Origin of the sequence: Candidatus Poriferisocius sp., assembly GCF_965204145.1 — a bacterium.
Classification (GTDB): domain Bacteria; phylum Actinomycetota; class Acidimicrobiia; order Acidimicrobiales; family Bin134; genus Poriferisocius.
Genome location: NZ_OZ241977.1, coordinates 2054199 through 2109846 on the forward strand (window position 1 = coordinate 2054199; position 55648 = coordinate 2109846).

Annotated in this window: 58 protein-coding genes (2 of these 58 only partly in view); 33 read left to right on the forward strand and 25 right to left on the reverse strand. The window is 64.3% G+C overall.

Going from position 1 to position 55648, the window contains the following annotated elements:
- The 5 genes in view from ACOGI7_RS09520 to ACOGI7_RS09540 are tightly spaced (at most 2 nt apart) and all read right to left on the reverse strand, a layout consistent with a single transcriptional unit that may run on beyond the window.
- Nucleotides 1-308 carry the beginning of an MFS transporter gene (locus tag ACOGI7_RS09520; protein WP_419848521.1) on the reverse strand. 1015 nt of this gene lie to the left of the window's left edge, so 308 of the gene's 1323 nt are visible here — the first part of the coding sequence; the start codon lies at nt 306-308; its stop codon lies beyond the left edge, outside the window.
- 2 nt (nt 309-310) lie between these two features.
- Nucleotides 311-727, reverse strand: a complete 417-nt coding sequence (locus ACOGI7_RS09525; RefSeq protein WP_419848522.1) for a Zn-ribbon domain-containing OB-fold protein — start codon at nt 725-727, stop codon at nt 311-313.
- The gene (locus tag ACOGI7_RS09530; RefSeq protein WP_419848523.1) at nt 724-1902 is read right to left on the reverse strand and encodes an acetyl-CoA acetyltransferase; all 1179 of its coding nucleotides are present in this window, start codon (nt 1900-1902) and stop codon (nt 724-726) included. The genes ACOGI7_RS09525 and ACOGI7_RS09530 overlap by 4 nt, the downstream gene beginning before the upstream one ends.
- Nucleotides 1903-3144, reverse strand: coding sequence for a CoA transferase (locus ACOGI7_RS09535; protein ID WP_419848524.1), 1242 nt, complete (start codon nt 3142-3144; stop codon nt 1903-1905).
- A complete protein-coding gene (locus tag ACOGI7_RS09540; protein WP_419848525.1) occupies nt 3144-4373 on the reverse strand; it encodes a CaiB/BaiF CoA transferase family protein in 1230 nt (409 codons plus the stop codon). The genes ACOGI7_RS09535 and ACOGI7_RS09540 overlap by 1 nt, the downstream gene beginning before the upstream one ends.
- A gap of 72 nt (nt 4374-4445) precedes the next feature.
- Between ACOGI7_RS09540 and ACOGI7_RS09545 the strand changes: the two genes are divergently transcribed.
- Complete coding sequence (locus ACOGI7_RS09545) at nt 4446-5372, forward strand: NAD(P)-dependent oxidoreductase (protein WP_419848526.1); 927 nt, start codon at nt 4446-4448, stop codon at nt 5370-5372.
- On the opposite strand, the gene ACOGI7_RS09550 is transcribed toward ACOGI7_RS09545, so the two are convergent.
- Nucleotides 5369-6850: a class I adenylate-forming enzyme family protein gene (locus ACOGI7_RS09550; protein WP_419848527.1), complete on the reverse strand. Its 1482-nt coding sequence runs from the start codon at nt 6848-6850 to the stop codon at nt 5369-5371. The two genes, ACOGI7_RS09545 and ACOGI7_RS09550, sit on opposite strands and share 4 nt — an antisense overlap.
- 61 nt (nt 6851-6911) lie before the next feature.
- Here ACOGI7_RS09550 and ACOGI7_RS09555 point away from each other — a divergent pair, with 61 nt between their 5' ends.
- The 5 genes from ACOGI7_RS09555 to ACOGI7_RS09575 all read left to right on the forward strand — a co-directional run bounded on the left by ACOGI7_RS09555 (nt 6912) and on the right by ACOGI7_RS09575 (nt 11755).
- A complete protein-coding gene (locus tag ACOGI7_RS09555) occupies nt 6912-7589 on the forward strand; it encodes a class I SAM-dependent DNA methyltransferase (protein WP_419848528.1) in 678 nt (225 codons plus the stop codon).
- A 42-nt stretch (nt 7590-7631) separates the two neighbouring features.
- Nucleotides 7632-8858 carry a cytochrome P450 gene (locus ACOGI7_RS09560; RefSeq protein WP_419848529.1) on the forward strand — a complete coding sequence of 409 codons (1227 nt, stop codon included), beginning with the start codon at nt 7632-7634 and terminating at the stop codon, nt 8856-8858.
- Nucleotides 8851-9672: a class I SAM-dependent methyltransferase gene (locus tag ACOGI7_RS09565; protein WP_419848530.1), complete on the forward strand. Its 822-nt coding sequence runs from the start codon at nt 8851-8853 to the stop codon at nt 9670-9672. Before ACOGI7_RS09560 ends, ACOGI7_RS09565 begins: the two co-directional genes overlap by 8 nt.
- A 268-nt stretch (nt 9673-9940) precedes the next feature.
- Nucleotides 9941-10849 (forward strand): DNA adenine methylase, encoded by a 909-nt coding sequence (locus ACOGI7_RS09570; protein WP_419851493.1) that lies wholly within the window; start codon nt 9941-9943, stop codon nt 10847-10849.
- A gap of 15 nt (nt 10850-10864) precedes the next feature.
- Nucleotides 10865-11755 carry a NotI family restriction endonuclease gene (locus ACOGI7_RS09575; RefSeq protein WP_419848531.1) on the forward strand — a complete coding sequence of 297 codons (891 nt, stop codon included), beginning with the start codon at nt 10865-10867 and terminating at the stop codon, nt 11753-11755.
- A gap of 16 nt (nt 11756-11771) precedes the next feature.
- Here the strand turns inward: ACOGI7_RS09575 and ACOGI7_RS09580 are convergent, their stop codons facing one another.
- Together ACOGI7_RS09580 and ACOGI7_RS09585 are read right to left on the reverse strand one after the other, a co-directional pair.
- The gene (locus tag ACOGI7_RS09580; protein ID WP_419848532.1) at nt 11772-12176 is read right to left on the reverse strand and encodes a VOC family protein; all 405 of its coding nucleotides are present in this window, start codon (nt 12174-12176) and stop codon (nt 11772-11774) included.
- A 5-nt stretch (nt 12177-12181) separates the two neighbouring features.
- Nucleotides 12182-12928: a glucose 1-dehydrogenase gene (locus ACOGI7_RS09585; protein ID WP_419848533.1), complete on the reverse strand. Its 747-nt coding sequence runs from the start codon at nt 12926-12928 to the stop codon at nt 12182-12184.
- Between the two features lie 52 nt (nt 12929-12980).
- On the opposite strand from ACOGI7_RS09585, the gene ACOGI7_RS09590 reads away from it, so the two are divergent.
- Nucleotides 12981-13940, forward strand: coding sequence for a cyclase family protein (locus ACOGI7_RS09590; RefSeq protein ID WP_419848534.1), 960 nt, complete (start codon nt 12981-12983; stop codon nt 13938-13940).
- 7 nt (nt 13941-13947) lie between these two features.
- On the opposite strand, the gene ACOGI7_RS09595 is transcribed toward ACOGI7_RS09590, so the two are convergent.
- The 4 genes from ACOGI7_RS09595 to ACOGI7_RS09610 all read right to left on the reverse strand — a co-directional run bounded on the left by ACOGI7_RS09595 (nt 13948) and on the right by ACOGI7_RS09610 (nt 18812).
- Nucleotides 13948-15540 (reverse strand): MDR family MFS transporter, encoded by a 1593-nt coding sequence (locus ACOGI7_RS09595; protein ID WP_419848535.1) that lies wholly within the window; start codon nt 15538-15540, stop codon nt 13948-13950.
- 36 nt (nt 15541-15576) lie between these two features.
- Complete coding sequence (locus tag ACOGI7_RS09600) at nt 15577-17142, reverse strand: acyl-CoA synthetase (RefSeq protein WP_419848536.1); 1566 nt, start codon at nt 17140-17142, stop codon at nt 15577-15579.
- Between the two features lie 66 nt (nt 17143-17208).
- Nucleotides 17209-17982, reverse strand: a complete 774-nt coding sequence (locus tag ACOGI7_RS09605) for an enoyl-CoA hydratase/isomerase family protein (RefSeq protein ID WP_419848537.1) — start codon at nt 17980-17982, stop codon at nt 17209-17211.
- Between the two features lie 11 nt (nt 17983-17993).
- Entirely contained in the window at nt 17994-18812 is an 819-nt protein-coding gene (locus ACOGI7_RS09610; protein WP_419848538.1) for an enoyl-CoA hydratase/isomerase family protein, read from the reverse strand.
- Between the two features lie 139 nt (nt 18813-18951).
- Between ACOGI7_RS09610 and ACOGI7_RS09615 the strand changes: the two genes are divergently transcribed.
- The gene (locus ACOGI7_RS09615) at nt 18952-19218 is read left to right on the forward strand and encodes a hypothetical protein (protein WP_419848539.1); all 267 of its coding nucleotides are present in this window, start codon (nt 18952-18954) and stop codon (nt 19216-19218) included.
- A 27-nt stretch (nt 19219-19245) separates the two neighbouring features.
- Here ACOGI7_RS09615 and ACOGI7_RS09620 read toward each other — a convergent pair whose 3' ends face one another.
- Entirely contained in the window at nt 19246-20025 is a 780-nt protein-coding gene (locus ACOGI7_RS09620; protein WP_419848540.1) for an SDR family NAD(P)-dependent oxidoreductase, read from the reverse strand.
- Nucleotides 20025-20591 (reverse strand): methylated-DNA--[protein]-cysteine S-methyltransferase, encoded by a 567-nt coding sequence (locus ACOGI7_RS09625; RefSeq protein ID WP_419848541.1) that lies wholly within the window; start codon nt 20589-20591, stop codon nt 20025-20027. The genes ACOGI7_RS09620 and ACOGI7_RS09625 overlap by 1 nt, the downstream gene beginning before the upstream one ends.
- A gap of 66 nt (nt 20592-20657) precedes the next feature.
- On the opposite strand from ACOGI7_RS09625, the gene ACOGI7_RS09630 reads away from it, so the two are divergent.
- Nucleotides 20658-21719, forward strand: a complete 1062-nt coding sequence (locus ACOGI7_RS09630) for a phosphotransferase family protein (protein WP_419848542.1) — start codon at nt 20658-20660, stop codon at nt 21717-21719.
- 155 nt (nt 21720-21874) lie between these two features.
- Nucleotides 21875-23158 (forward strand): N-acetylmuramoyl-L-alanine amidase family protein, encoded by a 1284-nt coding sequence (locus ACOGI7_RS09635; RefSeq protein WP_419848543.1) that lies wholly within the window; start codon nt 21875-21877, stop codon nt 23156-23158.
- A gap of 52 nt (nt 23159-23210) precedes the next feature.
- On the opposite strand, the gene ACOGI7_RS09640 is transcribed toward ACOGI7_RS09635, so the two are convergent.
- Nucleotides 23211-24968, reverse strand: a complete 1758-nt coding sequence (locus ACOGI7_RS09640) for an SLC13 family permease (protein ID WP_419848544.1) — start codon at nt 24966-24968, stop codon at nt 23211-23213.
- A 104-nt stretch (nt 24969-25072) separates the two neighbouring features.
- Here ACOGI7_RS09640 and ACOGI7_RS09645 point away from each other — a divergent pair, with 104 nt between their 5' ends.
- The 8 genes from ACOGI7_RS09645 (at nt 25073) to ACOGI7_RS09680 (ending at nt 34713) form a co-directional block, all read left to right on the forward strand.
- Nucleotides 25073-26800: a bifunctional sulfate adenylyltransferase/adenylylsulfate kinase gene (locus tag ACOGI7_RS09645; protein WP_419848545.1), complete on the forward strand. Its 1728-nt coding sequence runs from the start codon at nt 25073-25075 to the stop codon at nt 26798-26800.
- 1 nt (nt 26801) lies between these two features.
- On the forward strand, nt 26802-27587 hold the full coding sequence (locus tag ACOGI7_RS09650) for a 3'(2'),5'-bisphosphate nucleotidase CysQ (protein WP_419848546.1): 786 nt from the start codon (nt 26802-26804) through the stop codon (nt 27585-27587).
- The gene (locus ACOGI7_RS09655) at nt 27584-28312 is read left to right on the forward strand and encodes a 3'(2'),5'-bisphosphate nucleotidase CysQ (RefSeq protein WP_419848547.1); all 729 of its coding nucleotides are present in this window, start codon (nt 27584-27586) and stop codon (nt 28310-28312) included. The genes ACOGI7_RS09650 and ACOGI7_RS09655 overlap by 4 nt, the downstream gene beginning before the upstream one ends.
- Nucleotides 28313-28346: 34 nt before the next feature.
- A complete protein-coding gene (gene nucS / locus ACOGI7_RS09660) occupies nt 28347-29006 on the forward strand; it encodes an endonuclease NucS (RefSeq protein ID WP_419848548.1) in 660 nt (219 codons plus the stop codon).
- A gap of 72 nt (nt 29007-29078) precedes the next feature.
- Nucleotides 29079-31094, forward strand: coding sequence for a VanW family protein (locus tag ACOGI7_RS09665; protein WP_419848549.1), 2016 nt, complete (start codon nt 29079-29081; stop codon nt 31092-31094).
- A 13-nt stretch (nt 31095-31107) separates the two neighbouring features.
- Complete coding sequence (locus ACOGI7_RS09670) at nt 31108-32316, forward strand: NAD(P)/FAD-dependent oxidoreductase (protein ID WP_419848550.1); 1209 nt, start codon at nt 31108-31110, stop codon at nt 32314-32316.
- A 308-nt stretch (nt 32317-32624) separates the two neighbouring features.
- Nucleotides 32625-33734, forward strand: a complete 1110-nt coding sequence (locus ACOGI7_RS09675; RefSeq protein ID WP_419848551.1) for a hypothetical protein — start codon at nt 32625-32627, stop codon at nt 33732-33734.
- The gene (locus tag ACOGI7_RS09680; RefSeq protein ID WP_419848552.1) at nt 33715-34713 is read left to right on the forward strand and encodes a hypothetical protein; all 999 of its coding nucleotides are present in this window, start codon (nt 33715-33717) and stop codon (nt 34711-34713) included. The genes ACOGI7_RS09675 and ACOGI7_RS09680 overlap by 20 nt, the downstream gene beginning before the upstream one ends.
- Before the next feature lie 115 nt (nt 34714-34828).
- Here the strand turns inward: ACOGI7_RS09680 and ACOGI7_RS09685 are convergent, their stop codons facing one another.
- Nucleotides 34829-35896, reverse strand: a complete 1068-nt coding sequence (locus ACOGI7_RS09685; protein ID WP_419848553.1) for a DNA cytosine methyltransferase — start codon at nt 35894-35896, stop codon at nt 34829-34831.
- A gap of 102 nt (nt 35897-35998) precedes the next feature.
- Between ACOGI7_RS09685 and ACOGI7_RS09690 the strand changes: the two genes are divergently transcribed.
- The 4 genes from ACOGI7_RS09690 to ACOGI7_RS09705 all read left to right on the forward strand — a co-directional run bounded on the left by ACOGI7_RS09690 (nt 35999) and on the right by ACOGI7_RS09705 (nt 40419).
- A complete protein-coding gene (locus tag ACOGI7_RS09690; RefSeq protein ID WP_419848554.1) occupies nt 35999-37642 on the forward strand; it encodes a hypothetical protein in 1644 nt (547 codons plus the stop codon).
- Nucleotides 37643-37906: 264 nt separating this feature from the next.
- Entirely contained in the window at nt 37907-38812 is a 906-nt protein-coding gene (locus tag ACOGI7_RS09695) for an SDR family oxidoreductase (protein ID WP_419848555.1), read from the forward strand.
- Nucleotides 38809-39336, forward strand: coding sequence for a phosphatase PAP2 family protein (locus ACOGI7_RS09700; RefSeq protein WP_419848556.1), 528 nt, complete (start codon nt 38809-38811; stop codon nt 39334-39336). The genes ACOGI7_RS09695 and ACOGI7_RS09700 overlap by 4 nt, the downstream gene beginning before the upstream one ends.
- A 3-nt stretch (nt 39337-39339) precedes the next feature.
- Nucleotides 39340-40419, forward strand: coding sequence for a mismatch-specific DNA-glycosylase (locus ACOGI7_RS09705; RefSeq protein WP_419848557.1), 1080 nt, complete (start codon nt 39340-39342; stop codon nt 40417-40419).
- Here ACOGI7_RS09705 and ACOGI7_RS09710 read toward each other — a convergent pair.
- Complete coding sequence (locus tag ACOGI7_RS09710; protein ID WP_419848558.1) at nt 40382-41362, reverse strand: LLM class F420-dependent oxidoreductase; 981 nt, start codon at nt 41360-41362, stop codon at nt 40382-40384. The two genes, ACOGI7_RS09705 and ACOGI7_RS09710, sit on opposite strands and share 38 nt — an antisense overlap.
- Before the next feature lie 62 nt (nt 41363-41424).
- On the opposite strand from ACOGI7_RS09710, the gene ACOGI7_RS09715 reads away from it, so the two are divergent.
- From ACOGI7_RS09715 to ACOGI7_RS09745, 7 genes are all read left to right on the forward strand, one after another.
- A complete protein-coding gene (locus tag ACOGI7_RS09715) occupies nt 41425-43188 on the forward strand; it encodes a PHA/PHB synthase family protein (protein ID WP_419848559.1) in 1764 nt (587 codons plus the stop codon).
- Between the two features lie 76 nt (nt 43189-43264).
- Complete coding sequence (locus ACOGI7_RS09720) at nt 43265-43576, forward strand: hypothetical protein (protein ID WP_419848560.1); 312 nt, start codon at nt 43265-43267, stop codon at nt 43574-43576.
- 128 nt (nt 43577-43704) lie between these two features.
- The gene (locus ACOGI7_RS09725) at nt 43705-44622 is read left to right on the forward strand and encodes a 3-hydroxybutyryl-CoA dehydrogenase (protein ID WP_419848561.1); all 918 of its coding nucleotides are present in this window, start codon (nt 43705-43707) and stop codon (nt 44620-44622) included.
- 9 nt (nt 44623-44631) lie between these two features.
- A complete protein-coding gene (locus ACOGI7_RS09730) occupies nt 44632-44994 on the forward strand; it encodes a helix-turn-helix domain-containing protein (RefSeq protein ID WP_419848562.1) in 363 nt (120 codons plus the stop codon).
- Nucleotides 44995-45080: 86 nt separating this feature from the next.
- Nucleotides 45081-45251 (forward strand): hypothetical protein, encoded by a 171-nt coding sequence (locus ACOGI7_RS09735; protein ID WP_419848563.1) that lies wholly within the window; start codon nt 45081-45083, stop codon nt 45249-45251.
- Complete coding sequence (locus ACOGI7_RS09740; RefSeq protein ID WP_419848564.1) at nt 45248-45790, forward strand: thermonuclease family protein; 543 nt, start codon at nt 45248-45250, stop codon at nt 45788-45790. The genes ACOGI7_RS09735 and ACOGI7_RS09740 overlap by 4 nt, the downstream gene beginning before the upstream one ends.
- 36 nt (nt 45791-45826) lie before the next feature.
- Complete coding sequence (locus tag ACOGI7_RS09745; RefSeq protein ID WP_419848565.1) at nt 45827-46660, forward strand: ChbG/HpnK family deacetylase; 834 nt, start codon at nt 45827-45829, stop codon at nt 46658-46660.
- 7 nt (nt 46661-46667) lie between these two features.
- Here ACOGI7_RS09745 and ACOGI7_RS09750 read toward each other — a convergent pair whose 3' ends face one another.
- Nucleotides 46668-47063: a hypothetical protein gene (locus ACOGI7_RS09750; RefSeq protein ID WP_419848566.1), complete on the reverse strand. Its 396-nt coding sequence runs from the start codon at nt 47061-47063 to the stop codon at nt 46668-46670.
- Between the two features lie 4 nt (nt 47064-47067).
- Complete coding sequence (gene mca, locus ACOGI7_RS09755; RefSeq protein ID WP_419848567.1) at nt 47068-47922, reverse strand: mycothiol conjugate amidase Mca; 855 nt, start codon at nt 47920-47922, stop codon at nt 47068-47070.
- A gap of 109 nt (nt 47923-48031) precedes the next feature.
- Here mca and ACOGI7_RS09760 point away from each other — a divergent pair, with 109 nt between their 5' ends.
- On the forward strand, nt 48032-48934 hold the full coding sequence (locus tag ACOGI7_RS09760) for an alpha/beta hydrolase (protein ID WP_419848568.1): 903 nt from the start codon (nt 48032-48034) through the stop codon (nt 48932-48934).
- Between the two features lie 49 nt (nt 48935-48983).
- Here the strand turns inward: ACOGI7_RS09760 and ACOGI7_RS09765 are convergent, their stop codons facing one another.
- Entirely contained in the window at nt 48984-49253 is a 270-nt protein-coding gene (locus tag ACOGI7_RS09765) for a WhiB family transcriptional regulator (RefSeq protein ID WP_419848569.1), read from the reverse strand.
- 253 nt (nt 49254-49506) lie between these two features.
- Here ACOGI7_RS09765 and ACOGI7_RS09770 point away from each other — a divergent pair, with 253 nt between their 5' ends.
- The gene (locus ACOGI7_RS09770; protein WP_419848570.1) at nt 49507-50526 is read left to right on the forward strand and encodes an MFS transporter; all 1020 of its coding nucleotides are present in this window, start codon (nt 49507-49509) and stop codon (nt 50524-50526) included.
- A gap of 33 nt (nt 50527-50559) precedes the next feature.
- Complete coding sequence (locus tag ACOGI7_RS09775; protein WP_419848571.1) at nt 50560-50985, forward strand: hypothetical protein; 426 nt, start codon at nt 50560-50562, stop codon at nt 50983-50985.
- Here the strand turns inward: ACOGI7_RS09775 and ACOGI7_RS09780 are convergent.
- The 5 genes from ACOGI7_RS09780 to ACOGI7_RS09800 form a co-directional block, all read right to left on the reverse strand.
- Nucleotides 50982-51986 (reverse strand): 3-hydroxyacyl-CoA dehydrogenase NAD-binding domain-containing protein, encoded by a 1005-nt coding sequence (locus ACOGI7_RS09780; RefSeq protein ID WP_419848572.1) that lies wholly within the window; start codon nt 51984-51986, stop codon nt 50982-50984. The two genes, ACOGI7_RS09775 and ACOGI7_RS09780, sit on opposite strands and share 4 nt — an antisense overlap.
- 13 nt (nt 51987-51999) lie before the next feature.
- On the reverse strand, nt 52000-52734 hold the full coding sequence (locus tag ACOGI7_RS09785) for an SDR family NAD(P)-dependent oxidoreductase (protein WP_419848573.1): 735 nt from the start codon (nt 52732-52734) through the stop codon (nt 52000-52002).
- 17 nt (nt 52735-52751) lie between these two features.
- The gene (locus tag ACOGI7_RS09790) at nt 52752-53225 is read right to left on the reverse strand and encodes a cupin domain-containing protein (protein ID WP_419848574.1); all 474 of its coding nucleotides are present in this window, start codon (nt 53223-53225) and stop codon (nt 52752-52754) included.
- A gap of 107 nt (nt 53226-53332) precedes the next feature.
- Complete coding sequence (locus ACOGI7_RS09795; RefSeq protein ID WP_419848575.1) at nt 53333-53617, reverse strand: hypothetical protein; 285 nt, start codon at nt 53615-53617, stop codon at nt 53333-53335.
- A 171-nt stretch (nt 53618-53788) separates the two neighbouring features.
- On the reverse strand, nt 53789-54256 hold the full coding sequence (locus ACOGI7_RS09800) for a hypothetical protein (protein WP_419848576.1): 468 nt from the start codon (nt 54254-54256) through the stop codon (nt 53789-53791).
- A 1306-nt stretch (nt 54257-55562) separates the two neighbouring features.
- Between ACOGI7_RS09800 and ACOGI7_RS09805 the strand changes: the two genes are divergently transcribed.
- Nucleotides 55563-55648: the 5' portion of a hypothetical protein gene (locus tag ACOGI7_RS09805; protein WP_419848577.1), read on the forward strand. It continues 949 nt past the right edge of the window; the window shows 86 of its 1035 coding nt (coding positions 1-86); the start codon lies at nt 55563-55565; its stop codon lies off the right edge, out of view.

Genomic DNA, 55648 nt, shown 5'->3' on the forward strand with positions numbered 1-55648 from the left:
TCGACGATCAAGCCCACTGGGAAGACAGCCATACCAATGAGAAAAACGCGTTTCCTTCCGACATGATCAGCCAACCATCCCATTGGCACGAGAAGCACTCCGGATGCGATCCAGAAGGTAAGCAACCCCCATCGTGCCTCCTCGAGACTGATGTCCTTTTCGAGGGCGACCACGAGGAACCTCGAGTGGAATACCGAGAGAAACACCGAGCCTGAGAGCAGCAAAATCACCTGAACCGGCGATGACGGCGGAGATAGGGAGGGCAGCGAAGAAGGGATTGAGCCCGCGGGAGCCTCAGTCGAGTCCATGGTCAAGCGGGTTCCCAGAAGATCATGGCGTGGGTTTCGTCGTAGGTGCGGGCGTAGGCGGTAACGGGCATTCCGATCTCGACGGTTTCGGGGTCGATGCCGGTGAGGCCGCCGAACATTCTCACTCCCTCGGGGAGGTCGATCATGGCCAGCACATAGGGCAGTTCCGCGAAGGCGGGGACGCCGTATTGGCGGACCACGGTGTAGGTGTAGACGGTGCCAGTGCCCGCGGCCTCCATCCACTCGGGCTCGGCGCCGCAGGCGGTGCATATTGCTCGGGGATAATGCTGGCGATGGCCGCATTCCGGGCACTGCTGGATGAGCAAGCGGCCCTCGGCGGCGGCTGCGAAGAACTCTCCGTACTCGCCCTCGCCGGCGGGGACTGGTCCCTGCCATTCAAGATCACGGACAACCCTCATGACGGCCGGTCCTTGCCCAAGATGACGGTGGCGATGGCCGACAGCCAGCCGCCCGAGCCGCAGGCCAGGGCCAACTCGGCGTCGGGCACCTGAGCCTCGCCGGCGTCGCCTCGGAGCTGGCGAACCGCTTCGATCAGCAGGAAAATGCCCCGCATGCCGGGATGGTTGGAAGACAGACCGCCGCCGTCGGTGTTGATGGGCATCGACCCGCCCCGGCGCAGGTGGCCCTCTTCCACGTAGGCGCCGCCCTCGCCCCGGCCGCAGAACCCCAGTCCCTCCAGCATCAGCATCACAGTGATGGTGAAGCTGTCGTAGAGCTGGGCGGTGTCGATGTCGGCCGGCGTCACCCCCGCTTGACCCATCGCCTCTGGTCCGCACACCGCCGCCCCCATCTCGGTGAAGTCGGGCATCTGGTGGATGTTCCAATGGGTCTGGGTGCCCGCCGCCCCCAACACATAGATCGGAGGCTGGCGCAGGTCGCGGGCGATCTCCTCGGTGGTCATCACCAGCGCCCCGCCCCCGTCGGTGATCACGCAGCAGTCCAGCTTGTGCAGCGGATCGGCGATCATGCGGCTGTTCAACACGTCTTCCACGGTGATGGGGTCGCGGTAACGGGCATCAGGGTTGAGGCCAGCGAACTCCCGAACCCCCACGGCGATCTCGGCCAATTGCTCCGAGGTGGTGCTGAACTCGTGCATGTGGCGGCGGGCGGCCAGGGCATAGGCCCCCACCAGGGGCAATCCGTAGGGTGTGGCCATCTGCATGGCCCCGGTCACCGGCTGGGCGTCGCGCTGAAACCCGCCGGTGCCCAGCACCCGGCCCATGCGGGTGAGCTGGTCGGAGCCGTAGGTGATCAGCACGGTGTCGCACAGCCCCTCGCGGATGGCGGCGGCAGCGTGCTGCACGTGGAACTCGAACGAGGAGCCCCCCACCATGGTCCCGTCGATGAAGCGGTGGTTCACCCCCAGGTACTCGGCCATGGACACGGCGTCGTCGCCCGCTGCTGGCCCGCCGCCGCTGGTGCTTACGTAACCGTCGATAGCCGACTTGGCGATGCCGCAGTCGGCGATGGCCCGGCGGGCGGCCAGTGCATGGTGCTGCACCGAGTTCAGATGCGGCACCACCGGATAGTCGCTCAGGCCAATGCCGCAGATGACGGGGTGACGAGAGGGCATCTAGGCCAGAGCCTCAATGATGGAGTTGTGCTCGCCGATGTGGGGGGCACGGTGGCGGATGCGGTAGGGGGACTTGGGGGCGATGTACGGCGCCCCCAGATAGGTGAAGCTTCGGCCCAAGTCTTCGTGCTCCACTTCGACGGGGAAGCCTCGCTCTTGGAAGTGGGGGTCGGCCAGCACTTCTTCGGGCGAGTAGATGATGCCCACCGCCAAACCCCGCTCTTGGGCGCCAATGAAGAACTCGTAGGCGGTGATGTTCTCGGAGATGAACCGGACTGCCTCTCGGGCGGCGCCGAACATGGCGGTCACCTCAGGATCCTGGCCCACCTGCGAAAGATGCAGATCCTCTTCGAGTTGAGCTCCCATCTCCAAAAAGAAGAACTCTTCAAAGTCGTCCTTCAAACCCAGGCTCTCCATCCACTCCACTACCACGGCAAAGTCCCGGGCCGAGCGAGGCGGAAAACCGGTGTTCACGTCGATTCCGTCCGCCGACAGTGCCCTGGTGAACGTGGTGGGCTCGATGGCGGCGTGCCGCCCAGTCTGGCGCTGCACCTCATCGCCAGCCACCAACCACTGAACCGAGCCGAACTCGGTAGTCACGTTGGCGGCCGCGTGCATGCTGACGTCCACGAACTGTCCTTGCCCAGTGCGGTCTCGGGCCAACAGCGCGGTCTGGGCAGAGAGCACCGCGAACACCGAGCCGGTCTGGTACCCCTGGTTGCCCCCGCCCCGCTGGGGCGGAATGGCGTGATCGTCGTAACCGCAGCTCCACACCGGCCCGCCCCCGGCCAGCACGGTGAGGTCGATGCTCTCCTCTTGAGACCGCGGTCCATTGCGGCCGAACGGGGTGAGCGATACCCAGATCAACTCGGGGTGGTCGGCCCGCAAGGAGTCGTGGTCGATACCCAGGTCGGCCAATCTGCCCGGACGCTCCGACTCCAGCACCACATCGGCGGTGGCAACCAGCGAGCGGAACCGGTCTCGATCGTCATCATCCCCAAGATCCAGAGCCACTCCCAGCTTGGAGGCGTTGTAGTGCCACCACCACAGGCTGCGCTCGGGATCGGGCTCATCGTTGAGAAACGGTTCAAATCCCCGGGTGTGGTGACCGTCGGGAGGCTCCACCACGACAACCTCGGCTCCCATTCCGGCCAGAAGCAGCCCGGCATAGGCCGAGGCCTCTCCGGCCAGCTCCACTACTCGGATTCCCGACAGTGCGCCAGGCAGGTCGTTCCCCGTCATCAGATCACCCCCTCCGCAGCCAGGTCGGCCAACTCGGCGTCCGAATGACCGAGCAGGCCTCCAAGTATCTGGCGGTTGTGCTGGCCCAATAGAGGACCGCCCCGCTCCAGCACCCAGTCGGTCTCGGAGAAATGGGCAGGAATGCCGTCCACCCGAACCCGGCCCATCTCACCGTGGGTGACGGTGGGCCACAATCCCCAAGCCTCGGTATTGGGGTCATTGTCGATTCGGTCCTCCGGCTTGGCCACTCCGGCAGCGGGCACGCCCACGGCTTGGAGTTCGGCGGCCGCCTTGAACCGATCCCGACCTGAACTCCAAGACCGCACGGCATCGTCCAGTTCGTCCTCGAAGGCCAGCCGTCCAGCCAGGTCGTCGAACCGCTGGTCGTTGATGCCCATGAGCCCGGCGATGGCCTGCCAGTCGCGGTCGTCACGGGCGGCCAGGGCTAGCCAGGCATCGTGCCCGTCGGCCTCATAGATGCCGTGGGGGGACATGGCCGGGAACTGGCTGCGGTTGGAGTAGGGCATGCCGTCGCGTCGCAGCGGCCGTCCGTTCACGGTGTAGTCCAATGCCACCGGGCCGAGCATGGTGGCCCCGGCGTCGGTACACGACATGTCGATCCACTGGCCCTCGCCGGTGCGGCTGCGGTGGATGAGCCCGGCCATGATGGCCATGGCCATGAAGTTCCCGCCGTGGTGGTCCATGTAGGAGTAGCCCCATCCGGCCGAGGGCATGTCGGGAAGGCCGGAGGTGAACGTTAGCCCGCAGCAGGCCTGCACGATCGGCCCCCATGTCTTGTACTTGCGATAGGGGCCGACGTGGCCGAACCCGCAGTTGGACACGTACAAGATGTCGGGCTTGATCTCCTTCAGACGGTCGTAGCCGAAACCCAGGCGCTCCAGCACCCCGGCGGCGAAGTTCTCGGTAACGGCGTCGCTCGCCGCGATGATCTCGGCCAGCAGCTCTTTGCCTCGCTCGGTGCGGAGGTTGAGCGTGACCCCCAGCTTCTCCACATTGTGGTTGTTGAAGCAGCCGCCGAACTCATGGCCCCGGCGGTCGTCCACGAACGGGGACGTTCCGCGGAGCACATCCCATTTGCCGAGGCGCACGGGATCTTCGATGCGGATGATCTCGGCCCCGAAGGCGGCCATCCACCGGGTGGCCCCTGCTCCAGCCAGCTGTCCGGTGAAGTCGCAGATGCGAATGTGGGACAGAGCCTCAGATTTCACGGCCCGACCTTACGCGGTCGCACCCAGGGGAATCCGAGCCGGAAATCGCCGACAGTCTCTAGGCTTCTCCCCGTGCGAGTGCTACACCACATGGAAGACGGGCGGCTCGACCCGATCATCGCCCGTTTCGACACCGTGGAGTTCGTGTGCGTCCCCCGCCAGGGCGACATCCCCGAGGGGGCGTCCGGCGACGTGTTGCTGACCATCCCCCGGGGCTACCCCAACCTCGCCGAGCTGCTGGACCGAGGCGTGGAGTGGGTACACGTGACCAGCACCGGGATTGACGGGTTCCCCCTCGAGCTGCTGGGCGACCGGGTGATGACCTGCTCCCGGGGCGCTTCAGCCATCGGTATCTCCGAGTGGTGCCTGGCCATGATGCTGGCCTTCGAGAAGGACCTGCCCAACGTGTGGCTGAACCGACCGCCCGAGCGGTGGTTCACCGCCGATTTGGGGGCGCTCTATGGCAAGACCCTGGGCCTTATCGGGCTGGGCGGTATCGGCACCGCGGTGGCCCGCCGGGCACTGGCCTTCGACATGTTGGTGTTGGCTTTGCGACGCACAGCGGTGCCTTCGCCTCTGGTTGGGGTGGAGATCGCCACCTCGTTGGACGAGCTGTTGGAGCGCTCCGATCACGTCGTGGTGGCCGCTCCGGCCACCGCCGCCACCCATCACCTCTTGGATGCCGATGCCCTGGCCAAAGCCAAGCCGGGCGCGCACATCATCAACATCGCCCGGGGCGACCTCATCAACCAGGACGCCCTGCGGGCTGCACTGGACCGCGGGCATATCGCCCGGGCCTCGCTGGACACGGTGGAGCCCGAACCCCTCCCCGAGGGCCACTGGCTATATGACCACCCCCAGGTCAGGCTCAGCGCCCATGTGTCCTGGTGCATGCCTGAATCCTGGGACTTCTTGATGGCTCCCTTCGCCGACAACCTCCAGCGCCGCCTGAACGGCCAACCCCTAGCGGGAATAGTCGACCCCGGCGAGGAGTACTAGCCGTCGGTTGACAACACTGCCGCCACCACGTCGCGGCGGCGGACTTGGCCGGTGGCGGGGGTGCGGGGGATGGCATCCATGGCTTCGATCCGGCGGGGGTGTTTGAACCGGGCTAAGCGATCGCTCAAATGGGCCTGCACTGCATCGGGAGTGGGCAGGGCAACTCCCGGTGCGAGCACGAACACGGCGCACACCACCTCGCCCCACCGGTCGTCGGGAATGCCCACCACCGCCACTTCGGCAGCACCGGGGAAATCAGCCAGATGGCCCTCGACCTCGGCGGGCGACACCGTCTCCCCACCGGTGCGAATCACGTCTTTGACCCGTCCGACAATGGAGTAGAAGCCGCCGCCGTCCATCTCGGCTAGATCGCCGGTGCGGAACCAGCCGTCTTCGGTGAACGCTTCGGCGGTGGCCTCGGGATTGTCGAAATAGCCGTCGAACATGAATGGCGAGCGGGTCTGCAACTCGCCGCGGTCAAGGCGCACTTCGGCACCGGTGTGGGCCTGACCGCAGCTTCCCGGCCGAGACTCCATGTCGGCGTCATCCAGCATCGTGACCGAGCCGGCTTCAGTGGATCCGTAGAACACCCTCCGATGTGCGTTGGGGAACGCCGCCTTCAGGTCGGCCAACAGTTCGGGCGGGGTGGCTGAGGTGCCCGATGTGGCGAATCGCAGCGAGGCCAAATCGGCATGACGACCGGCTTCCAGCACCCGGCGCCACACCGCTGGGATGCAGTTCATGTAGGCGGCCCGATGAGTGTGCACGGCATCGATGAGGACATCGGCGTCGGCCCGGTCGGTGAACACCACCAAGCCCCGGGCCTGCCAGGCCTGAAGAGCGATGGTCCACGCCCCCATGTGGAACATCGGGAACATGCACACCGTGGCACCTCTCGGTTCCAGCAGTGCCGGAGTGCGGGTGCGGAGCCAATTGCACCGGTGCGACAGCACCACGCCCTTGGACTTCCCGGTGCTGCCGCTGGTGAAGAACACCACATGAAGATCGCGCTCCCCCACTCCCGATGGCGCTGGTGCGGCATCCGATGCCGACTGGGCCTCAGTCACGAGATCGAGCCCCGGACCGGTGCCTCCTAACCGCACCAGTGGCACCCCGACCTCGTCAGCAACTGCCTGCCCAGCCTCGGCATGTCCAGGGTCGACCACCAGCAGCCGAGGTCGGGCCAGGCCCACCATTTCGGCCGCCTCCTCGGGCGACAGCCGGGCGTTGGCCGGGGCGAACACCGCCCCCGCCCGGGCCAGAGCTACAAACAGAGACACCGACGCCAGGTTGTTATCGCTCCAGGTGACCACCCGGTCGCCCCGACTCACCCCGAGTCCGGCCAGCACATGGCTCATCTGATTGGCCTGCCGGCCCAACTCCCCGTAGGTGAGCACTTGCCCGTCCAGCGCCGCTGCCGGGCGATGCGGCACGGTCGCAGCCGCATTGTCGAACACCGAGCCGATCACCAACTCCATCGCCGGGCACACTACCGGGAGATGGGGGCTCCAACCGTGGCGGTCACTACCGTGAGGGGTGATGACGGAGCAAACACGGCCACGATCTAGGGCCACGGAACTCGCGCTCGAAAAGGCCTATGCGGCCAAGGGTCCGGAGGCCAATCGCGAGCTGTACGCATCCTGGGCCAAGACATACGAGTCGGGCTTCGTCGTCGACAGCGGATACGTCTACCACCAAGAGGTGGTCAAGGTTTTCTGCGATGGTTTCTCTGACCCGAGCCAGCCTGTGCTGGATGTGGGCTGTGGAACCGGAGTCGTCGGGGGCGAGTTGGCCAAGCTGGGCGTGTCCGTCATCGACGGCATCGACATCTCGCCGGAAATGCTGGCCGAAGCCGCGGCCAAGACGTACAACGGCCGTCCCGTATACAGGCAACTAATAGAAGCCGACCTCACCGGTCAGACCGAACTGGCCGATAGCGCCTACGCCGGCATAGTGAGCTCAGGAGCGTTCACCCATGGGATCTTCGGTCCGGAGACGGTTTTGAAACTGCTCCGGGCGGCCAGCCCCGGTGCTCGTTTCGCACTCGGGATCAACTCCGCCCATTTCGAGGAGTTCGGCTTTGCCGACTGGCTGGAACAGCGCCAGTCGGACGGACACATCTCAGAGTTGCACTTCGAGTTGCGGCCAATCTATAGCGACTCTGACGAGGCAGATCCCAACCAGTGGTCCCGCATCGCCGTCTTCTCGGCCTCGTGAGCAAAGCCGCAAGATTTGGCGAGACGTGGCACCATTAGATCTATGAGCTTGACGTCCGATCCGCTCCCCGGCACCGAAGAGGAAAACGCGTTCGACCCGTTCGCCTATCCCGAGGCGGTGCCCATCGACACGCTGGCCGAGCTGCGTTCAGAGTGCCCGGTGGCCCGGACTCCCACCGGCTGGTACCTCACCAAGTTTGACCATGTGTTAGAGGCCACCAGGGACGTGGAAACCTTCGTGTCCAGCTTCCGCGATCCCGGCGTGGTGGTGCCCGAAGAGGAGAAGCTCATCAGCGAGATCCCCGAGCCCCGTCACGGCAAGGTGCGGCGGATCATCAATGCCACCGTGGCCCATCACAAGTCGATGCGAGCCGAGCCGTTCGTTCGGGATCTGTGCCACCAATATCTCGACCCGATCTTGGAGCGGGGCCACGGCGAGCTGGTGGCCGAGTTCATCACCCCGGTGCCCATCAACGTGATCTCCCACCTCATCGGGGTGCCCGCGGAAGACTGGGAGCAGTTCCACGCCTGGACCGACGAGGTTGTGCTGGGCGACTACCCCCGCACCAATCGCAACGATCGGGGCGAGGGCCTGGCCGGCGCCCATCCCGAGTTCTGCGCCTACATCGACGCCCTGATCGCCGAGCGGCGGGCCAGCGACGAGGCCCCCGACGACCTGGTCACCCGGCTCATCACTACCGAGATCGAGGGCCATCGCCTCACCGATGTGGAGATACGCACCCAGCTGGCATTCCTCATCATGTCGGGCAACGAGACCACTCGGCACCTGATCGGCAACCTGCTGTGGCGCATCATCGGCGACCCCGAGCTGTTCGCCACCCTCAAGGCCGACCGGAGCCTCTCCGAGCGGGCGGTGGAGGAATCGCTGCGGATCGACTCCCCCGCCCACATGCTCATTCGGGATTGCACCGTCGACACCGATGTGTTCGGCGCTCCGATGCGCAGTGGCGACAAGATCGTGTTCGGCGTGTCGTCGGCCAATCGGGACGAGGACTACTTCGACCACCCCGACGAGTTCCGGCTCGACCGGGACCGCCCCAAAGACCACATCGCGTTCGGCGGCGGGCCCCACATCTGCCCCGGCGCCAGCCTGGCCCGCCTGGAGGGAAGGGTGGCGCTGGAAGTGTTCTTGGACCGAGTGGCATCTGCGGAGCTGGCCCCCGGATGCGTTCGCAAGAAGACCCCGGTGTTCTGGGCCAACGGACCCGACCGCCTCGACGCGTTCTTGACTCCCGAACCCCTTGGCTGAACAACAGCCCGAGGGTGAGACTTACACCCACGGCTACCACCAGGTGATCGTGGGATGGCACTCCAGGCGCACTGCCGAGACATGCGCAGCCTTCTTGCTGCCTCGACTGAGGCCCGATTCCGAAGTGCTCGACATCGGTTGCGGCTCGGGCACCATCACTGCTGGGCTGGCCCGCCGCGCTGGGCGAGTGGTGGGGTTGGACATATCGGCTGAAGTGGTGGACGCGGCCCGTGCCCATGCCGACGACTGCGGCCTGTCCAACGCATCTTTTGAGGTCGGCTCGGTCTACGAGCTGCCGTGGGACGACGCCAGCTTCGACGTGGTGTACGCCCATCAGGTGCTCCAGCACCTTTCCGATCCGGTCCGGGCCTTGCGGGAGGCCCGGCGAGTACTGCGGCCCGGCGGGCTGGTGGCCGTGCGCGACTCCGACTACGCCACCATGATCCACGCTCCCGTGTTCCCGGCCATCGAGCGCTGGCGGGACCTCTACCATCAGGTTGCAACCGCCAACGGCGGTGAGGCCGACGCCGGTCGGTATCTGCTGTCGTGGGCAATTGAAGCCGGTTTCACCGATATCGAGGCCACTGCCACCACCACTGCCCACACCGACCACGAGGGTCGGACGGTGTGGGGCGAGATGTGGGCGGTGCGGGCAATCGAAAGCGATTTCGCCGAACACGCAGTCAACAACGGATTCGCCACCCGCGACGAACTACTGGAAATCTCCGACGCTTTCCGCCAATGGTCTGTTCAACCCGACGGCTTCTGGGCCTGGGTGAACGGCGAGGTGATCGGAGTCTGCCCCCTGGACTGACAGGCCGCCGCTATTCGACCAGCGGACTCTCGATCAGCTCAACACCACACAGGCAAGACTGGCCGAAACTGTCACTCCCATCCTTATTCTCGGGCAATGACCGAAGAGGCCAAGGATTGATCAAAGGCAGACTCCAGCGATGGCACCGAACGGTCGTGGCGGCACACATCACGCTGCTGAAGGGTCCACCGATGAAGATCGCCCTCGTGACATGCTGGTTAGCAGTGCAAGGGTGCAGGGCGATTCAGCCAAGACCGCGAACGCCATGATGGTGCAAAGGGAGCCAACCGAGACCGAATCGTCCGTGCCTGACTACGGCCCTGGCTTCCCTATCTCCCCCATCCCGGCAGTCAATGTCGCCTCGGTGCCTCAGCGCTCGCCACTGCGGTACCCAGGCGGCAAAACCTGGCTCATTCCCCACATACGGGCTTGGCTCTCGCCCATACAGCCCAGACCAAGGACGCTCATTGAGCCATTCTGCGGCGGAGGCATAGTTGCTCTCACGGCCGTGTGCGAGAGCTTGGTCGAACAATGCTTCATGGCCGAACTGGACCACGATGTGGCTGCGTTCTGGCACACGGCGCTGCGCCACAACGCCGAGTTGTGTCACCTCGTCTCCGAGTTCGAACCGACACGCGAATCTGTTTCGGCCCTGGCAGACCAAGCCCCCCGAGGGCTGCTCGAGCACGGGTTCCGCACCCTGGTCCTCAACCGAACCCGTCGCGGCGGCATCCTCGCCCCCGGGGCTGCCTTGACAAAAACCGGGGAAAACAACAAGGGTCTCGCATCTCGTTGGTATCCCGACACCATCATCCACCGATTGCGCAACATTGAAGCCCACGCGCCGCAGATCAACTTCTGTGAAGCCGACGGGCTAGATCTCCTGGAGATCATTGCCGAGGTTCCCGGTACAGTCGCCTTCATTGATCCCCCATACACTGCTGGCGGCAAGCGAGCCGGCAGGCGTCTCTACAGCCACAGCCAGATAGACCACAGACGACTCTTCAAGATCCTGGCTCAATCCCCAGTGGACTTTCTGATGACCTACGACCGCTCCCCGGAGATCGCCGAACTCATTGCAGAGTACGGTTTCCACGCCGTTGAAGTAGTCATGAAAAACACCCACCACGCTCAGATATCCGAACTCGTCATTACCCGACGAAATGTCTTCGCATAGCAACCAGTCAACGACATGCCCGACACAGTCAAGGCGCGATACGGCATAGCAGAGTGGTACGGACGCGAATTCACATCCCTTGATGCGCCACAAAGGAAGATTTACGCTGAGCACGCGCTAGGCGAGACCGAAGCCAAACCCCCAGCTTGCCCGTTCCAACCAGACCAGCCGCCCTGTTCGAAGAAAGGGGGCGTCTGCTCGATGCAGCGATACGAGGAAGGCCCTAACGGCCGTCTTGGAGATTCAGTCGGCGAGCCCGTCATCATGTGTCCACGCCGTTTTGAAGCCGACGGTCTCATCTACGAGTGGTTGGCGCAGGCCGCTGATTTCCCTATCCACGAAACCGAGGTGGCCAAAGAAGTCCCCTTCATGCGTAGCACTGAGACGAATAAACCCGCGGGCAAAATAGACATGATCGTCGCCCATCAGGATGGCGACCGTCTTCGATGGCACGGGCTGGAGATTCAGGCCGTCTATTTCTCGGGTCAAGGAATGGAAAGCGAGTTCAAGACTTTGCGAGACGACCTTGAAGAACCTCCTCCGTTCCCCTCGGCGAACCGCCGTCCTGACTGGCGCTCCTCCAGCGCTAAACGCCTGATGCCCCAACTCCAAATCAAGGCTCCAACAGTCCGGCGATGGGGAGCCAAGCTGGCTGTAGCGGTAGACCGACCATTCTTCGACGCCATCGGTGGACCTAGCACCCCACCCAGCCACGACGTCAACGAAGGCGACATCATCTGGCTTGTCACCCGCCTTAATCGTTCCCACACCGGCACTTGGCAGTTGGCCCGAGACCACTGGGAAGTCTTCACCCTGGAAGACTCCAACACGCGCCTCCAAGCCGCCGAAACCATTAGTAGAGAAAACTTCGAGACGGCGTTGAGATCGCGCCTGCGGCCACTGTAAGCGTGCAACGCTCCTGTCAGCCCTTGATGGTGAGCAGTTCGAGGAGGTTGCCGTCGGTGTCGCGGAAGTAGACAGATTGACCGCGTTCGCCGTTGCTGGCGGGGCGGGGGGCGGGGCCTTCGATGACCTCGACGCCGCAGGCGGCCAGATGGGCCTGAGCTTCGGCGATGGTGCCGCCCCAGCGGAAGCACAGGTCTACCGAGCCGGGGGTGGGCAGGCGGGCATGGGGAGAGGCGGGTGCAGCCGCGGGGTGCACGTTGATGCGGTTAGCTCCCACCTGCATCATCACGATGGGCATCTTCCCGGCCCTGAACTCCTCCAAATACATGGGCTCAGCACCCAGTACTTCGCCGTAGAAGGCCACGGTGGCCTCCACATCGGCCACGGTGATGGCCAGATGGTCGAATCTCTCAATGCTCATGATGCCTACCCTCGCATCGGGATGCCCGCGGTGGAGCCCCCGTCGATGATGTACTCGTGGCCAGTCTGGTACGACGAGGCGTCTGACACCAGATAGCAGGCCAGATCGGCCACCTCGGAGGCCACCCCGGCTCGGCGCAGCGGCACATGGCCGAAAAGCTCGGGGCGGCCGTGGCGGTCGGACGACAACATGGCGGTCTCGATTGGCCCGGGGTGGATCGAATTCACCCTGATTCCCCTGGGTCCCAATTCGATTGCTGCCACCTTGGTCAGCCCCCGCACCGCCCACTTGGTGCCCCCATAGGCCGAGTGGTGGGCGATTCCCTCCATGCCGGCGATAGACGAAATGTTGACGATCCCCCCACCGCCGGCCTCGGCCATGGAATCGGCCACACTCTGAATGCCCAGATAGGTACCCAAGTAGTTCACCTCCCAGATGCGACGCAGGCTCTCGGGGGTCTCATCGGCAATGGGGGCGGTCCAGTGGATGGCCGCGTTGTTCACCAGCGCCCGCAGCGGCCCCTGCTCCACCGCGGCGGCCACCACCCGGGCCCAATCCTCGGGCGAGGACACGTCGTGGTGGAGGTACACGGCCTGGTCGCCCAACTCGGCAGCCACCGCCTCCCCCTGCTCGTCGAGCACGTCGCCCATCACCACGAACGCGCCCTCGGCGACAAACTTCCGGGCCTCGGCCTCACCTTGTCCCCGGGCCGCCCCGGTCACAATCGCTACCCGTCCATCAAGAGATCCCATGGCGAAGTTCTAGCCGATCAGATCACCGCGGCTCGGAGTAGTGTTCACAGCCATGCCATACCCGCAATCAGTCTTGGACATCGCCGCTCGCATCAATAACTGGGGGCGCTGGGGCGAGGACGACCAGATCGGCACGCTCAACTTCCTCACCGACGAGGTGGTGAAGGAGGCCGCCCAGTGCATCCGCACCGGCAAGCGCATCTCGCTGGCCTATCCCCTGCACAAAGACGGCCTTCAAACCGGCGTCATCCCCGGCCGGGTGAACCCGCTGAAGACGATGGTGTCGCTCAATCACGGCATGCTGGGCGATCCCGACATGTTCCACACCAGCGACGACGTGGTCACCATGGGCCTGCAATGCGCCACCCATTGGGACGGGCTGTGCCATGCCATGTACGGAGGCAAGCTGTACAACGGCCACGACGCCTCCACCATCACCGAGTGGGGGGCGTCGGTGTGCGGCATCGAGCAGGTGAAGAGCCTCACCGGGCGGGGCGTGCTGTTGGACATCGCCAAGCTCCACGGAGTGGACGTGCTGGAGCCGGGCCACGCCATCGGCTACGACGACCTGACCAACGCGGCCGAGGCCCAGGGCGTGGAAATCCGCACCGGCGACATCATCTTGGTCCGCACCGGCCTGTTCGCCTACGCCAAGGCCGGCGATCTGGACAACTACTACGGAGAGCCCATCCCCGAGATGGGGATCGTGCGCTCCGCCGGCATCGGCGTGACCGCCTGCGAGTGGTTCTACGACCACAACATCGCCGCGGTGGCCACCGACAACATCGTGTTCGAGGTGCTGCCCTACGACCCGGCCTTCGAAGGGGCGATTATCGCCATCCACTGCCTCAACCTGGTGGACATGGGCCTCACCCAAGGCCAGAACTGGGACTTGGAGGAGCTGGCCGCCGACTGCGCGGCCGACGGCCAGTACGACTTCTTCCTGGAGGCCTCGCCCCAACCGTTCGTCGGCGGACTGGGTTCCCCGGTCAACCCAGTGGCCATCAAGTAGCCCGCGATCAGCCGACCGGCGGCGACTCCCGGAGGGCGGCGGCCTCGGCGCGCTCCTCTTCGGAGCGGATCTCCTGGCGAAGCGGGATCTGTCGGACCAATAGAGCGGCCAAGATCCCCACGGCGATGACCGGCGCGGCCACGATGAAGCAGCGCTCCACCCCTACCAGGAAAGAATCCAAAACCGCATCCACCGTGGCAGGATCCTGGATGGCTCGGATCTGCTGGGGGCTGCCCAGCAGCTTGTCAGGATCGGGAAGGGCGTCGAGCTGAGTAGCCGTGACCTTGGTCTCCAAAGAGGATTCCAACCCGGCAGCGAAGATGGCGCCCATGACGGCCGCGCCGATGGTTCCGCCCAGAGATCGTACGAAGTTGGTGGCCGCACTCACCATGCCGATATCGCGATGCGGGCTGGCGTTCTGCACCACCAGAACCAGCACTGGCATGGTCATCCCCAGCCCCAGACCTATGACGAACACCATGAGCCCCGTTTGAAGCTGGCTGGTGTCCCGGTTCAAGAACAAGGCGAGGAGCACGAGTCCCGATGTCATGAGCGAGGTGCCGAGCACTAAGAATCCCTTGTAGCGCCCGTACAAAGTGAGCATTTTGCCCGAGACGATCGATGTGAAGATGATGCCGATGAACATGGGGATCATGTTCAGACCTGAACCGGTGGCGCTCACGCCCGATACCACCTGCAAGAACACGGGAATGAACAGCGTGGCCCCGAACATGACCAGCCCGATGAGCAGCATGACCACCATGGACCACCGCACGATGTCGTTGGAATACAACCGGGGCGGGAGGATCGGGTCTTCAGCCCGGGTCTCCCACCAGAAGAACGCAGTCAGCAGCAAGGCCGACACCACCAGAATCAGAACCATTCCTGTCCCCGCCCAGGCCAGTTGGTCGCCTCCGAGGGTCAGGGCAATCAACAACGGGGTGAATCCGGCGATGAGCAACCCCGCGCCCAACCAGTCGATCGGACGAGATACCACATACAGGCGCACATTGAACAGAATGGCGATGGCCACCATCGAGATCAGACCCACAGGGACGTTCACATAGAACACCCAGCGCCAGCTCAGGTGGTCAACGAAAAACCCGCCAATGAGCGGTCCGGCCACGCTGGCCGTGCCGAACGTGGCCGCGATGTAGCCCTGGTATCGACCCCGCTCGTTGGGGGCGACGATGTCGCCCACAATGGCCATGGGCAACGCCAACAGCCCTCCCCCGGCCAAGCCCTGCAACGCCCGGAACAGCACCAACTGCAACATGGACTGAGACAGTCCGGCCAATGCGGAGGTGATGATGAAGAACCCGATGGTGAGCTGAAACACCAGCTTGCGGCCGTAGATGTCGCTGAGCTTGCCGATCAGCGGGGTGGCGATTGTTCCGGTGAGCAGATAGGAGATCTGGATCCATGCCAGCTGATCCTGGCCGCCCAATTCGCCAGAAATAGTCGGCAACGCTGTGATCAGCACCGAGTTGTCCAATGCCGCCAGGAACATGCCTGTCATCAGGGCGATCATGATGATGTGGACTTGGCGGGGGGCGAGCTCCTCTGGCTCCACCAACTCGGGATTGAATAGGCGGGCCATCAGCGCTACCAATCTTCGGCTACAACCTGCCCACCCTCAGATAGACCGGGTCTTGCCCTCCCAGTAGGGGTCCCGCAGGCGGCGCTTGTACAGCTTGCCGTTGGGATCGCGGGGCATCTCATCGGTGAAGTCGATGGAGCGGGGCCACTTCTGCTTGGCAATCTGGTCCCGGAGGAACTCCATGATGGCCCCCCGGGTGTCGTCATCAGCGGCCACCCCGGCGGCGGGCTCGATCACCGCCTTGATCTCCTCGCCGGTGTCCTCGTTGGGGATCCCGAACACCGCGGCGTCGCCCACCAGAGGGCTCTGGAGCAGGGCGCCCTCGATCTCGGCCGGATAGATGTTCATCCCGCCCACGATGATCATGTCGTTTGAGCGGTCGTTGAGAAATAGGTAGCCGTCGTCGTTGAAATAGCCCACGTCGCCCACGGTGAAGAACTCCTCCCCCAAGCGGGCCTTGTCGGTCTTCTCCTTGTCCTTGTAGTACTCAAAGGTTTGTCCTTGGGGCATCTTCATGTAGATGGTTCCGCTGGCGCCGGGAGGCAGGCTGTTGCCGTCGTCGTCCACCACGATGACCTCCGATCCGGGCCACGGGCGGCCCACCGTGCCGGGGTACTGGCGCCACTCGTCGGGGGGGATGTAGGTGCCGCCGCCCTCGGTGGCCGCGTAGTACTCCCAGATGCAATCGCCCCACCAGTCGAGCATCTTCTGCTTGGTCTCCACCGGACAGGGCGCGGCGGCATGGATCATGCGCCGCAGCGACGACACGTCATAGCGCTCCTTCACCTCGTCGGGCAGCTGGAGCAGGCGATGGAACATGGTGGGGACCATGTGGCTCTGGGTGACCTTGTAGCGGTCGATGCGCTCCAGCGCCCCCTCGGCGGTCCAGCGGCCCATGAGCACCGCGGGATGGCCCATGTGCAGCGACGTGGTGGTCCAGATGTTCACCGCGGTGTGGTACAGCGGGGCCTGCGTGATGTGGACGTTGTCTTGGTGGGGCATGATGCCCAGCAGCATGAACAGCCCGCCGGAGCCGGCGGCAGACTCGTCGGGGTGGACGCCGGGCAGGGCCCGCCGCACGCCCTTGGGCCGACCGGTGGTGCCCGAGGTGTAGAACATGAACGACCCGGTGGTGAGGTCGTCAGGCCTGCTGGCCGGCTGGGAGTCGACCAGCCCGGACAACGGGCGGAAGCCGTCGATGCTCCCGACCGAGAACCGGTTGGCAGCGGGCACATCGCTCTCCTCTAGAACCCTGGTGGCCTGATCGGCAAAGTCCTCGTGGACGATGAACGCCTTGGTCTCGCTGTCGTTGACGATGTAGGCGATCTCGGGGCCGGCCAAGTGCCAGTTCACCGTGGTGAGGTAGAACCCCCCCTGGTAGGCGGCCAAGGAGACGGCCGTCTGCTCGATGCCGTTGGGCAGCACGGTGGTCACCTGATCGCCCACCTCCAGCCCGGCAGCCCGCAGGCCGTGCACGATCCGGTTGGTCAGCTCGGCCAGCTCTCTGTAGGTGATCTCGTTGTAGTCGGGGTCTACCACCGCGAGGCGCTCGGGATCGGCCTCAGCGATCTTCCAGAATCCCAGCACGTCGGTCTCAGCCATTTGTCCTCCCGTCGGCGCGCGCTTGGAGGATGGTAGGCGCAGTCTGAGGAGAGGCCGAAACCGTGCTTACATGCCGGTGAAGTCCGGGGGGCGCTTCTCCATGAAGGCGGAGATGGCCTCCACGTTGGCCGGCGCCCCCATGAGGCGACCGAAGGCGGCGTTCTCCCGCTCCCGAGCGGCGGCCACCCCGTCGTGCCAGCCGTGGGTGATCAGGGTCTTCGACTCCATCAGCGACGACACCGGCAGCGCGGCCAGTTTCTGGGCATGGGCCAGCGTGGTGTCCAGCAGCTCGTCGGGAGGGCACACCTTCCATACCAGACCCATCTCCTTGGCCTCCTCCGCGCTAATCCACTCGGCGCTGAGCAGGGTCCACATGGCCTGCTGGCGACCCAGTAGCAGCGGGAAGGTGTAGCTGCTGGCTGCTTCGGGGGCCACTCCCAGGCTGGAGAACGGACACCGCAGCCGGGCCTCCGACGACATGAAGGCCAGATCGGCGAACCCCAGCATGGTGGCCCCCACCCCGATGGCCAGCCCGTTCACCGCGACGATGAACGGCTTGGCGAACGAGTCCATCTGGTCGAGCATCCCGGCGAACCCATGGACGCCGGGCTCGACGCCGTCCCCGCCGGGGTTGCGTGCGCCCATCTCCACCAAGTCGGTGCCGGCACAGAACGCCCGCCCCGTCCCGGTGAGCACCACCACGGCCACATCGGGATCGGCGGCCGCATCGATCAGTGCTTGGGCGGTGGCGTCGTAGAGGGCTTCGCTGAACGCGTTCAGCGCATCGGGGCGGTTGAGGGTGAGCAGCCGCACTCGGCCGTGGTCGTCGATATCAAGCATCGGAGTCCCTTCTACAACGGGTTCCAGCGGGGCTCGCGGCCCTCGCGGAAAGCCTCAGAGGCTTCGGCCATGTTCCCAGTGAACGTGCCCAGCACCTGGGTTCTGTTCTCCAGCTCCATGGCATGGCGCAGGCTGGGGGCGTCGAGGGTGGCGTTGGCTCCCAGCTTGGTCATCCACACGCCGTACTCATTGTTGGCCGCAATCTGCCGGGCTACGTCAAAGGCTGCCTCCACCACTTGGCCGTCGGGCACCACCTGTGACACCAGCCCGATGCGCTCGGCCTCGGTGGCGTCGAAGATCCGCCCGGTGAGCATCAGCTCCCGAGCCCGGCCGGCCCCGATGATCCGGGGCAGCAGGTAGCTGTTGCCCACGTCGAGCGACGACAGGCCCACCTTGATGAACACCGAGCCGAACCGGGCCGATTCCGCGGCCATCCGAACGTCGCAGTGCAGGGCGATGGCGAAACCCCCGCCCACCGCGGGGCCGTTGACCGCGGCGATCACCGGCACCCGCAGTTCGTAGATCTTGAGCATGAGGTTGGCCAGGTCCAGCTGCATGTCGTAGATGGCGCCCACCCGGCTCCGGTCCGGCAGCTCGGAAGAGTCTTCGTCGCCCCCGACCTTGAGATCGGCCCCGGAGCAGAATCCCCGGCCAGCCCCGGTGAGGACCACCACGCGCTGAGATCGGTCCCGCTCTACGTCCTCGAGGGCGCCGTGCATGCCGTCAATGAGCTCGGGGCTCAAGGCGTTGAGCCTCTCGGGGCGTGACATGGTGATCTGGGTAATGCCCGTTTCGGGCGTTTCAACCTTGACCGTGGATGCGTCGCTCAACGCCTGTTCACCGCCTTACTGAGAAATGAGGGCAGGGAGAAAGAGCAGGGATTATAGGCACTGGGAACAGCCAGGTTGTGGATTTCGCTGTGATCCAGTTGTGGAAAGAGCGGTTCGTCCCTATAGTGCCTGTTCCGGCATGACCTTGGGCATTGTAGTAGGGGCCTATCTCGTCGTGCATTTGCTCGGCGTCTACTTGCTACGCGCGTCCGGAGTGGCCCAAGACCTGTTCGGCCGGTTCCGCAACGTCCCCGATCTGCCCGAGCCCAGGCAGCTGTCCGAGTTCACTGCCTTCGTAGAGACCCACTCCTTCTGGGACACCGAGGATGATGCGGGTCTCGACAAAGTCGACGAGTTCGAACTCCAAGCGGTCTTCTGGAACGAGAGGCGGCGCAGAAGCGCCTGACGTCGCCGGCCCTCGGCGGCCCGCCTCTTAGTTCGACTTGGCGTGGAGGCCGCCGTCTACCAGCACGACGGCGCCGTTGATGAACGAGGCGGCGGGCAGCACTAGCGACAGGGTGATTTGGGCCACTTCCTCCGGGTCGCCGTAGCGGCGGGCCGGCACCCGGCGTCGGGCGTATTTCTGCTTGGCCTCTTCAGGGATATTGCCGGTCATGGCGGTGCGGATAGGGCCGGGGCAGATCGCATTGGCGGTCACCCCCCACTGGCCCAACTCCACGGCTAGCGCCCGGGTGAGCCCCACCACGCCGTGCTTGCTCACGGTGTAGGGCGAGGTGTTGGGGGTGGCCATCACCCCCTCGGTTGAGGCCACGTTGACGATGCGGCCGTCGCCGTTGCGCTTCAGGTCTTCCAGGCAGGCCCGAACCAGGCGCATCTGCGCCGTGAGGTTCACCTCCATGGCAGCCGCCCACACGTCCTCGTAGTCGGCGGCCTCCACCGGAGCGCCGGCGGCAATGCCCGCGTTGTTGATCAAGATGTCCACTGGGCCCAGCTCGTTCCGAACCTGCTCCACTACCGGCTCCACCACTTCGGGATCGGCCAGATCGCAGGCCACCGCCAGGGCGGTGCCGCCCGCGTCGGCGATGGCGGCCACCGTCTCCTCCACCCCGGAGCGATCGATGTCCAACGCGGCCACCTTGGCCCCCTCGTCAGCCAGCAGCCACGCGGTGGCCCGGCCCATGCCCGAGGCCGCGCCGGTGACCACCGCCACCCGCCCGGCCACCGACCGGTTCAGCTTGCTGAGGCGAGTCATCAGCCCCGATGGGCGCTCTCGTGCTCCAACAACCAGGCCTTCACGTCGGGACGGCCTCCGTACTCCCCCACCGACCCGTCGCTGCGAACAACTCGATGGCAGGGCACCACCAAGGGGATCGGGTTGCTGGACATGGCCGTCCCCACCGCTCGGGCCGCACCGGGCGAACCGGCCATAAAGGCCAGCTCCCCGTAGGACACCGTCGTGCCGTAGTCCACGGTCATGAGCGTGTCCAGCACCCGGCGGTAGAACCCGTGGCTCAGGTGCCAGTCCAGGGCCAGGTCGAACTGGTGTCGGCGACCCTCGAAGTACTCGCCAAGCTGGGCGAAGGGCTCGTTCAGCCAGGCAGGGTTGCCGTCGCCCATCGAACCGGGAAGTTCGGCCAGTTCGGCCATCATGTCTGCCCTTTCCTCCATGTAGCCGAATCCGACCCTCACCAGCCCTTTCGAAGTAGCGGCAACATTCAGAGGTCCGATTGGAGTGTCCAGCGACCCCAGGGCCACACCGAGGTCATCGGCCTCCGGTGTTGCAGAATTGGAGCAGGTCAGCAGTGCAGTTGGAGACATGGCACTGACCGTAGCGGAAGACCAGACTGACGCGGTGGAGTCATCGGATAGCAAGAATCGGTAGTCATGAGCACGCAAGAGTCATCGAGCACCGATATCGCTGGAATCGATGTAGCGCCGGTCACTGACTGGCTGGCCGGCAGCATCGCCGACAGCGAGCCGCCGTTCACCTTCGATCTGATTGCCGCCGGCGGGTCCAACCTCACCTTCCGACTGGCTGACTCCGGGGGCCGACAGTGGGCGCTGCGGCGACCCCCGGTGGGATCAGCGCTAGCCACCGCCCACGACATGGGAAGGGAGTGGCGTATCATGGCCGCGCTGGGCGAGGCCAGCAACGTGCCGGTGCCCGAGATGGTGGCCTTTTGCGACGACCACACGGTGAACGGGGCCGACTTCTACGTGATGAGCTTCGTGGAGGGGCGCATTCTGAGGGACCAGGACTCGGCCGCCGACATGACCCCTGAGCAGGCCGAGATCGCCACCCAGAGCCTGCTCGACGTGCAGATCGCCTTCCACACCCTCGACCTCGACGAAGTGGGGCTGGGCGACTTGGGCCGCCGAGAGGACTATGTGGGCCGCCAGCTCAAGCGCTGGCGCCGCCAGGTGGAGGCCGCCGGGGTGCGAGAGGTGCCACTGCTCATCGAGTTGCACGAGCGGCTGAGCGCGGCCAAACCCGCCGAGACTGCCTCCCCAGCGTTGGCCCACGGCGACTACCGGTTCGACAACACCGTGCTCGACGACCAGTGGAAAATCGCCGCCGTCTTGGACTGGGAGCTGTGTACCACCGGCAATCCCATCGCCGACTTCGCCTGGTCGCTCCAGTACTGGGCCGATCCCGGCGACGAGATGAGCTTCCTCGCCGACCCGCCCACTCTTCAGGACTGCTTCGTCCGCCGACAGGAAGTGGCCGACCGCTACGCCGCCCAGTCGGGCTTCGATCTGTCCGACCTCCCCTACTACGCCGTGTTCAGTTGGTGGAAGCAGGCCTGCATCGTGGAGGGGGCCTACGCCCGCCGCTTGCAGGGGATGACCGGCGGAATGGGAACCACCGGCGACGTCCACGACATCGCCAGACGAGTGGACGCCATGCTGGCCCACGCCGCCGACATGGCCGCCGGAGTGCTGTAGCGAACCAAAGTAGGGTGCTGCGGTGATGCGGCAGGGCAGGGAGGGTGCAGCCCGGCTACAGCCTGGCTGCACCGACCATGGCGAACTCTGTAGCCCGAAGATCTAGACAGAAGGGACGGTCACCTATCCGCGCGCACCCTAAGCCCATCCGACGCGTGATTGCGGCCTTTGCGGGGGTCGCCTGCCTATTGCTCGCGCTGCCGCCCGCCAGCGCCGGCCAAGAAGATGGGCGGGGGCAGGCAGACGCAGAGCCAGCGGTAACGCTCGGGGCCATCAAGTTCCGCGATGAGCTGATCTCGGCCCAAGAGGCCCTGCTCAACGGCTACCGCTGCCGCTTCGGAGTGGACGCCGAGCAGGTGGAGGGCGGTTGCGAAGACGGCCTCCCCAAACAGGCCCTGCCTGCGCCAGGGCCCTTCGAGGGGTCACCATCCCAAGGCGCCCTGAACCGCCGCGATCGGCTGATCGCCGCGCAAGCGCAGATGTTGAATGCCTTCCGATGCCGCTACGACTACCACACGAGCTCCAGCGCGGTGCCTCGCGGCTGCTCGGTTGGAACCCCGTCGCTTTCGCTGGACTTCCGCCCCGAACCGGCCTCGCTGCCGAACTCCGGCGGCCTGCCCCGGATGCTCGTGACCTCTCTGGGGGTGTCGGTGGCAGTCTTGGCCGAAACCGTCAACGGCTATGTGGTGCTCACACCGTGCGGCAACTTCGCGGAGGTGTCCGCGGGCACCCCGATCCACCGGCCGCGGGTGGTCATCGACCCGGGCCACGGCGGCCGCTACGACATAGGCGCGCGGGGGCCCAACGGCCTGGCTGAAAAAGACCTGAACCTGAACCTGGCCCACGCCCTGTTCGAGGAGCTAGCCCGCCGCGAAATCCCCGCGGCGTTCACCCGGACCGGCGACTACGACATACCGCTGTCGGTGAGGGCCACCTTCGCAGACCTCTCCGGCGCAGAGGCGCTGGTCTCGCTGCACCACAACGCGCCCACCTCCCGAATCGGGGGCGGCGAACCCGGAACCGAGGTCTACATCCAGTCGGAATCCCGCGACCGCCCCAGAGCAGACTCCAGCCGCCTCGGCGGCCTCCTCTATGAGGAGAGCGTCGCCGCCCTGTCGGGATTCGACGGCGTCGAATGGGCCAGCAGATACGACGCCGGCGTGATGCGCGTGCTGTCGTCTGAGCGCAGCGACGCCTACGGCATGATCCGGCGGCCCAAACTGCCCACAGCCCTCATGGAATACGGCTACCTCTCCAACCCCACAGAAGCCGACCTGTTCGCCACCGGCGAATACCTGCGAGAAGCAGCCAGAGCCACCGCCAACGCCATCGAGGCATTCCTCAACACCGACCGCCCCGGCGCCAAACCCAACACCACACCCAGGATCTTCGACCCATCGAGGGCGCCCACCCGCTGCGACGAACCCGCACTGGAATAGCCTCGGGAAAAAGCACAGCATCTTCGACACTGATGAGAACACGAGATCCTCTTCAGGCCGCAGCAGCGATCAGAACAGTGAGGAGCACCAGGGTGAGTACCGACATCGGCGCCCCCAGGCGGAGATAGTCGGTGAAGCGGTAGCGACCGGGGCCGTACACCATGGTGTTGGTCTGGTAGCCGATGGGGGTGAGGAACGATGCCGACGCGGCCACCGCCACCCCGAGCGCCATGGTTCGGGGGTCCAAACCGGACTGGGCAGCCGCCTCCAGGGCCACCGGGAACACCAGGGCCACCGCGGCCACGTTGGTGATCAGCTCGGTGAGCAGCATGGTGGCGATCACAATGCCCAGCACCACGCCGGCGTCGCCCATGAAGTCGAAGCCGGTGACGATGCCGTCGGCCAGATCTTCGGCCAAACCGGCCTCGTCCAGCGCGGCTCCCAGTCCGAACGCCGCTCCGATGGTGACGAGCACGCTGATGTCGAGTGCCTCCCGGGCCTCCCGGGGGGTGAGCACCCCGCCGACGACCACTGCGCCCGCGGCAATCAACGCTGCCTCCAGCACGCTCAGCACCCCTGCCGCGGGCAGCACTACCAGGGCCACCACCGCGGCCAGGGCCACCGGTGCCCGCCGGCTGGCTCGCGGCGGTGACCCGCCCAATCGCGACACCAGCAGGAAGTCGTTGTGGTTGCGCCACCGCTCATCGAAGCCGTCGGCGGCCAGCACCAGCAGGGTGTCGCCGGTGCGCAGCCGCACCTGGCCGAACTTGGCCTCCACCGAAGCGCCGGAGCGGTGGATGCCCACCACCGCGGCCTGATAGCGGCCCCGGAACCCGGCCTCGGCCAGCGTTCTCCCCGTCAGAGGAGAGGCCGCCCCCACCACCGCCTCGAAGAACGTGTGGTCGTCGGAGTCCACCGCCTCGAGATGGGGGTCTTCGGCCGAGACCAGCCCGGACATGGCCTGAAGGTCGACCACCAGGTCAACCCTTCCGGCGAATGTGAGCCGGTCGCCGCCCCGAAGCACGAACGTCGGCGCCACCGGGGCGATCACCGTTCCCTGCCGCTCCACCTCCACCAAGAACACCCCCTGAAGGTGGCGCAGCCCCCCAGCCTCCACCGACTGCCCATCGAACGCTCCCTGCTCGACTACCTCCATCGACACCAGATACGAACGGCCCTCCCCCGCCGCCTCGGGATCCCGCCGCTCGGGCAGCAGCCAGGGGGCGGCGACCACTATGAGAACCAGTCCGGCCCCGGCCAGGGGCAAGCCGAAGCGGGCCAGCTCGAACATGTCCAGCTCGTCGTAGCCCGCCGACTGCAACAGGCCGCCCAAAACCAGATTGGTGCTGGTGCCGATGGCGGTGATCGCCCCGCCCAGGATGGTGGCGTACGACAGCGGGATCAGATACCGGGAGGCGGCCCGTCCGTGCCGTTCTGTCCAGCCCCGCACCGCGGGCACCAGCATGGCCACTATGGGCGTGTTGGCCAAGAAGGCCGAGGCCGCGCTGGCCGGAGCCAGCAGCCGGACCAGGGCCACCCGGGTGCGGGACCCCCGGTCCAGTATCCGGGCGACTACGGGCTGCAAGGCGTTGGTCTTGGTCACCGCGCCGGCCACCACGTACAGCGCCCCGATGGTGAAGAAGGCGGGGTTGGCGAAGCCGCGAAAAGCCTGGTCGAAGTCGGTCACCCGGAGCAGGAACAGGCCACCGGCGGCGCCCAGCACACCGGCCGCAGGTGAGAGCCGGTTGCTGATGAGCCCGGCGCCCATAACCGCCAACACCGCGACAGTGAGCACCGCATCGCCATCCATCGGACGAAATCGTACGGGTCCGTTGGTGAAATGACAGCGTGGTTTGCCTCTGATTGGCGGCTTGATGGCTTAAACGCGGCCGTCCTGCGATATGAAATACCTCCGTGGCTTCAAATCTGATCCAACCCCATGGTGGTGAGCTGGTCGATCTGATGGTCGACGGCGCCACCGCCGAGAAACTCAAGACGGATTCGCGCGACCTTCCGTCGTTCACCCTTCAGCCCCGCCACCTCTGCGACCTTGAACTGCTGTTGAACGGCGGCTTTTCCCCGCTGCGGGGATTCATGGGCCAAGCCGACTACGAGCGGGTGTGCTCCGAGATGCGGCTGGCCGACGGCACACTATGGCCGATGCCCATCACCCTGGATGTGGACGCCAAGACGGCCGAGGCGGCCCAGGACGCTGGTCGGCTGGCATTGCGGGACGTGGAGGGGGTCATGCTGGCCGTGCTCACCGTGAGCGACGTGTGGCGGCCCGACACCATGGCGGAGGCCGAAGCAGTGTTCGTCAGCTCCGATCCAGATCACCCCGGCGTGGGCCACCTCATGAGAAGCACCGCGCCGGTCTACATCGGCGGGTCGGTGCAGGGCCTGCAACTCCCGGTCCACTACGACTTCACCGAGCTGCGGCGCACCCCGGCCCAGCTGCGGGCGGAATTCGATGCGGCGGGATGGAGCCGGGTGGTGGCCTTCCAAACCCGCAACCCGATGCACCGGGCCCACGTGGAGCTCACCCGGAGGGCCGCGGTGGAAGCCGACGCCAACCTGTTGATCCACCCGGTGGTGGGCATGACCAAGCCCGGCGATGTGGACCACTACACCCGGGGCCGCGTGTACCAGCACATCATCAAGCGCTACCCGGAGAACTCGGCCATGCTGGCCATGCTGCCGCTGGCCATGCGCATGGGCGGACCCCGGGAGGCGGTGTGGCACGCCATCATCCGCAAGAACCACGGCGTGTCCCACTTCATCGTGGGCCGCGACCACGCCGGCCCAGGCTCCGACGCCTCCGGCAACCCCTTCTACGGCCCCTACGACGCCCAGGACATGTTGCAGGACTACACCGACGAGCTGGGCGTGGCCATGGTGCCGTTCAAGATGATGGTGTACGTCCCCGACAGCGACAGCTACCACCCGGTGGACGAAGTGGGCGAGGGGACAACCACCCTGAGCATCAGCGGCACCGAGCTGCGTGACCGGCTGGCGTCGGGCGAGGATATCCCCGAGTGGTTCAGCTACCCCGAGGTGGTGGCCGAGCTGCGCCGCACCCACCCGCAGAAGTCCAGGCAGGGATTCACCGTGTTCTTCACCGGCCTCAGCGGCTCGGGCAAGTCCACCATCGCCAATGCCCTCATGTCCAAGCTCTTGGAGCGGGGCGGGCGGCCGGTGACATTGCTCGACGGCGATGTGGTGCGCACCAACCTGTCGTCAGAGCTGGGGTTCTCCAAGGAGCACCGCGACATCAACATCACCCGCATCGGGTACGTGGCCTCGGAGATCACCAAGCACGGCGGCATCGCCATCTGCGCCCCGATCGCCCCTTACGCCGAGCCCCGGCGCCGCAACCGGGAGGCCATCTCGGCCAACGGCGGCTATGTGCTGGTACACGTGTCAACCCCGCTGGAGGTGTGCGAGGAGCGGGACCGCAAGGGCCTGTACGCCAAGGCCCGGGCCGGCATCATCAAGGAGTTCACCGGCATCTCCGACCCCTACGAGGAGCCCATCGACGCCGACATCGTGCTGCCCACCGTGGACCAGACCCCCGATGAAGAGGCCCAGATCATCATCGACTACTTGGAAGCCGAGGGGTACCTCGAACCGATCGGCGACTGAGGTGTCGCGCGCCGACGACATCGCGCGGATCTCCGAGGCGCTATCGGCGGCCGACGAGGTGCTGAAGCGGTTCACCCCCGGAGAGGTCGCATCGGAGCTGAAGGACGGCGGCGACCCGCTGACCGCGGCCGACACCGCGGTGAACGAGGTGCTGGCCAAGGTGCTGCGGGGGGGCGACGAGGGCTGGCTGTCGGAGGAGACCACCGACGCCGGAGGGCGCCTTGACCGTCGTCGGGTATGGGTGGTGGACCCCATCGACGGGACCCGCGAGTTCATCGACGGCATCCCCGAGTGGTGCGTCTCCGTCGGGCTGGTGGAAGACGGCGTGCCGGTGGCCGGCGGTGTGCTGAGCCCGCCCAACGGGCACCTGATCATCGGATCGGACGAGACCGGCGTGATGTGCAACGGCCAGCCCGCGGGCACGACCGCCGCCGCCGATATCCGGGGAGCGCTGGTGCTGGCCTCTCGCAGCGAGGTGAAGAGGGGCGAGTGGGAGCGCTTCTTCTCCACGCCGATCGCGGTGCGGAACATGGGCTCGGTGGCCTACAAGCTGAGCCTGGTGGGCGCCGGGCTGGCCGACGCCACCTGGACGCTGGTGCCGAAGAACGAGTGGGACGTGGCCGGCGGGGCCGCGCTGGTCCGGGCCGGCGGCGGACAGGTTTTCGGGGTCGACGGCGCCGATGTGGTGTTCAACCGGGCCGATCCGCTGATGGACGGCTTCATCGCCGTTGCCTCCGGCCTGCGCGATCAGGTCATGGACCTGCTCGAGATATCGCCGAGGCCGTGAACGACCATCAACTTGCCGCTCACCTGGCTTGGAAGGCGGGCGAGCTGCTGGTTGAACTGCGGGCCGAGCTGAGCGCCCAGCGATTGGCCCCGTTCGCTGTCGGAGCCCGGGGCGATGCCCTGGCCCACGATTTCATCGACAAGGCCCTCCGCCAGCACCGACCTGACGACTTGGTGCTGTCGGAGGAGTCGATCGACAACCGCCGTCGCCTGGAGCACAGCCGGGTGTGGATCGTGGACCCGCTGGACGGGACCCGTGAGTTCTCCATCCCCGGCCGCACCGACTGGGCCGTCCACGTGGCCCTGGTCGCCGATGACAAGCCCATCGCCGGGGCGGTGGCCCTGCCCGCCCAGGGGATCACCCTGGCCACTGAGCCCGCTCCCCCTATGCCAGTGGCCGCGGCCCAGCCCCGGGTCATCACCAGCCGGAGCCGGCCCGGACGCCTGGCCCGCCGCATCGCCGATGACATCGGGGGCACCATCGTGCAGATGGGCTCGGCCGGCGCCAAGGCCGCCGCCGTGATCGGCGGTCAAGCCGAGGTGTACGCCCACGCCTCGGGACTGCACGAGTGGGATCTGTGCGCCCCGGCTGCGGTGGCGGCGGCGGCCGGCCTGCACGTGTCGCGTCTCAATGGCGACGAGCTGAGCTTCAACCAGTCGGACACCTATATGTCCGACTTCGTCATCTGCCACCCCGACTGGGCTGCCGCAGTGGTGGCCAAGTGAACCCCGCCCCCTCGTCCCCGTAGATTGAGCCACTGTGCGGCTGGTGATCGCTCGATGCTCGGTGGACTACGACGGCCGGTTGGCCGCGCACCTGCCCGAAGCGGTGCGGCTCATCATGATCAAGGCCGACGGCTGTGTGGCCGTCCACGCCGACGGCGGCGCCTACAAGCCGCTGAATTGGATGAACGCCCCCAACCGGCTGTCGGAGGAAGACGGCGTTTGGACGGTGGTCAACCCGGCCGGCGAGAAGCTGACCATCACCATCCACGAGCTGATCTCCGACACCGACCATGATCTGGGCCACGACCCCGGCTTGGACAAAGACGGAGTGGAAGCCCACCTCCAGGAGTTGCTGGCCGCGTCGCCCCATGTTCTGGGAGACGGATTCCGACTGGTGCGGCGGGAATACCCCACCGACATCGGCCCAGTCGATCTGCTGTGCCGCGACGCCGACGGAAACGTCATAGCCGTGGAGGTGAAGCGGCGCGGGGAGATCGCCGGAGTGGAGCAGCTCACCCGCTACCTTCAGTTCTTGAACCAAGATCCGGCTCTGGCCCCGGTGCAGGGCATGCTCGCCGCCCAGGTCATCCGCCCCCAGGCCCGGGCCCTCGGAACCGACCGGGGCATCGAGTGCGTGGAGATCGACTACGACCTGCTCCGGGGCATCGAGCCCGACCAGGCCCAGCTGTTCTAGAAGTCCGCCCGTGACCGCTCGCCGACCCGCACCTGATGGGAATGGCGATCCCACTACGATCCCCTAATCCCCATGGACCGCCATCCGCCACTCCGACTGCGCCGGCCTCCCCGCCCGCTTTGGGTGTGGGTTCTCATGTTCGCGCCGGTGGTGATCCTGGTGGTTTGGCTGCTGATCTGGCTGATCGACTTCTCCGGCAGCGGCGACCGGACTCCCCGAGGCTTGAAGATCGAGAGTCCTCTCATCTCCGACGCCAGCATCGACATCGGCGGATTGAGCGAGGAAGACGTGACCGCGGTGGTTGTCGATCTGGCCGAGCGCTTCCAGCAGACTCCGGTGGAGATCGCCACCCCCAGCCAGGCCATCACCGTGACTGCCGCCGACACCGGGCTGGCGGTGGACGTGGAGGGCACCGTGGCGACGATCATGGAATTGGACAGCGGGACGGGCAATCCCATCGGCTGGACGGCCTCGTTCTTCGAGAGCTCGCGGTCAGAGCTGCTGTTCACCTTGTCGGCAAACGCCAGCCAGGTGGCGCGCCTGGAGGCCGATCTGCATCGCGCTCCGGTGAACCCGCACATCGTGCTGGAAAACGGCATATTCCAGGTTGCGCCCGGCGTGCCCGGCGAGGTCGCGGAACTGTCGCCGGCGCTCCCCCAATTGCTGGAGTCCGCCATCCGGGGCGACGATCCATTGAGAGTCGAGGCCGAAGTGCGCCTGATTCCGCCCGAGCTGGGCGAAGAGGAGATGCTCCAAACGGTGGACTGGATCAACCAGCGCACCGACCAGGGAATCCTGGTGACCGTTGAGGAAGTCACCAAGCGAGTTCAGCCGGCCCAGCTCCGCGCCTGGCTGACGCTTCACTCCGAAAACGACCTGTGGTCCTACGGTGTCGATCAGCAGCGGATACAAGAGGATTTGGCCGAGCTGTTCGTCGAGGTGGCCACCGTGGCGTCCGAGCCGATTCTCACCATCCAAGACGACGTGCCGGTGCTGGTCAGCGAAGTCCCCGCGTACATCTGCTGCGAGATGAGCGCGGCCCAAGAGGTGCTGGCGGCCCTTGAAACCCCGCAACCGGCCGTGGAGCTGGAGTTGCGGGAGTCGGATGAGATGAACGACCAGAGCTGGCTGGAGGAACGGGGGATCGTGGAGCTCACCGGGCGCTTCACCACCTACTACACGCCGGGCCAGCCCCGGGTGTCCAACATCCACCTCATCGCCGACATGCTCCAGGGGGCGGTGGTGTATCCGGGTGAGACCTTCTCGGTCAACGAATACGTGGGCGAGCGCACCGAGGAGAAGGGGTTTGTGTCTGCGGGGGTCATCTACGCGGGCGTGTACGACGAGGACGTGGGCGGGGGCATCTCCCAGTTCATCACCACCCTGTTCACCGCCACATTCAACGCCGGGATGGAGTTCCCCGAATACCAGGCGCACAGCATCGACATCGCCCGCTACCGCGAGGGTGTGGATGCCACCATCTCCTGGCCCAAGCCCGACTTCAAGTTCCGCAATCCCAACCCCTACGCGGTGCTGCTGTGGCCCACTGTGACCAGTGGCAGCGTGACCGTCAGCGTGTACTCAACCGCCTATGCCGAGGTGGAGTGGACCAACCGCTACGACTCCCCGCGGCGGCACTGCACTCTGCGGACCACCGAGCGCAGCCGAACCTACTCCGACGGCACGGTTCTGCGCGACTCGGTGACCGCGCTCTACCAGCCCCGAGAGGGCATCAACTGCCAAGGGGTATGCACATCTTCGGTGCTGCCGATGGACGCCGACGGCGATGGCGAGGTGGAGTTCGACGATGAGGGGCTACCCGTGGCGTGCATCGCCCCCGGGGACTGCACCGGCACCCATGCGCCTGCTGACGTCAACGAGGACGACAGGGCAGACATCTGCACCATTGCCCCGCCTGAGGAGGAGGCGGATCCCGGAGATGATGTTCTGCCCGGGGAAGAGGGGGAGCCCGGTGAGGCTGTTCCGCCCGAGGATGTACCCGATGATGCCCCGCCCCAGGATCCCGAGGCCCAACTCGGTCAATCGCAGGCCCTGGATCCCGAGCAGCCGGCGGGACAGGGCGTATGAGCCCTTCAAGCCGATGAGCGGAGACTGGGACGCGTCCATCATCGGGGCCGGGCCGGCCGGCTGCGCGGCGGCCATCACCCTGGCTCGGGCCGGGCAGCGGGTGGTGATGGTGGACAAGGCCCGCTTCCCGCGCCCCAAAGCGTGCGGCGACGGCCTCACTGCCGGGGCGCTGAGACTCCTCGAGGGCCTGGGACTGGACCCGACCCCGATCTCCACGTGGATGCCCGTGGAGGACGTCTGCATCCGCTCGCCCTCAGGACGCACCGTCGAGTTCCCCCTGCCCCGATCGGGCGGGCAGTTCGCCGCGGTCGTCCCCCGGGCCGAGCTGGACAACGCCCTGGTGGAGCAGGCCAAGGCCGAGGGTGCCGCACTGGTGGAGGGCGCCGCCTGTCAGGAGGCCTCCGAAAACGGCGGCCGAGTCACTCTGGAGGTTGAGGGCAAGGAGGCGGTTACCGCGCGATATGCCATAGCCGCCGACGGGATGTGGTCGCCCACCCGCAAGTTCCTGGGATTGGCCCACGACGGCTACCGGGGCGACTGGCATGCGTTCCGCCAGTACTGGTCGGGGGTGGCCCCCTCGGCCAGCCGAGCCCTGTGGGTGTGGTTCGAGGAGGAGATCCTGCCCGGCTATGTGTGGTCGTTTCCCCTGCCCGACGGCCGGGCCAACGTGGGATTCGGCGTGCGCCGCGGCGGCCCGGTGGCGGTGGGCGATATGGGCAAGCTCTGGCGAGAGCTGTTAGAGCGAGACCACATCCGGGCCGTGCTGGGCGACGGTGCCGCCCCTGAGACGTCCCACCGGGCCTGGCCCATTCCCGCCCGCATCGACAAGATTGCGCTCACCGCCCGCCGAACCATGTTTACCGGCGACGCGGCGGCGGCCACCGACCCGATGAGCGGCGAGGGCATCGCCCAGGCCCTGCTCACCGGCATCGGCGCGGCCCACGCCGTGCTCGCAGGCGGGGACGATGCCGACCAGGTGATGGCCCACTACCGCCGTTTCGTGCGCCGAGAGCTGTTCGCCGACCATCGCATGGCCCGCCGCCTCGGCCGGGTCTTGGCCACCCGTCCCGGCGCCCGGGGAGCCGTGCGCATCGCCGGGCTCACCCCCTGGACCCGGCGAAACTTCGCCCGCTGGCTCTTCGAGGACTACCCCCGGTCCATCATCACCACCCCCCGCCGCTGGTACCGCAAACCCCTCACCACCCCCGGCGCCTACCGCTAGACTCTTGGTTCATCGCCCACAAACCTCCCACCCCACTTTTCAATGAGAGACAACCCACGCTCACTTCCTCAACTCGACCCACACTTTCCTAGAGAGTTTCTGAACAACTCAATGCACATGACTAGCATTGCCTCACAAGACTTGCAGCACCATAGTTTTGCCCTGTTCTTTCCTGCAGAGATACAAAACTCTCCGATATGGAAAGACCCCTCTAATGACGACCTTCGCACCACACATTCTAAACTCTACTCACCATCACAGAACGCATCCTTCTCGGTATAATGCAACCCAGAATGGCAGGATAATTTATGCCCGATCGCCCGATACACCACACTCAACAAGCTACTTTGTCATTGGACTCCTTGGAATTTGATCCCGATAACCCACGGCTGCCAAATTGGGTGGCTAAGAATGACGAAGCAATATACGAACACATTACCCAAAACTACACAATTGGCGAACTGGTTGACTCTTTTATCGACAATGGGTATTTCGAAGCAGAGAGATTGATCGTCATACCTTCACAATCAATTTCTGATAGGTATATCGTAGTAGAAGGCAACAGGCGTTTAGCCGCACTCAAGTATCTGCAAGATCAACTAAATGACACTCTGCTCCCTGACACCATCGTATCCGAACCACGGCGCAGCGAACTTACTGCTATACCTTGTTTGATAGTGGAGAGCAGAGAAGAGGTAAATACTTATTTAGCCTATCGGCATATAGGGGGAATGAAAACTTGGAGTGCCGAAGCCAAAGCTAGATTCATATTGCGCATGATTGACTCCCTCATAGCTGACGACGACCAACATCCCTTTAGAACTATCGGAAGAAAAGTGGGGTCCAATGCTTATGGTATCCGTAATTTATACATTGCCATAGCGGTGCTTGAACACGCAAGAGATGAACTCGACCTGGATGTAGATTACCTCCAATATAAGCGTTTTGGAGTTTGGACTAGATGCATGAACAGTTCGGAGATCCGCGAATTCATCGGCCTCGGCGACCCAAAGAACTATTCTGAGATAGTCGACAGAATCGCTAATTTGCACAATGACAAGCTGCAAGAGGTAATCGAAGATCTATCGATTGGACCCCATCACCCAACACCTGTTGTCAATGATTCGAGACTAGTGACAACCTACGGGAGGGTTTTGAACCACACGAATGCATATAGAGTCTTGCGAGACCACAAGAGTCTACAGGCTGCCATTATTGTTCTGGAGGAGCAAGATATGGCTCGCCGCATCCTCACCATAGAAGATCAAATTTCAATAGTATTGGATGACATTAGGGAATTTGACCTTGACAAGGAGGTTGCTAAAGAAATTCAGCAGCCCACACGGAAGCTCTTGCAGTCGGCCCGCATGCTGCACTTCACAATTGCAGGTACTATAGATGAAGACAATCTCGTTTGATATCGAGTGGTATGGAAGAGATAACAGAAGATCTGCAATCTGCGACTACTTGGAATTGATGGCGATCCAAGGCGATCAGATCACTGCTGTTGACCTTCAAGATACCATTCGAGATGCCAACTGGATTGGGAAGCTAAACGAACGAATCGTAACCTCATATGAACTAGCCTCAGGACGTGACACACATCCAGGTGAGGACGACAATTCGGATTTGTCTCAGTCGTTAGATGATGCCGAGGTCGCCTCTGACAACATCTTGACAATTCTTCAAGAAAGAAGTCAGATCCTTGGTAATGTCTACCCTTTCAAGATTCTCGTTGACGAATCCCGTCTAGTAACCTTTGATGACAATTTGGGCAGACACAGGATATATCTCGCATTACTATGTATTACTGTCAGCCACACACTTTATCATGATTCTAATATGGACATCCAATTTCCCCACTTACCATCTGATGTGTTTGAAGAAACGCTGGCGACGACCTTGAACCGAAGGGGAATTCTGACATCAAATCTGGGCCTTACTTCTCGGGGAAGTGGCTTCGCTAGTGCTCTGAGGAAATCCTGTGATGAAATCGGCATCAAAGCCGACCCTTATGGCGCTCCGTTTCGGAAACATGCCAACGATGAGGGTTGCGATACAGTTAGCAACTTGTGGCCGCACGACACGCGAGTCGGGGGTACGTTTTTGGCGGGTCAAGCAACCTGTGCAAAGAGTCATGAGTGGAAGGACAAACTGAAAGATGTTCCTGTGGGATCTGTACGAGACTGGCTAAGGCGTCGAATGAACCCCTTCTGCTTCTTGTCGGTGCCACATCATGTTCAGCTAGACACCCTTGATTTTCTGATCGGTAAGCACAACAACGTTGATGTACTCGATCGATTGCGGCTTTGTTTTGTTGAGAGAGGCTTGATGGATTCAGAAAAACAGCTGATTGATGCTACCTTGTCACTTCAGGTCTCTCCAATCGGCAATTGACCGGGAGATACGAGGTCAATGTTCTTGGAATTATTTGCTCAATACTACCTAAGTTATGGCTGGCCCACACGGTGAATATCAGAAGATACAAGGTCTAATACCCTGATCTTTGAGATCAGTTAAGGGTGCCTTTGAACGTTGATGCAACTGCCTTCCCAAGTGGAGGAGGAACTGCATTGCCAATTTGCCTATAGATTGCACTTTGTCTGCCACGCCACTCCATATCTGGGGGGAATCCCTGGATGCGAGCAGCTTCCTCGATTGTTATTCGCCTCAAGAAATCTGGGAGCGCTGAGTACGGCTCACCTCCGTCCATGAGGTGAGCGTGGTAGGAAGTAACCCAACAATCGCCATTTCCATCCAAATGATTCTGGTCGACGATAGGCGTTCGGTTACCCCCCATCGAAGCAGGCAAGGTCGGAGCAGGCATGTCAAGACGCATTGGGCGACCTGCACCGTTGAAGAGCATTCCTGCAAATGGGGACCTCCGGAGGACAGGACGACGAGCTGGCGTGACTATTGCATTGCACTTGCTGTCATTGCCTGGCATACCCCATGGAGGTAGCCCTTGGAGGGCGTCGCCAACGGTGGGTGGAGCCTCTTTGCTTATTTCGCGTGGAGCAGCGAGCGTCTCATCATCACGAAGTCCTATAAGGAACATCCTCTCTCGGGCCTGAGGGACGCCATAGTGAGATGCATTGAGAAGTAGGACAGACGTGGTGTATCCGAGTTGGGATGCCTTCTCTCGTAGCCCCTCGAGCAAGCCTGCCCACCTACGATTCACTGCCAGCGCCTTGACATTCTCCATCACGAACGCCTCCGGTCCAACCCGCTCCACCGCATCCAGAAACCGCCAGACATGTCGAGACCGGGGGTCGGTGGGATCCATCTTCCCTGCCACTGAGAAGCCCTGGCAGGGAGGTCCTCCTACCACGAGCTCGGCGGCCACAGAGTCAAGGCTCTCGATGCAGTCATCAAGGTCAGCTACTTGGCAGTGATGCTCGTGACCTACCAGGTGGGGAAGCCGGTCTCGTAGCCGCTTGTACGAATAGCTGTAGGTGGCAGCAGCCATTGGATCCAGGTCTACTGCGAAGGAAGGCACAAAGCCTGCTTCCATGAAACCGATGTCGAGTCCACCGGCACCGCTGTAGAGCGACACGAAGGCCTTACTCTGACTTGCCACGCCCTTCCTCCCACCTCCCAAATTACAGTGATGGCATCCTACCCATGCCGACGAGGAGAGGCAAGCACCCGCCGATCCATCTGGACTAGGGTTTCAGACTCCATGGAGGAACACCACGTCACTCATCCTCATGACCTGGAAAGGGCAGTGCGCTCTTTGCACCTCCCGTTAGATCCGGCCCTTGAAGTCAATGCAGCCCCAAAAGCCCACGAGATTCTTGGGCGTCAAGGAATACCCTTCGATGAGCAATCAGATTACGTCCTGGAACTAATGGCAAATTGGAAGAATGGACGTTCTCCTGGAAAGCTAAATTATCTCGTCAAGAGACTGCTGTTCTCCTGTGGTGGCGCCGACCTCGCCGGCCTTTACAATCACTATTTCGAAGCGCACAAGAGACTTACTACAGTGGGTTCCCTTTCCTTTGAAGATGCCCGGTTGTTACTGAATCATATAAGACTGATAAAGCACCTAATACTTAGCGAAAGAATGTCGTGTTCTCAGGTGGCCAGAATCTTGAGCACTATGACCAGAGGGACGCAATTTAGTTGGCAGCAAATACAACTCTTGATCCCCTACCTTGAAATATCATTACCAGGACTAAGCAAAGACGACACTGAGACCCTTTATTCCATAGATCTCGCGGAACACCTAGCAGAATTTGTTGACTCCGCTGAAGATGAAGAGTATGAGCATCTCGTCTCCACAGCCAAGAGCCTTGAATTTCCTGGGAACAGTTCACTTCTCTTTAAGCGCATCATGAACCCCTCATTTAGCAGCAGCATGCTAGTTGTCCTTCATTTTCTTCTCTCAGTATGTGAAAGGTATGACCACCCACTTTCCGAACCCTACGAGTTCAAACCACGGGGTGAAGCCGCCTTATCCCTTCAAAGGACTCATCCTGGTTACCGCGGAAAAGGTAGTGCCATACTGAACATCGCAAAAGCATCGCCGGTTCTCGATAGCACATGGGCCTGGGGAAGAAAGCCAGGAACAATCGATGACGCCCTTGTCTTTGCAGAAGTACTCAATTGCCTCGAAAGCATGCCATATACGGCTCGAAGGGAATTGGCCTCATGGCTGCGACAGTGGATCGTTAGAACGAACCAGCGCAATATGTCACGACCCAAGCTACTTCCTGGCATCGACTCTCAAGCTAAGGCTGAAAAACTTGTTGAGTTGCTTATTGCTGACCAAACTCATACCTATGGGACAATAGAGCAACGCGTAGTGGATGCCCTGACATTAGTCTGTTATCCTAGCGAAGAATGGAGGAGCCACGGGCGCAAAGACTCTGTACACGCATCAAATCTATCTCGCAGGAAATTGGGAGATTGCGAATACATTCACCGTCGCTTTCCTCGCATCCATGCATACGAAGCTCATGCTGGAAGATTGAGTAGTCGTTATATCCGCTCTCACTTTGGATCGTTGGCGCCGGTGCTTGAGCAACGCAACGACGATCTAGAAGCTCGTGAAGCAGCTGAAGACTGGGAAATACATATTATCTTCGTTGCTCATAGCATTGATGCCGGAATTAAGGCTGTAGAAATAGAGGTAGAGGGGTTTACTATCAATGTTGAAACCGAGACATTTGCACAACTATATGCCCGCATTACCGATAGTCCACATCTCGAATTGAAGGGTTCGGTGAACGACAACATCATTGGCGCACTTAATGAATCTACAGTCCCGCAAGAGTTTCGAGATAGAGTTGCCAACTTGGCAGATCTTCCGCTGCAATCCTAATGCCCGCTGTATGGCACCCTCAACTTCAATTGGTTAGATCGAAGTGCTCTGCGAGTTCTGATAGCTATGATTCTTGCTCCAGAATCTTCGATCTTGTTTTGTTCTTGAATTCTTCAGCGCAGTTTAGTTTGTAGATTTACCCCGCTGTTTGGAATGTTGACTGTTCTCAAATCCCACAATTTTCGCACCACTCTCCTCTTGGCGGTCGAATAGGTCTCGGTGCTCCATGTGGGATGGTCTTTCCATAAGTTCTAGTGTGGAGCCATGGCATTGAGTTTTGACAACCGGGTGGCGATCGTCACCGGGGCTGGAGGCGGCCTGGGGCGCCTGTATGCCCTGGAGTTGGCCCGGCGAGGGGCCCGACTGGTGGTAAACGACTTGGGCGGGGCGGCCGACGGTACCGGGGCCAGCGAGGGACCGGCCCAGTTGGTGGCCAACGAGATCAACGATGATGGCGGCGAAGCGGTGGCCGACACCAACTCGGTGGCCACCACCGAGGGCGGGGCGGCCATCACTGCCACCGCGGTGGAGGCGTTTGGGCGGGTGGACGTGGTTGTAAACAACGCCGGCATCCTTCGGGACAAGACCTTCCACAAGCTGGAGGACGATCAGCTCCACCCGGTGCTCGCCGTGCATCTTCGGGGGGCGTTCAACGTGACCCGGCCGGCCTTCGTCCAGATGCGCGAGCAGGGATATGGCCGCATCGTGTGCGCCACCTCCAACGCCGGGGTGCTGGGCAACTTCGGCCAGTCCAACTACAGCGCGGCCAAGATGGGCTTGGTGGGGCTCACCCACACGCTGGCCCTGGAGGGGGCCAAATACAACATCAAGGCCAACTGCATCGCCCCGGTGGCCACCACCCGCATGACCGAGGCCATCTTCGGCGAGGAGATCAAAGAGGCCATGAGCCCGGAGCACGTCACCCCGGTGGTGTGCTTTTTGGCCCACGAAGACTGCCCGGTGTCGGGCGAGGTGTACTCCGCGGCGGGCGGCACAGTGGCCCGGTTCTTCGTCGGTCGAACCCCCGGCTACTACAACCCCGACCTCACGGTGGAGGACGTGGCCGAGAACTTCGACCAAATCCGCGACGAAACCGGCTACAGGGTTTTGAACGACGCCAACCACGAGGTGGGCGTGGCCTACAAGACGATCCGGGCGGCCCGAGAATGAAGACTGGAGAGGCGGCTGTCGAGGCTTTCGACGAGGTCGTCGAGCAGCTCTTCGCCCGGCTGCGGGGCAATCCGGTGGCCGACCGGGTGTTCTACACCGCCTCAGAGCTGGGCAACTTCAGCATCCTGTGGCACGCCTTGGCCTGGGCCGGGGCAACCTCCAAGCGGGGCCGACGCCGGGCGGTGCGGGTGTCGATTGCCCTGGCAGTGGAGTCGGCGCTGGTCAACGGGCCGATCAAGTCGGCATTCAACCGCTCCCGCCCATTGGCCGAACTCGACCACCCCCACCGGTTGCGCCAGCCGCTGACCAGCAGCTTCCCCAGCGGCCACGCCAGCGCCGCGGTGGTGGCCGCGACTCTGTTGTCCGAGTCCCGACACCGACGGTGGCCCTTCTGGGCAGCCGCCTCGATGGTGGCAGCCAGCAGGGTACACGTGCGCATCCACCACGCTTCCGACGTAGTGGTTGGCGCTCTTGTGGGCGCGGTGATCGCCCGGCTGTTCAAGAAAATCTGGCCGCTCCGCTGAGACATGGCCGATCGAGCCACCGTCGGCGTCTACGAAGACCGGGCTGCTGAATGGAGGGCCGAGCGAGCGCCCAAATCCACCGCCGCGGTTGAGGCGTTCGCTGCTGTTGACCGGCCCGACGGGATCACTGCTGATCTGGGCTGCGGGCCCGGCTGGCACACAGGCTCTCTGCCCAGCCCGGCATTGGCCATCGATGCGGCCCGGTCGATGCTGAAGATGGTCCCCGACCATGCCCCGGACGCTCTGCGATGTCGGGCCGATCTGGCCGCGCTGCCCCTAGCTGCTGGGTCGCTGGCCGGAGCGTGGGCATCGCGCAGCTATGTCCACCTCGACCGCCGCCATGTGCCGCTGGCCCTGGCCGACCTGCACCGGGCGCTGGCCCCGGGCGCTCCGGTGGAGCTTCACATTTTCGAGGGGGATGCCGACTTCGAGCCGTTCTCCGACGACGACTTCCCAGGCCGACGCTTCTCCCAGTGGCCCGAAGACTGGATCGCACCCCTGATGGAGGGTGCGGGATTCACCCTCGATGCCCTAGAGCGGTTGGACCGGCCCCCCAAAGTGGCCACCCTCATCGTCAAGGGCCACCGAGCCCGCACGCTGCCCGACACCGTGGGGCCGGGAATGCGCCTTCTGATCTGCGGCCTGAACCCCAGCGTGTACGCGGCCGACGCCGGCGCAGGATTCGCCCGACCCGGCAACCGGTTCTGGCCTGCGGCCCTGGCCGCGGGGCTGGTGAGCACCGACCGGGATCCCCGGCGGGCGCTCATCGACCACGGCGTGGGCATGACCGATCTGGTCAAGCGAGCCACTCCCCGGGCCGACGCGCTCACCGCCGATGAGTATCGGCGGGGATTAGACCGGCTGGAGTGGCTAGCGGGATGGCTCAAGCCCGCCGCGGTGTGCTTTGTGGGCCTCGCCGGCTGGCGGGCCGCTGTGGACCGAAAGGCCCAGGCCGGAGTGCAACCCCAAGAGTTGGGCGGTCGGCCGGTTTACGTGATGCCCTCAACCAGTGGGGCAGCCGCCGGGTATCAACTGCCCGACTATGTCACCCACCTACAGCAGGCTGCGGCGCTAACGACCTGACCGCCTCCCAGGGGTCGATCCCGCCCAGGGGCATCACCATGAGCGACGAAGTAGTGGCGCCGTTGTCGAAGTAGCGATCGATGTGCTTGCGGCACTCCTCGGGGGTGCCGTTCACGATGAGGTCGTCCACCACCTGCTCGGGGATGGCCTCCAGCGATCCGGCCCGGTCGCCGGCCGCCCACCGCTCCCAGTGCTCGGCCAGCAGTTCACCCCGGCCCAACCACTGGTGGAAAGCCCGGTAGACCGGCACATTGAGATAGCCGGCCACCGCCCGCCGCCCCTGGGCGATCACCGTCTCCCGGTCGGGGTTGGGGCACACGAAGATACGGGCCACAATCTCCTTGTCGGGCCCCTGGGCGTTGACGATCTCGCTCACCCGGGCGGTGTCATCGGCCGAAAGCCAGTTGATGATGGTCCCGTCGGCCTCCTTGCCGGCCAGCGTCAGCATCTGGGATCGCAGCGCCGCCACCAAGATGGGGGGCGGTTCGGGGGGAACCAATCCCAGCCGAAACCCCTGCACCGAGAAGGTCTCATAGTCGCCGCTCACCTTCTCACCGGCCAGAGCGGGCTTGAGGAACCGCACCAGATCCCGCACTCGCTGGTAGGGGGCCTCGAACGGGATGGAGTTCCACCGCTCCACGATCACATCCGAGGAGCTGCCCAGCCCGAGGAGGAATCGCCCCGGGGCCAGCGTGGCCAGCGTGGCCGCCGACTGGGCCACCAGTGCCGGTCCCCGGGTGTAGGCCGGGACGATGGCGGTGCCCAGACGCAGTGTCGGCGCCCACTGGGAGGCCAGCACCAGCGGGGTGAAGGCGTCGTGGGAGTTGGACTCCGACGACCACACGTCGGTGTATCCCAACTCGACCAGCTCCGCCATCTGCGCCGCCTGCTGGTCGAGGGGTCCGAACAGCGGAACCGTCATCCCGTCACGTCGTGAAACCATTCGGCAACTCTATGACGCGGCGGTGAGGGTTCTGCCAAGCTTGCTTGATATAGTTCCCAGCCGTGAGCGAAGACGTCGAAGCAGGGACTATCGGGGCCACGGCCGGCGAGTCCGACGTCCTCGACCCCAACTGGGTGGGCGACCAGATCCTCGACACGCTCGACCCGGTGTATTTCGCCCGCACCCTGGTCAATGCCGGCATGAAGGCGGCATCCAACCCGGTGGGCGTGAGCACCGCGCTGCTGAAGGCAGCCGCCGGAGCAATGAAGGTGGGAGCGGCCACCATGGCCAAGGCAGCCAAGACCGCCGACCCCGAGGCCCCCGCACCCATCCAGCCCCCGCCCAAAGACCATCGCTGGGCCTCCAAGGCCTGGCAGGACAACCCCTACTTCTTCGGCCTCCAGCAGACCTATCTGCTCACCAGGAACCTGGCCGATGACCTCATCGATGCCGCCAACCTCGACGAGGCCGACCACCGCAAGGCCAAGTTCGCCACCTCCTTCGCCTTCGACGCCCTGGCCCCCACCAACCTGCTGCTCACCAACCCCGATGCCCTGGCCAAAGCGGCCGCCACCGGCGGGGCCAGCGTGGTGAAGGGGGCGGCCAACATGCTCCACGACCTGCGCCACAACGACGGGTGGCCGTCCAAGGTGGACGACTCGGGGTTCGAGCCGGGGCTGAACATGGCCTTGACCCCCGGCAAGGTGGTGTACCGCAGCGACCTGATCGAGGTGATGCAGTACGAGCCCCAGACCGAGCAGACCTATGAGATCCCGATGCTGTTCTGCCCGCCGTGGATCAACAAGTACTACATCATGGACTTGGCCCCGCAGAAGAGCCTGATCGAGTGGGCGGTGCAGCAGGGCCACACCTGCTTCACCATCAGCTATCGCAACCCCGACGGGTCGATGCGCGACACCAGCTTCGAGGACTATCTCCGCCAAGGCCCCCTCGATGCCCTGCGGGTGGTGCGGGAGATCACCGGGCAGGAGAAGGTGAACACCGTCAACGTGTGCCTGGGGGGCACGCTCACCGCCCTGGCCATGGCCCACGGCGCGGCCACCGGCGATGAGCCGGTCCACACCGCCACATTCCTGAACACCCTCACCGATTTCTCCGACCCCGGCGTGCTGGGGGCGTTCACCGACGAGCCCACGGTGGCCGGGCTGGAGCGCAAGATGGCCGACCAGGGATACCTGGAGGCCAGCGAGATGGCCCGCACCTTCGACGCAATCCGGGCCAACGACCTGATCTTCCAGTACGTGGTGAACAACTGGCTGCTGGGCGAGGATCCGCCGGCGTTCGACCTGCTGGCGTGGAACAACGACAGCACTCGGATGCCGGCCCGCATGCACAGCAGCTACCTGCGACGGTGCTATCTGGAGAACCAGCTTGCCAACGACGCCTTCGAGGTGGACGGCACCGTGCTGCACCCCGCTGATGTGAAGCAGGACAGCTACGTGCTGTCGGCCATCGACGACCACATCGTGCCGTGGACCGCGGCCTATCGCACCGCCAACCTGCTGGGCGGCCAGAACCGTTTCGTGCTCAGCACGTCGGGCCACATCGCCGGCATCGTCAATCCACCCAGCCCCAAGGCTCGCCACTGGACCAACGACCAGATCGCCGAGACACCCGAGCAGTGGCTGGAAGGCGCCGAACAACACCAGCACACGTGGTGGGAAGACTGGACCCAGTGGATCGGCCAGCGGGCCGGCAAGAAGGTGGATGCTCCCCAGCAGCTCGGCAGCAAGGCCTACACGCCGATGGAGGACGCGCCGGGCCTCTACGTGAAGATGCGCCCCGGCGACATCGTCTCAGCCTGATCGGTTTTTCCCGAGAATTCGAGGAAAAATCTTCTTTGAATTGCCGATCAAGCTTTTGCTAAGTAAAGTAAGCAGCATGACCGACGTCAAAGAAATCACCGAAGCCGTGCAAGAACAGGTGCTGAGCGCCCTCAAGGTTGGCCAGACCGCCATCGTCGAAGGTGTCCGCACCTTTACCGATACGGTCGGCAGCGTCACCCCCGAGAGCCTGAAGCTCGATTCCGTGCCCGGCCTTGACTCCCTGCCCGATCCCAAGGAGCTGATGAGCGTCAGCTTCGGGTTCGCCCAGGAACTGCTCAACACCCAGAAGGAGTTCGCCCAGAACCTGCTGGCCGCCGCGAGCGCCAACGGTTCGGCACCCGCCCAGCCAGTTTCCAAGAAGAGCTGAATCCCCCCTCAGCTCTCTTAAGCAAACGGGGCCGGTCACCGCGACCGGCCCCGTTTTATTTTTCTATCGCTTGCGTACTATCCTGAACAGCGACGAGGGGCCGCCGAATTCGGCGGTGGGAGGGAAGCATGAGCACGGAGTCTGACGTGGCTGGCACGCCGCCACCGCAAGAGTTCGAGTCGTCACTGGAGCCGATCAACAAAGTCGGGGTGATCGGCGGAGGAACGATGGGTTCAGGTATCGCCGAGGTGTGCGCCCGAGTCGGCTTGGACACTCTGGTTGTCGAAGTGGATGACGCTGCCGTCGACAACGCCCGAAAGGGGGTCGAAAAATCCCTGGATAAGGCGGTTTCCCGGGACAAGCTGTCGACCGATACCCGGGACTTGGCCTTGGACTGCCTCAGCTTCAGCACCGATATGGGCGACCTGGCCGACCGAGACCTAGCGGTCGAGGCGGTCATCGAGTCGTTGGAGGAGAAGCTGTCGGTGTTCCGGGCCATGGACAAGGTGATGGCGCCCAACGCCATCTTGGCCACCAACACCTCCTCCATACCCATCATCACCCTGGGATCCATCACCAGTCGGTCGGACATGGTGCTTGGCATGCACTTCTTCAACCCGGCCCCGGTGCAGCCGCTGGTCGAGCTCGTGCGCTCGCTGGGCACCTCGTCGGAGACCATGGACCGGGCCGACCGCTTCGCGGTGCAGGTGCTGGGCAAGCGGGTCATCCGCTGCCGCGACCGGGCCGGGTTCGTGGTGAACCGGCTGCTAGTCCCCTATTTGCTCGACGCCATACGCATGTTCGACGAGGGCAAGGTGAGCGCAGCCGACATCGACAGCGGGATGATGCACGGCTGCGGCCACCCCATGGGGCCGTTGACGCTGTGCGATCTGATCGGGCTGGACACCATCGAGGCCGTGGCCGACGTGCTCTACGAGGAGTTCAAGGGCTCCCACAACGCTCCACCCCCGCTGCTGCGGCGAATGGTGGCTGCCGGGCATCTGGGACGCAAGACCGGCAAGGGATTCTACGAGTACGACAGCTAAGGCAGAACCATGGAACAAGCCGCCGTCGAGGCATTCGGCAACTACCTCCGCAGCCAGCGCAAGCTGGCCCAGCTCACCCTGCGGGAGCTGTCAGATCTGGCCCAGGTGTCCAACCCCTACCTCAGCCAGCTGGAGAGGGGCCTGCACCAGCCATCGGTGCGGGTCATCAAGTCGCTGGCCACCGCGCTGAACTTGTCGGCTGAGACTCTGCTGGCTCAGGCCGCGGGCATCGATGCCGCCAATGGCGACAACGCAGAGGGTGTTTCCGATACCGAGGCCACCATCCGGGCCGATGCCAGCCTCACCGACGAGCAAAAGGCCGCTCTGCTCGAGGTGTATCGCAGCATGACGGGCGGCAGCCAAGACTCCTAGGGGCCTTTTCCCCACTTCAGGGGGGTTTTCTCAAGATTTCTCCCTGTCTCTGCCCAAACTGTCACTCCCACCGGGATACTGGAAGCATGAAGCAACAGCTCATGCTTTTGGAGGCACCGCCTGATTGGCGCATAGATGAGCGCACCAAGGAGATCGGCCGCCGCGGCCTGGCTCAAGCCCGAGCGGCCTTGCAGCGCCACTCCCCCGCCGTCCAGCCCGCACCCTCCCCCTACGACGACGTTCCCCGTGCGGCGTGAGACCGACGCCAGCGGTTTGCGGCCTGCTGATTGTCGTGCTCACCGGCTGCTCCGGAGGCTCGGCCAGCCAGCCCAGCGACTCCCCTGAGCCAGCCGCGGCGATAGTCGGAGCTGCCGCGACGGTGGTGGAGGTGGTGGACGGGGACACAGTGGTGGTGCAGATAGCGGATCGCACCGAGCGAGTGCGGTTGATCGGCATCGACACCCCGGAGGCAACCGGCGGTTTCCTGCCCGTCGAGTGCTTCGGCGATGAGGCCAGCGCCTTCACAAGATCGCTGTTGCCGGCAGACACCGAAGTGCGGCTGACCCGCGACGTCGAGGCCCGCGACCGCTACGACCGGCTGCTGGCCTACGTGTACCGAGCGGCCGACGGCCTGTTCGTCAACCTCGAGATCGCCGCCAACGGGTATGCCGAGGCTCTGGTCATCGAGCCCAATGCCATCCACGCCGATGCCTTCTACGGAGCCGCGGCCCGCGCCCGGGACCAGGGGTTGGGCCTGTGGGACGCCTGCGGCAGCGCCGACGTATTGCTTGAGTGAGCGCCTTTGCCACCGAGGGGCGATAGCTTTCCGGTAGTGAGCGAACTACTGGAACGCTTGGGCGGAGCCCCCGACGGCCGAGGCCTGATCATCACCTGCGACAACCTGGGACAGTCGCACGCGGCCAACGCGGCCATCGCCGAGTGCTTGGACATCGGGGTGGCCACCGCCGCCAGCCTCATGGTGCCCTGCCCGTGGGCCCGGGACGCAGCCAGCCGTTTCGCCGACATCCCGGTCGGGGTCGACCTCACCCTCAACGCCGAGTTCGACAACTACCGATGGGGCCCGATCACCCAGGCGCCGTCGCTGCTGGACGGCGACGGCGGCTTCCCCCGCACCCCCGCCGACTCCTGGGAGCACAGCGACCTCGACGAGGTCCACCGGGAGTGCCGGGCCCAGATTGAGCGGGCCAGCCAATGGGGCAGCGAGCTGACCCATCTGAGCCCGCATTTGGACACCCTGCTGATGCGCCCCGAGTTCTACGACGTGTACTTGGAGCTGGCGGTGGAGATGGCGCTGCCCATGCGCCTCGGGGGAAGCAACCAGGAGCGAAGGGCCGGCTTCCCGTTTCGCCGTCTGGCGGCGGACGCCGGAGTGCTGGCCCCCGACCACCAGGTGCAGATCCGCGGCCGCCCCGCCCGGCGGACCCTGGAAGACGCGGTGGAGAACCTGGCCCCGGGGGTGACCGAGCTGGTGGTGTCACCGGCCATCGACACCCCCGAGCTGCGGGAAATGGACCCGGGCTGGCTCAGCCGAGTGGAGCAGTATCTGCTGGTGGCCCACGACCCGGCATTGGGCACCGCCGTCGAGCGATCCGGCGCCAAGATGCTGTCCTACGCCGACCTCCGAGACGCCCAGCGCCGGGGCTGAGCGCCGCCTAGAAGTCGGTGCGCTCGGCCAGCGCCGACCGGAAGTCGTCGTACTCCGCTGAGTCCAGCAGCGGCCGCAGGCCGTAGACCCAACGGGCGTAGTCCCCATCCAGCTTCATCCGGCCCGTCATGAAGGCCAGGTCGGGATGGTCGCGGTTGGAAACTTCGGCACATGCGTCGGCGTACTTGTAGACGATGCTCACGTCGGCGTCGGCCAGCTTGCCCGAGGCCATCTCCACCAAGCAGCCGTCGCGGATGACCGCGTGGTAGCGGACCTTGCCGTCGGGGGCACCGGTCACCTCGAAGTTGGCCGAGCAGTCCACCCCCGGCCGCTCCGGCCAGCCCGACGCCGCCTCGAGGTTCAGCCCGAACCACTCCTCGCTGAGATACCGGGCCCGGTCCATGGTCCTAGGCGATCCCCGCGAACAGGTCGGTTTCCGGCAGATCGGTGTCGACCAGGCTGCGGGCCAAAACGTAGTCCTCCCACGGGTAGGCATCGGCCATGTGGTGGTCGGGCAGGCCGAACCAGAACTTGGAATCGGGGTCGACCTGAGTGCGATGGGCCAAAAGCGCCTTGGACCGCCGGTCGAAGTACTCGGCGCACTGGATGCGGGTGGTGATGGCGTCGTCGTTGGACGGCCGGCTGAACCAGCGATCGTCATAGGGCGACTCCAGGTCCAGCTCGCCGAACTTCTCGTGCAGGGCGGTGATCCGGTTGCGCGACCAGGTCACGTAGTACATCTTCAGCGGCTGCCACGGCTCGCCGGCGTCGGGAAAGGCACCGGGGTCGCCGGCGGCGTCGAAGGCCGGGCCGCTGATCTCGGCCACCCGAAGATGGTCGGGATGGCGGTAGCCCTGCTGGTCCTCCCCGTAGGTCATCACCACGTGGGGGCGTTCGGCCCGGATGATGGCCACCAGGCGGCCGACGGCCTCGTCCAGAGGGGCTTGGGCGAAGCTGCGGGAATCGACATTGGCCTCACTCTCGGGCATCCCAGAGTCGCGGTAGCCCAGCCAGTGGACGCTTCGATAGCCGAGCACGTCGGCGGCCTCCACCAGTTCGTCGCGGCGGACCTGGTTGAGATTCTCCCGAACCTCGGGACGGTCCATGGCCGGGTTCAAGATGTCGCCCTCCTCCCCGCCGGTGCAGCACACGAGGGTGGCCGCCACCCCTTGGTCCACGTACATGGCCACCGTCGCCGACCCCTTGGACGCCTCGTCGTCGGGGTGGGCGTGGATGGTGAGCAGTCGAAGTTCGCCGGTCATCGCCTGCTTAGGCTACCGCCGCCCCAGCGCCGTCAAGAACCCAAGCTCGATGGCCTTCAGTGGGTTTCCGAGTCCCAAAGGCCCGTGGGGCAGGCGTTAGTCTCCGGGGATGCCAAGCCCAGAATTCGAAGCGGTGCGGTCCATGCTGGCGTCCGCGCCCAAACCCGACCCCTCCGAGACGCCCGCCGAGCGCCGAGCCCGGCTGGACGCCAACGCCGCGGCTACGCCGCTGGCCGACGGGGTGGTCAAGGAGGCTGTCGAGATCCCCGGTGTGCCCGGTGCCGCCTGGCTGCGCCCCGAGGCCCACAACCCCGACAGCCTGCCCGCGCTGTTGTTCTTCCACGGCGGCGGCTACCGGGTGGGCTCCATCATCTCGCACCAGGGCTTCGGATCCCACCTGGCCGCGCTGATCCCCGCCCGGGTGCTGTTGATCGACTACCGCCTGGCCCCGGAGAATCCGTTCCCCGCCGCGGTCGACGACTCCCTGGCCGCCTACCGCGGAATGCTGGACGCCGGAATCGAACCGGCCCGCATCGCGTTCATCGGCGACTCCGCCGGCGGCGGTCTGGTCGGCGCCGTCATGCTCGGCGCCCGAGACCGGGGGTTGCCGCTGCCCGGCGCGGGGGTGTGCCTGTCGCCGTGGGTCGACCTGACCAACTCCTCGCGCAGCCACACCGAGCGCGACGAACTGGACGTGATGTTCGGCCACGACGACGCAGTGACCGCGGCCAGCTGGTATCTCGACGGCCAAGATCCCCGTGATCCGCTGGCCTCGCCGCTGTTCGGCGACTGGGAGGGAATGCCCCCCATGCTGGTGCACGCCGGCGACCACGAGGTGCTGCTGGACGACGCCACCGGGTTCGCGTCCGTGCTGGAGGATGCCGGCGTGGAGGTGGATCTCCGCATATGGCCGGGGATGATCCACGACTTCCAGATCATGTACCCCAACTATCCCGAGGCGATCGAGGGGACTGAGGCCATTGCGACCTTTGTCCGACGCGTCGTGGGATGAGGGGGTTGGCGGCGCCGCCTGAATGCGGCGCCGGATCAGTGCAGTCGGCTCAGGCCGATTCCCGCTCGGTGCGGTGGCGCCGCAGACCGATGACCGGGGTGGAGGGGGCGAAGCCCGCCTCTGCCCGCTCGATCTCCGACTCGCCGCCCCAGAAGCCGAGCTCGCGCTGGTCGCGGGCCCAACTCCGGCACGCCCGAATCACGACGCAGTCGCCGCAAATCCGCCGGGCTGCATTCTCCCGGCGCTCACGTGCCGACGGGCGCTCGCCAGCCGGAGGGAAGAACAGTTCGCTCTTCCCCTTGCAGTTCGCATTTTCCATCCACCAAGGACGAGGCTCCATTGCCATCTCCACCCATTGCCTCCCGTACGAGTCCGGGGGCTTTTCTCCGTTTGGCTATTACTACCGAAGACCAGAACACCAAGTAATTCCTTGATGATCTGCTTGCTCCTCATACAAAAAGTTAGACGTTCGAATAGCGCTCGTCACGATATCCTATATGAATAGTTTTGATAAATCTATCTCGATAAGTGATAGTGCTTCGGCAGGGAGCGGCAACCTGCCCAAACGCCAGGTGCTGGTCATCATACTCACCCTGATGCTGGCCCAGATGATGGCGGCCATCGAGGGCACGGTGGTGTCCACCGCGCTTCCCACCATCATCGGAGACCTGGGCCGGCGAGACCTGTACACCTGGGTGTTCACGTCTTATTTCATCGCCTCCACCTCAACCACCCCGCTGTGGGGGAAGCTCTCCGACCTGTGGGGCCGCAAGAGCCTGTTCCAGGCCGCCATCGTCATCTTCATGGGCGGCTCGGTGCTCGCCGGGTTGTCGAGCGGCATGACCATGCTGATTGTGTTCCGGGCCATCCAGGGGCTGGGCGCCGGCGGGCTGTTCACGCTTTCCATGGCCATCCTGGCCGATGTGCTGTCGCCCCGGGAACGGGGCCGGTACCAGGGATACATGGGCGGGATCTTCGCTCTGGCCACCATCTTGGGGCCGCTGGCCGGGGGTCTTCTGGTGGACTACGCCCACTGGCGATGGGTCTTTTTCATGGTCCTGCCGCTCGGCGGCATCTCCCTGGTGATGTCGGTCACCCATCTCGAGTTGGCCTTCACCCGCCGCGAGGCTCGGGTTGACTACACCGGAGCAGGCCTGCTTGTGGTGTGGGTGATCGCCATCATTTTGGCCATGGAGCTGGGAGGCGACTCCTGGGACTGGGTGTCGGCCCCGTCGATCGCGCTGCTTGCCGCGGGAGTCGGCGGTGTGGCCCTGTTCGTCGTTCAGCAGCGGCAGGCCACCGAGGCCATCCTGCCGCCCCGGCTGTTCCGGTTCCGGCTGTTCAACATCTCCTGTGTGATCCAGTTCATCGCGGGTGCGGCCATGCTCAGCGCGGGCATCTTCGGGCCGCTCTTCCTCCAAGTAGTCACCGATGTCAATGCCACCCGGTCGGGGCTGCTGTTGGTGCCGATGATGCTGGGAATGCTGCTCACCTCGGTGAGCGCCGGACAGGTGCTCACCCGTACTGGGCGCTACAAGGCGGTGCCGATCTTCGGCGCCGGCGTGCTCACCCTGGGGGTGTGGCTGATGTAGACCCTGAGCGCCGAGACATCGACCATGACGACCATGGCCTTTCTGTTCACGATGGGCTGCGGGGTGGGGGCCATCATGCAGGTGCTCTTGGTGGCGGTGCAGAACATCGTTCCCCACGACGATTTGGGGGCGGCCACGTCGGCGTCCAACTTCTTCCGCTCCCTGGGCCAGACTTTCGGGTCCGCAGTGATGGGGGTCGTGTTCACCGCCCGGCTCGACCACTACCTCCCCCGGCTGGTGCCCGGTGGCGACAAGCTCGACATCGAAGCGCTCATCGAAGCCCCCACCCAAATCGGCGCCATTGAGCCCGAGTCGGTGCGCGACGGCATCGTCGAATCGTTCGCCAACGCCATTGCCGACGTTTATTGGTGGGCCATACCGGTGACGGCCCTGGCCGTGGTCTTGGCCATGCTGGTGCCCGAGTACCGCCTGCGGGAGAAGGCCGCCATCGGGAATTAGCCCTGGTCGGCTTCCTGACTGGCCCTCTGGATGCGGGCATCCCTTTCGGTGATCAATCTCCCGGCCCCGATCCCGGTTTCGCTGAGCGCCCGCATCACCCCCAGCAGGCTCTGGTCCCGCTGGTGTTCCAACTCGGCCACCGTGCTTCCGGCCGCCTGGGCTTCGGTGCCGGTGGCCATGGCCTCGATCAGCTCCTCGGTGAGCTCGGGAGCCTCCATGTGGGTCCAGGGCAGTTCCAGCGCGGGGCCGAACTGGCTCAGCATGTGCCGCATCCCGCCCTCGCCCCCGGCCAGATGGAACGTGAGGTTGGTGCCCATGGCCGCCCAGCGCAGCCCGGGGCCGTACACCACCGCGTCGTCCAGCTCGGCGGTGGTGGCCACTCCGTCGTTCACCAAGTGAAGAACCTCGCGCCACAAGGCCTCTTGGAGGCGGTCGGAGAGGTAGCCCTCGATCTCGTTTCGCACGACGAGGGGGTGCATGACCAAGTCGTCGTAATGCTCCACGGCGGCGGCCACCGCATCGGCGCTGGTGGCCTGACCGGCCACCACCTCCACCAGCGGCAGCAGGTACACCGGGTTGAACGGGTGGCCGATGAGCAGGCGCTCTGGGTGGCCGCAGCCTTCGGCCAAGCGGGTGGGCAAGAGTCCCGAAGAACTGCTGGCAATCACCGTGTGAGGGGGCGCGGCGTCGTCCATTCGGCGCAACAGCGAGCGCTTCAGGCCCTCATCTTCCGGGGCGCTCTCCTGCACCCATTCGGCCGATGTCGCCACCTCCTCGGGAGAGTCGGCCCATCGCAGCCGATTGGGATCGGCCCCTGGGAACAGCCCCAGTTCAGTGGCCACTGGCCAGGCCCGCTCAATCGCCCTCCGCAGCCGGTCTTCACCGTCAGCGGCGGGATCCCAGGCCACCACGTCATACCCCCGGGCCAGCACCCGCACCGCCCAGCCCGATCCGATGACACCGGTCCCCACCAGCCCGATGGTCTTGGTCGTCATCGCCATCGGCCTTCCCCATTCACCAAGTGGGATTAGTGAGGATCCCGCCGTCCACCACCAGATCGGCTCCGGTGATCCACCGGGCCAGATCGGAGCACAAGAACACGCAGGCGTCCCCGACGTCTTCAGCGGTGCCCAAACGGCCGAGAGGGACGGCGGCCAGCCACCGCTCCACGCCCTCGGGCCAGTCGTCGGCCAAGCCTGGCCGGTCGATCAGCCCCGGCGAGACCGAGTTGACCCGGATGCCATGAGGCCCCCAGGCCAGCGCCGCCGCCTTGGCGTGCATTACGAGACCGGCTTTCGAGGTGGCGTAGTGGCCGTGGACGGGAGTCGGATGTTGAGCCTCAATGGAAGCAATATGGACAATCGACCCCCCGGTGCCCTGGTCCCGCATGGCCGAGGCAGCCGCTTGAGTCAGCCGGTGTACCGCGGTGAGGTTGGTGTCGATCATCTCCACCCACTGCTGATCGGTGAGATCGGTGAACGGGGCCACCGGCTGGATGCCAGCGTTGTTGACCAAGGCGTCGATCCGCCCATGGCGCTCTTGAGCCGTGTCGACCACTGCGGCCGGTCCGTCCTCCGTGGTGAGGTCGCCCTGAACCTCGGTCACCTCTCCCTCGCCTTGGTCGATCGGCGACGTCCGGGTGTGGGCCACCACCGAGGCACCAGCAGCCGCCATGCGTCTGACGATCCCCCCGCCGATCCCCCCGCCCGCACCAGTAACCACCACGATCTTTCCGGTGAGGTCGATCATCTCACCAGGCGACCCGGTCACGGCCTTACCAACTCGACGATCTCGCCCGCCGCCGACGGATACTGCTCGATGAGATGGCCAGCTTCCCCCAGCTCGAAACCATCGTGGTGATACGGCGGAGCCATAGTGGTCCCCACCAGTGACCACTCACCCCGAGTAGCAGCCCCCATCCAAGTGCGGGCCGCAACCACCACACAAGGCCGCTCCCCCGCAGCTAAGTCGTCGCCCAGCACCGGCCGCTCCACCGCCCCGCCCGGCCCCAGCAACAGCATTCCCACCGCCGCCCCCGCGTAGTGATGCCACAGCTCCGGCCCGTCCAGCCGATGCATCGCCGAGAAGTCCCCCGGCTGAAGCAAGAAATAGATGGCAGTGCTCTGCTCATCCCGCCAAACCTCCCGCCACATCCCCCCTTCCTCAGGCAACGCCACCAACCCCAACATCGCCACCACCTCAGCCCCAGACAACCCCGCCAAGTCCTCCCGCTGCCCCATCGCCACTGACCCTAGCTTTCCCTCTATACAGACCTGCTCCCATGAGCAACCGAGGCCGCCTCAACCCTCGAATGATCTTGCTCTTCCAGCGAAGACGCCTCTGGCGATCATGGTTGGGTGAGATTGATCGCGCGGTCGCCAACACTGATCTCGATGCTGAGCGTTCCACCAAGAGCAGAAGTGAGCTTGCACAAAATGGACAGCTTCGGGTCAGCTGACCGCTCAAGTCTCGACACTCCCCCCTGTGCGATACCGAGCTCACTACGCAGCTCCGCTAGCTGCAAGGCGAAAATTCTCGCCTCCACTTTCTGCCTGTACTCCTCCGCCCTGGCACTCCGCACCGGATCAGAATCAATAGCTGCAACGAGTTCATCAAAGCTCTTAGTCGTCATGAAATCAATACTTGGTCTCGAAGTTCATTGTCGAAGGCAAACGGTATGCGCATGATCCCCCCTCCACCACAGTTGAGAACATCTGAGCCTGACAGCTCAGACATCCATGTCCTGTTACAACCCACGAACGACAGTGGCCAGCACCCGGGCACGTGCTGTCTGGGTGCCCGATTAGGCCTTCATCGCCTCCCGTGAACCAACAAGGGCCGACAGTTCGGCAGCAACCCCCTCATCCGAAATGCTTGAAGACGCAAAATCGGGCTGTAACGCCAAATCACGCCCCCCTAGCTGCACCATTGACATTCCGTTTGACGATAGGAGACGCAGGGCGTCACCTACTGGGGTGGTGGCGGTCAAAGACCTCTCGCACTCTTGCGCCGGATCGGCCGCAACGGGCGACTCCACCCTGAGCCACGCCATCCTCATCCCCTCTCGACCGTCTGAAACGACCGTCACCAGCAGACCGATCCGATGGCCCCAGTCGAAGATCTTGACAACTGCCGGACCAAGAGGATCGGTGGGCAGCACCGGCACCGTGAGCGCATCTCCGGCACTACGCACCCACTGCGACAGCCCAGCAGGCATCTCGCTCAACGATGCCAACAAACCGATCCGCCGACGACAGGCGTTTTCGTCCACCTTCACAACTCCTCGATTGCGTAGTTCCAAACGTACCCGAGAGCCCACCGGTGAGCGCGTTCAATTGACGTGCGACAGTCCGATGGAACGACTTCTGTATCACGGACTCCCCAGACATGCACATGCACCCTGCGATGCGCCGTGTCCACCTTCAGCACTTCAATCCAGCTTTCAACACCAACTCGCCGCATTTGGAGAATTACGGCGAAGTCAACCAAACGGCGATTCGCAGTCCACAGCGTGCGCCGGTCCACCACCTGGAACTGATGAGAGGACTCTGGCAGCGCAAAGACCGTCGTCGGCCTACTGGCATCAAGGCGTTCCTCGACCGGGGGTAGAGGAGGGAGTTGCGTACCCCCCTCTGCTGACGACGAGCCTTTCACTACGCTCCCCCGCAATCAACGATGACCTGCGCCGCTGAGCCTTCCACAGCCGAAGGTTGCCCGACACCTATCTCAAACGACCGCAAAGCAGACAGCCTTCGCCCACCCAGCATCAATCGCATGAACTCAGACCTGAGCACCGATCCGCCGCTGCCTCCTCTGTTATTTTGATCTATATCATTATATACGATGATTTTTTATGTTGCACAATGCAAACTTGGGCAGCCATTTCTTCCCACCAGACTTCAGGCCCGTGTTCGCAGACCCAGACCACCTGATGTGCACAGCCCGATGCCTCTTTGGCTGGTCGAGTCCAAGCCCCAGTATCAGCTCGACATACAAACCGGTAGAAGTTGTCACCCCGTCCAGATACGATCCTTGTAGTTACAAGAAGGTCGTTTCGTCTGACCAGTCGAGCTCGAGGAGGTGGCATGATTCAACACGGCCCTATTGCTGGGATCGGCTCTTGCGGGCCAGTGTTCCTGTCGTGTCGCCAAGGCGACGAAAGGACGAAGGCAACGTCCTCAGCGCGGGGACTCCGAGAACCTGAAGCGCCCGCTTGGCGCGACCCCACCGACCTTTGCCAGTCAACCCCGATGGCACCAGGCACTACCACTATGCTGCTGCGTCGGCACCTAACGCACTTTCGCTAGGCCTCGGTTCGACTACCGAAGCCGCACAGCAGGGCCAGCACCTACCACCGCTGCTTCAGTCCACGCGCGTCCCGCAAAGCACCGATGTGGCACCGCACCGGAACCCATGGCTGCTTCGATTGCTGTCAGGCCACCAACCATCATGGCCAATTGGCCACAGTCACTGATGGAATCCTCCCTACCAATCTCGAAGACGAGCTGACCTCTTGTTCTGAAAGTCGTTCGTCACCGACGACCTCAAGAATCGCAATAGCGTAGCTAGGAGCAATAATGGCAAGACGAACCAGACCCTTTCCCCGTCGCAACCTTCAAGAAGCTGCCGCCGTACCGAGAGTCCTCAAGGAGTACAACGGCGG

Excerpts from the sequence above, each read along its gene's own strand:
- ACOGI7_RS09615 (WP_419848539.1), top strand. The coding sequence starts at position 18,952 with ATGACCTTGGGCATTGTAGTAGGGGCCTATCTCGTCGTGCATTTGCTC.
- ACOGI7_RS09590 (WP_419848534.1), top strand. The coding sequence starts at position 12,981 with ATGCCATACCCGCAATCAGTCTTGGACATCGCCGCTCGCATCAATAAC.
- ACOGI7_RS09530 (WP_419848523.1), bottom strand. The coding sequence starts at position 1,902 with ATGCCCTCTCGTCACCCCGTCATCTGCGGCATTGGCCTGAGCGACTAT.
- ACOGI7_RS09560 (WP_419848529.1), top strand. The coding sequence starts at position 7,632 with ATGAGCTTGACGTCCGATCCGCTCCCCGGCACCGAAGAGGAAAACGCG.
- ACOGI7_RS09750 (WP_419848566.1), bottom strand. The coding sequence starts at position 47,063 with ATGGACCGGGCCCGGTATCTCAGCGAGGAGTGGTTCGGGCTGAACCTC.
- ACOGI7_RS09585 (WP_419848533.1), bottom strand. The coding sequence starts at position 12,928 with ATGGGATCTCTTGATGGACGGGTAGCGATTGTGACCGGGGCGGCCCGG.
- ACOGI7_RS09575 (WP_419848531.1), top strand. The coding sequence starts at position 10,865 with ATGCCCGACACAGTCAAGGCGCGATACGGCATAGCAGAGTGGTACGGA.
- ACOGI7_RS09700 (WP_419848556.1), top strand. The coding sequence starts at position 38,809 with ATGAAGACTGGAGAGGCGGCTGTCGAGGCTTTCGACGAGGTCGTCGAG.
- ACOGI7_RS09720 (WP_419848560.1), top strand. The coding sequence starts at position 43,265 with ATGACCGACGTCAAAGAAATCACCGAAGCCGTGCAAGAACAGGTGCTG.
- ACOGI7_RS09705 (WP_419848557.1), top strand. The coding sequence starts at position 39,340 with ATGGCCGATCGAGCCACCGTCGGCGTCTACGAAGACCGGGCTGCTGAA.
- ACOGI7_RS09760 (WP_419848568.1), top strand. The coding sequence starts at position 48,032 with ATGCCAAGCCCAGAATTCGAAGCGGTGCGGTCCATGCTGGCGTCCGCG.
- ACOGI7_RS09625 (WP_419848541.1), bottom strand. The coding sequence starts at position 20,591 with ATGTCTCCAACTGCACTGCTGACCTGCTCCAATTCTGCAACACCGGAG.
- ACOGI7_RS09535 (WP_419848524.1), bottom strand. The coding sequence starts at position 3,144 with ATGACGGGGAACGACCTGCCTGGCGCACTGTCGGGAATCCGAGTAGTG.
- ACOGI7_RS09690 (WP_419848554.1), top strand. The coding sequence starts at position 35,999 with ATGGAGGAACACCACGTCACTCATCCTCATGACCTGGAAAGGGCAGTG.
- mca (WP_419848567.1), bottom strand. The coding sequence starts at position 47,922 with ATGACCGGCGAACTTCGACTGCTCACCATCCACGCCCACCCCGACGAC.
- ACOGI7_RS09580 (WP_419848532.1), bottom strand. The coding sequence starts at position 12,176 with ATGAGCATTGAGAGATTCGACCATCTGGCCATCACCGTGGCCGATGTG.
- ACOGI7_RS09555 (WP_419848528.1), top strand. The coding sequence starts at position 6,912 with ATGACGGAGCAAACACGGCCACGATCTAGGGCCACGGAACTCGCGCTC.
- ACOGI7_RS09695 (WP_419848555.1), top strand. The coding sequence starts at position 37,907 with ATGGCATTGAGTTTTGACAACCGGGTGGCGATCGTCACCGGGGCTGGA.
- ACOGI7_RS09525 (WP_419848522.1), bottom strand. The coding sequence starts at position 727 with ATGAGGGTTGTCCGTGATCTTGAATGGCAGGGACCAGTCCCCGCCGGC.
- ACOGI7_RS09775 (WP_419848571.1), top strand. The coding sequence starts at position 50,560 with ATGGCCTTTCTGTTCACGATGGGCTGCGGGGTGGGGGCCATCATGCAG.
- ACOGI7_RS09630 (WP_419848542.1), top strand. The coding sequence starts at position 20,658 with ATGAGCACGCAAGAGTCATCGAGCACCGATATCGCTGGAATCGATGTA.
- ACOGI7_RS09605 (WP_419848537.1), bottom strand. The coding sequence starts at position 17,982 with ATGCTTGATATCGACGACCACGGCCGAGTGCGGCTGCTCACCCTCAAC.
- ACOGI7_RS09765 (WP_419848569.1), bottom strand. The coding sequence starts at position 49,253 with ATGGAAAATGCGAACTGCAAGGGGAAGAGCGAACTGTTCTTCCCTCCG.
- ACOGI7_RS09790 (WP_419848574.1), bottom strand. The coding sequence starts at position 53,225 with ATGGGGCAGCGGGAGGACTTGGCGGGGTTGTCTGGGGCTGAGGTGGTG.
- ACOGI7_RS09600 (WP_419848536.1), bottom strand. The coding sequence starts at position 17,142 with ATGGCTGAGACCGACGTGCTGGGATTCTGGAAGATCGCTGAGGCCGAT.
- ACOGI7_RS09780 (WP_419848572.1), bottom strand. The coding sequence starts at position 51,986 with ATGGCGATGACGACCAAGACCATCGGGCTGGTGGGGACCGGTGTCATC.
- ACOGI7_RS09735 (WP_419848563.1), top strand. The coding sequence starts at position 45,081 with ATGAAGCAACAGCTCATGCTTTTGGAGGCACCGCCTGATTGGCGCATA.
- ACOGI7_RS09725 (WP_419848561.1), top strand. The coding sequence starts at position 43,705 with ATGAGCACGGAGTCTGACGTGGCTGGCACGCCGCCACCGCAAGAGTTC.
- ACOGI7_RS09710 (WP_419848558.1), bottom strand. The coding sequence starts at position 41,362 with ATGGTTTCACGACGTGACGGGATGACGGTTCCGCTGTTCGGACCCCTC.
- ACOGI7_RS09570 (WP_419851493.1), top strand. The coding sequence starts at position 9,941 with ATGGTGCAAAGGGAGCCAACCGAGACCGAATCGTCCGTGCCTGACTAC.
- ACOGI7_RS09670 (WP_419848550.1), top strand. The coding sequence starts at position 31,108 with ATGAGCGGAGACTGGGACGCGTCCATCATCGGGGCCGGGCCGGCCGGC.
- ACOGI7_RS09640 (WP_419848544.1), bottom strand. The coding sequence starts at position 24,968 with ATGGATGGCGATGCGGTGCTCACTGTCGCGGTGTTGGCGGTTATGGGC.
- ACOGI7_RS09680 (WP_419848552.1), top strand. The coding sequence starts at position 33,715 with ATGAAGACAATCTCGTTTGATATCGAGTGGTATGGAAGAGATAACAGA.
- ACOGI7_RS09665 (WP_419848549.1), top strand. The coding sequence starts at position 29,079 with ATGGACCGCCATCCGCCACTCCGACTGCGCCGGCCTCCCCGCCCGCTT.
- ACOGI7_RS09795 (WP_419848575.1), bottom strand. The coding sequence starts at position 53,617 with ATGACGACTAAGAGCTTTGATGAACTCGTTGCAGCTATTGATTCTGAT.
- ACOGI7_RS09730 (WP_419848562.1), top strand. The coding sequence starts at position 44,632 with ATGGAACAAGCCGCCGTCGAGGCATTCGGCAACTACCTCCGCAGCCAG.
- ACOGI7_RS09785 (WP_419848573.1), bottom strand. The coding sequence starts at position 52,734 with ATGATCGACCTCACCGGAAAGATCGTGGTGGTTACTGGTGCGGGCGGG.
- ACOGI7_RS09550 (WP_419848527.1), bottom strand. The coding sequence starts at position 6,850 with ATGGAGTTGGTGATCGGCTCGGTGTTCGACAATGCGGCTGCGACCGTG.
- ACOGI7_RS09675 (WP_419848551.1), top strand. The coding sequence starts at position 32,625 with ATGCCCGATCGCCCGATACACCACACTCAACAAGCTACTTTGTCATTG.
- ACOGI7_RS09620 (WP_419848540.1), bottom strand. The coding sequence starts at position 20,025 with ATGACTCGCCTCAGCAAGCTGAACCGGTCGGTGGCCGGGCGGGTGGCG.
- ACOGI7_RS09595 (WP_419848535.1), bottom strand. The coding sequence starts at position 15,540 with ATGGCCCGCCTATTCAATCCCGAGTTGGTGGAGCCAGAGGAGCTCGCC.